Here is a 57671-nt window from a genome sequence, read left to right as displayed (position 1 = left end):
AAGCTGCGTTTCTCCCGCGGCTATCTGCGTTCGGGCTATGTCAGCATCGCAGCGAGCGGCGAGGGCGCCCCGGACGCGACGCGCGCGGCGCAAGGCATCGTCGCCGCAACCTATGCGACGCCCGCACAGTTGATCGCGGTCCAGCAGCAGGACGTCAAGCTGGACCTCGAAAACACGCCGGAGCAGACCATCGCCGCGCTCGCAGCGGGCCACGCAGAGCGCGCGATCGTCTGGTATCCGGCTGTCGTCGCCTACACGATGGCCCATCCGCAGCAGCGCTTCGCGGTTTCGGGCACGACGTCGCCCTACGCCGAGTGGCATCTGGTCTTTGCATTCGGGCAAAAAGAAGCCGCGTTGCAGGGGCGGATCGATACGGCGCTGGCGAAGATGAAGCGCGACGGCAGGCTTGCCGCGTTGACTCGCCAATGGGCCATGCCCGCGACTGCCCAGGCTGCGCTTCCCGCAACGGCGAGGTTCGCTTACCGCGATGGTCCGGTGCGCCTCGCGGCCGTTTCCTCGAGCGAGCTGGCGGGCGCGCCGGCGCGTGGCGGCTTCATCAAGGTGGACGCGAGCGTCGATGCCGATGCGCCGTCGTTCGACCGCGCCCAGGTCAAGCACGGCAAGAGCCTCTATTCGAGCTCATGCGCGAAGTGCCACGGCGCGGATCTGAAGGGCCTCAACGCGCCGGCGCTGAGCGGACCCGCATTCGCCCCCACGGCGAATTCACACCTGACCATCGGCGGCGTGTTCGGCTACATGGCGACCAACATGCCGGCGGACCGCCCCGGAAAGCTGAAGGACCAGGACTACGCCGACATCATGGCGTTCCTGTTGTACTCGAACGGCTACACCGCCGGTTCGGTCAAGCTGACGGCCGATGGCGCCAAGACGTCCAGGACGCCGCTCAACGGCAAGACGCAGCAGTAACAGCATGTCGCGCGCCGCTCGATCGGCGACGCGCGACACACACGTGCACACTTGTTCCCGTGAACGCTAATCATCAAAGCGCAACGAGTTTTCGCGGCTGCGGAAGATCAGCGGCTGCGCGCTGACCTCGCGTGAGGGCATCCGCGCAAACTGGACCGCCTGCTCGATCTTCCCGTGATGATCGGACTTCGAGCAGACGGGATCGGCCGCCGCCGCGTCGCCGGTCAGCAGGTAGGCCTGGCATCGGCAGCCGCCGTGGTCGGACTCGCGCTCGCCGCAGGTACGGCACGGCTCGCGCATCCATGCGTCGCCTCGATAGGCGTCGAAGCCGGAGCTGCGATACCAGATGTCCGCCAGGGACGTGTCGCGCACATTGGGAAGCTCGAGACCGGGCAGGGAGCGGGCAGCGTGACACGGCAGCGCGGTTCCATCCGGCGCGACCCCGAGGAACACCGAGCCCCAGCCGTTCATGCACGCTTTCGGGCGCGTCTCGAAGTAGTCGGGGACCACGAACAGAATCCGGCAGCGCGCGCCGATGCGTTCGCGATAGCGATTGACGACGTCCTCGGCCTCGCGAAGCTGTTCGGCCGTCGGCATCAGCTGGGCGCGATTCAACATCGCCCAGCCGTAGTATTGGGTGTTGGCAAGCTCGAGATATTCGGCGCCCATCTCGAGCGCCATCTCGATGATCTGCGCGACGTGCGGCAGGTTGTAGCGATGCAGGACGCAGTTGAGCACCATCGGGTAGTCGTGCGCCTTGATCAGGCTCGCGACGCGCTGCTTGCGCTCGAAGGTCCGGGTGCTCGTCAGGAAATCGTTGAGCTCGCGGGTCGAATCCTGGAACGACAGCTGGATGTGATCGAGCCCGGCGCGCTTCAGGTCGCCGATGCGCGTTTCGGTCAGGCCGATCCCGGACGTGATGAGGTTCGTATAGAAGCCAAGCCCGCGGGCATGGGCCACCAGCGTCTCCAGGTCGTCGCGCAGCAGCGGCTCGCCGCCGGAAAAGCCGATCTGCGCGGCGCCCATCTGGCGCGCCTCGCCGATCACGCGGCGCCAGGCGCCGGTGTCGAGCTCCGCGCCGTGCCGCGCGAAGTCGACGGGGTTGTAGCAGAACGCGCAATGCAGCGGACACCGATAGGTCAGCTCGGCGAGCAGCCACAGGGGCGGGGACGTAGGCGTGGAGCGGGGGCTGTCCATCTCAATCCAGCCAGCCGCGCTGCCGTGCGTGATCGATGAAGCGATAGACGTCGACGGCAAGATCGGAGGCGTTGAACAGCGCCTCCAGCTCGCCGATGATCTCGTCGAGCTCGCGCGTGCCGTCGCATCGCACGAGTATCTCGCCCGCGCTGGGATTGAGCTTGACCATGCCTTCGGGATACAGCAGCACGTAGGCGCTCTGCGCGTCTTCCCACTGCAGCCTGAACATTTTCTTCAGGCGAGGGCGGGGGCAAGCCCGGTTTGCGGCATCGACGATGGAGTTCATATCGGATACGCCTTTTCGATGGCATCGAGCATCGACCACAAGATGTCGAGCTTGAATCCCAGGATCGCCAGCGCGCGCTGTTGTGCTTCCCGGGTCGTGAAGTAGGCAAGGGTCACCGCGAGCCCATGTTCGACGTCGCGCTGCGCAAGCGGGATGCGGCTGCGAAAGTACTGCAACCCTTGCGGCTCGATCCACGGATAGCGCTCGGGCCAGCCGGCCAGGCGCTCGCGATGGATCTGCGGCGCGAACATCTCCGTGAGCGAGGAGCACACGGCTTCCTGCCACGGCGCGCGCCGCGCGAAATTGACGTAGGCGTCGACGGCGAAGCGCACGCCCGGCAGGACATGCTCGAGCGACCAGAGCGCTTCGCGATCGATCCCGGCCGCATCCGCGAGACGCGCCCAGGCTTCGATGCCGCCGGCGTCGGCGCCGTGACCGTCATGGTCACGAAGGCGCTCGATCCAGATACGCCGCGTTTCGCGATCCGGGCAGTTCGAGAGAATCGCCGCGTCCTTGAGCGGAATGTTGATCTGGTAGTAGAAGCGGTTGGCCACCCAGCCGCGAATCTGTTCGGGCGAGCATTGCCCCGAGCTCATGCGCAGATTGAACGGATGATGAATGTGGTAGCGCGAGCCGAGCGCGCGAAGGCGCGTTTCGAACTCGTCCGCTGTCCAGGGCGTCGAGTCGGGAATCGCGGATGGCAGCGGTGCGTTCATGGCTAGACCTGAAAATGCATCCCGTCGTGCGCGACTTCGATGCCGCGTGCACGGACGACGGCGTACTCGGCGGAATGCGGGTTGAGGATCGGATTCGTGTTGTTGATGTGAATCAGCACCTTGCGGGTTGCGCGAGGCAGCGCGTCCAGCAACTGGACCATGCCCGGTGCGCCGGGTTGCCCGCATTGCGCGAGATGGCCCATATCGCCGGCTTGTTTGTCGGACAGGCCGAGGTCGATCATCTCGGTCGCGCTCCAGAACGTGCCGTCGACCAGGACCAGTTGCGACGACTCCATCGCATGGCGCACGGCCGCCGAAGCCGAGGCGAGCCCGGGCGCGTAGAACGCGCGCGCGCCGCTCGCGGCGTTCTCGATCAGCAAGGCGATGTTGTCGCCCGGCGCCGACGCGGTGCGGCGCGGCGAATAGGGCGGCGCCTTGCTGTCGATCGGAATCGCGGTAAAGCGGATGCCGCTTGCCGCCGGGATCGAAAAAGGCGCGTCGAGCGTGATCTCGTGCCGCTCCACGCCGCAGTAGTGGGAGAGCAGCGGCACGATCGGAAAGCCGCTCGACAAATCGTCGAATACGGGGCCGCTCGCATAGAGCGGCAAGGGTGTCGAGCGCTCGCGCAACATCAAAAGCCCGGTGACGTGATCGATTTGCGCATCGATCAACACCACGGCTGCGATGCCGCTGTCGCGTATCGAACGGGCAGGCTGCAGTTCGGGGTGTGCGCGAAGCTGCGTCAGCAAATCGGGGGAGGCGTTGATCAGAATCCAGTCGACGCCGTTGGCGCTGATCGCTAGCGACGATTGCGTGCGCGGCGTGACGTCGCCAGCCCAATTGCGTGCGCTGGTGCAGTTCGCGCAGTTGCAGTTCCATTGCGGAAGTCCGCCGCCGGCTCCCGAGCCGAGAATCTTGATCTTCATGAGCGGTGATCCTGATGCCGCCGCGCACCGGTATCGCCAGGGCGCGCGGGCGGCGGCTCAGCGTGGCGTCAACGGTTGGCGATATACATCGTGATTTCGAAGCCGAAGCGAAGATCGGTATAGCCGGGGGTGGTCCACTGCATGGTTGTCTCCTTGAATGAAACGTCTAGGTGAGAAACCGCGTTCGAGAAGCGGTCGGCGCCGATCACGCAAGCTCCATGCCGAGCGTTGAACGCATGGCTATTGATGAGGCGCCCCGTTGCCGCCGCACAGACTGTTGCATGCCGGAGCACCGGGTGTTGCAAAAGAGGACACGTTCGTAATCGCCGCGTGACAACCCCGAATGGAGAACACGAGGGCGTGCGTGCCCTGTCATGGCATGGTTCTCGCAATTTCTCAGCCCGCTATCAAATCCATATGGAAGGGGCGATGAGGCAACTAAAGATGGCGGCACCTGGACTGCATCTCCGGTGCGTCAATAAAGTCGGCGTGGGCATCACCTGGTGTTTCTTCTGGGTGCTTGCGAGCGTCTGCGCGACGGCTCGAGCGCAGGCCGATATGGTTGCTTCCGAGAATGCACCGACCACCCTCGCCCCCATCGTCGTCATCGGCACGACCCCGCTCCTCGGCATCGGCACGCCGCTCTCGCTCGTGCCCGCGAACGTGCAGACCGTGCGCGCGCAAGACCTGCAACAGCAGCACCGCGGCGCGCTCACCGGCTTCTTCGAGAAAAACCTCCCGAGCGTCGACATCAACGAAGCGCAGGGCAACCCCTATCAAGTCGACATCAACTACCGCGGCTTCACCGCCTCGCCGCTCGTGGGCACGCCGCAGGGGCTCTCCGTCTTCATGGACGGCGTGCGCATCAACGAGCCGTTCGGCGACGCCGTGAACTGGGACCTCATCCCGCAGCAAGCCATCGACACGATCCAGCTGATCCCCGGCTCGAACCCGGCCTTCGGCCTGAACACGCTGGGCGGCGCCATCGCGATCTCGACCAAGGACGGCAAGAAAGCCCCCGGCGGCGAGGCGGAAATCTCGGGCGGCTCGTGGGGCCGCAAGACCGCCCAGATCGAGCAGGGCGGCACGCTCGGAGACCACCTCGACTACTACGTGACCGGCGACGCCGCCAACGACGACGGCTGGGCCGATCACAATTCGAGCCGCGTGCGCCAGGGCTTCGGCAAGCTGCGCTACACCGATGCCGACACCACGATCGCGTTGTCCGCAGGCGGTGCCGTTAACGACCTGCAAGGCTCGCAGACGATCCCGCGCTCGTTCCTCGACAATTTCCGCCAGGCCTACACGTTCCCCGACCGGAACGAGAACAGCGCAGGCTACGCGACGCTGTCCGCAGATCACTTCTTCAACGACCACGTCGAATTGAGCGGCAACGTCTACTTCCGCCGCTTCGTCAACACGAACACCAGCAGCAACACCAACCCCGACTTTGGCCAAGTCCTGCCCGACGGCTCGATCGACACGCTCGAAGGCGCCAACGTCAAATCGACGATCGGCACCGACAGCTACGGCGCGAGCCTGCAATTGACGCTGCTCGGCAAGCTCGGCGGCATGGAGAACCAGCTCGTCGCGGGCCTTGCCGCGGACTTCGCGAACTCGCACTACACGCAGTCGACGCAGGACGCCGTCTTCACCGCATCGCGCGCGACGATCGGCGTCGGCGATTTCGCGCAGCAGGTCGCCGCGAGAACCCGCGATGCCAACCTGGGACTCTATCTGCAAGACACGCTGTCGCTGACGAAGCACTGGTCGCTGACGCTCGCCGGTCGCTACGACTGGGCCAAAGCCGACATCGGCGACGAGAGCGGCAACGATCCGGCGCTCGACGGCAGCCACGTGTTCTCGCGCTTCAATCCGGCGATCGGCTTGAACTGGAATCCGGCGCCGGGCTTCACGGCCTACGCGACCTACAACGAAGGCATGCGCTCGCCGACGGCGATCGAGCTGACCTGCGCGGACCCCTTGGCGCCGTGCTCGCTGCCGAACAACTTCCTCGCGGACCCGGCGCTCAAGCCGGTGATCTCGAAGACCGTGGAGATCGGCGCGCGCGGCAAGCTCGGCACGGCGACGACCTGGAGCGCGGCGCTCTACAGCACGACGCTGCACGACGACATCGAGTTCATCAGCAGCGCGGCGACGACGCGGGGCTTCTTCCAGAACGTCGGCAATACGCGCCGTCAAGGGATCGAGCTCTCGGGCCATACGCAGTTCGGCCCGCTCGGCGTCACTGCGAACTACAGCTACGTGGACGCGACGTATCGCTCGAGCTGGGTCGAGAGCAGCTCGAGCAATTCGAGCGCGGATGCGAACGGCAACATCACCGTGAAGCCCGGCGACCACATTCCGGGCATTCCGGCCAACACCGTCAAGCTAAGGCTCGATTACGCGGCCACCGCGAAGTGGAACATCGGCACGAACCTGACGTATCGCGGCAGCATCTACGCGCGCGGCGACGAAGACAATGAAGACGTGAACGGCAAGATCGCCGGCTACTTCCTGATCGATCTGGACACGACGTATCAGATCACCAAGCAGCTGCAAGTGTTCGCGACGGTGTCGAATCTGCTGGACAAGCGCTATGCGAGCTTCGGCGCGCTGGGGCAGAACTTCTTCAACGGACCGAACCACACGTTCGACGGGGCGGCGCCCGTCGCCGAGCAGTTCGTCGGGCCGGGCGCGCCGAGGGGCGTGTGGGTGGGGATGCGGTATGCGTGGCGTTGAGGCCGATCGTGGCTGACCCAGTAATCGTACGAATTCGCGGGGTGTGTGAAGTTGGCTGCGAGCCAAGTGGACACTGTTCCATTTCGGCGCACTGGTGTTGCGTTTCGCAACACCAGTGAGACACCTGTCTAGCCACCATCCGGAAGATCGCTCTCACGCGGCGCGGGCTGCATTTTCCGGTAGATCGTGTTGCGCGAAACGCCGAGCGCACGCGCGGCGGCCGACACGTTGCCGCCGTGCTGCGCGATGGCCGATGCAATAGCGGAAGCCGCGACGTCCTGCAAGCGCGCACCCGGCATCGCGGTGGACGCATCCGCAGCGCCGGGCGCCGCAGCCGTCAGCCGCAAGTCGTCGAAGAAATCGTCGGGCAAATGCTCGCGCCGGATCTCACCGTCCGCGTCGACCATGGCCGCCGCGGTCCGCAGCAAATTGCCGAGCTGGCGGAAGTTGCCCGGCCATGCGCAGCGCTCGAACAGTCCCATGACATCGTCGGCGACGGAGAGCCGCCGGCCGGCTTCGCGATTGACCGGCTCGCCATGCAGCAGCTTCGGAACGACCGCGGCGAGATCGGTCCGCTCGCGCAGCGGCGGCAGCTTCACCACCAGGCCGTTCAACCGGTAGTACAGGTCCTCGCGGAAGCGGTTTTGCGCAATCATCCCGCGCAGGTCGCGATGGGTCGCGCAGATGATGGCGACGTCGATCGGAATCGACTTCGTCGAGCCGAGCGGGTTGACGAGCCGCTCTTGCAGTACGCGCAGCAGCCGGACCTGGAGCGGGTAGGGCATGTCGCCGATCTCGTCGAGAAACAACGTGCCGCCGTTCGCCTGCAGCAGTTTCCCGATCGCGCCCTTGCGTCTTGCGCCCGTAAACGCGCCTTCCTCATAGCCGAACAGCTCGGACTCGATCAACGTCTCGGGAATCGATGCGCAATTGACCGCGACGAACGGGGCCGAGCGGCGCGGCGAATCGTTGTGAATGGCTTGGGCCAGCAACTCCTTGCCGGTGCCGGTTTCGCCTGTGATGAGAATGGGGATGTCCTTGCCGATCACCTTGCGGACCTTGCCGATGACGGCGGCGACCTGCGGGTCGCCGGTGTCGAGGTAGCTCAGCCTCGACATCGGATTGGAGGCAAGGATGGAGCGTCCCGCGTCGTTGCGCGGCGCGGGATGGTCATCGCCGCGCGCCGCCTGCCGCTGCCCGACGTCTTCGGCAAGCGCAGGGCGCCTGAATTCGACGTTCGCGCAGACCACGGTGCCGTTGCTCAACGCGAGCGAAAGCGGCTGATCGCTGCTCGAGCGCAGGCGATCGACCAATTGAGGGCTGGTGAGCCCGAACAGCGACGACAGCGTATGCGCGCGCAGCGCGGCGAGCGGCAGGCCCAGCTGGAATTGGGCGCTGCGATTCGCCGACAGGAAGCGCCCGTCGCAGGTGAACGCCGCGATGCCTTCCATCAGCGTGCCGAGAAATTCGGGGCGGCCGTGGAAAGCGATCTGCAACGTGCCGCGAAACGCGCTGGAGAACAGGTGATTCTCGATCATCTGGACCGACATCCTCGCGAGCGCCATCGTGTGACGATGGTAGCTGCGGTGATCCCCGGTGACGTCGAGCACGCCGGTCAGATCGCCGTACGGGTCGAGTATCGGCACGCTGGAGCAGGTCAAGAAGCGGTTCGCGGCGAGATAGTGCTGCGCTCCATGGACGACCGTCGGCGACAGCTCGGCGATCGCAGTGCCGATCGCATTGGTGCCTTGCCGCTCTTCCGCCCAGTTCGCGCCGGGACGCAGGGCGACTTTCTCCGCACGCTGCAGGAAGTCGTCGTCGCCGATCGAATGCAGGACCAGCCCGTCCGCGTTGGTCAGCACGATCATGCTTTGCGTGTTGACGATCTGCTCGTGCAGGGTCTCCATGACGGGCAGGGCATGCGTGCAAAGCACGCGGCTTTGCTCGAGCTTGAGAGCGAGCTCCGCGGCGGATAGCACGTCGTAATCCGGCCGCATGCTCGTGTCGAGGCCGAAGGTCTGCGAGCGCTCATGCGCCTTTTGAATCGATGGCGCGAGCCAGGCGGCTTCCGGGCGTCGCGAAGGCGCCGCCGCCTGAGGGGTGGGGTCTGGCATTGTCTCCTCCTAGCAGGGTTCCGGTCGAATCGCCGGAATCTCGCGCCAGGAAAGAGCAAGTTCCGGGCCACATGCAGACTGAACAGTCTCTATTTTGCGCATGCCTGGCCCGGATCAGCGCATGCCCTCACGCATCGGCCCGTCAGCCGTCAACCTCCAGCACGAGCTTGCCGAAGTTCTCGCCCGAGAACAGCTTCAGCAGTGCCTCAGGGAAGACGGAAACACCGCCCGTGACGACATCCTCCTTCGACTTCATGCGCCCGTCAGCGAGGTAACCCGCGAGTTCGGCGATGGCCTCCGGGTAGCGCGCCGCGTAGTCGAATACGACCATGCCTTCCATCCGCGCACGGTTCACCAGCAGCGACAGATAGTTCTTCGGGCCGGCAACGGCGGTGCCGCTCTCGTTGTTGTACTGGCTGATGGCGCCGCAGATGACGATGCGTGCGCCGCGTGCGAGCCGCGTCAGCACGAGGTCGAGAATCTCGCCGCCGACGTTGTCGAAGTAGACGTCCACGCCGTCCGGGCAAGATTGCTTGAGCCCATCGCGCACGGCGGACGGGCCGGCCTTGTAGTCGATGCAGGCGTCGAAGCCGAGTTCGCTCACGACCCAGTCGCACTTCGCCTTGCCTCCCGCGATGCCGACTACGCGGCACCCCTTGATTTTCGCGAGCTGGCCGACGGTCTGGCCGACAGCGCCCGCCGCGCCGGAAACGACCACGGTGTTGCCCGCTTTCGGCTGACCGACGTCGAGCAGCCCGAAGTACGCCGTCATGCCCGGCATGCCGAGCACGTTCAGCCATTGCGTCGCCGTGCCGAGCCGGCGGTCGATCTTGAAGAGCGCGGCGCGCCGCGCGTCGTTGGCGCCGAAGCGTGCGAACTCCTGGACACCGAGGATCGCGCTGACCTCGTCGCCGACGGCGAATGCCGGGTGCTTCGACGCGACGACCCTGCCGATGCCGCCTGCGCGCATCACTTCGTCGATGCCCACCGGCGGGATATAGCTCTTGCCCTCGTTCATCCAGCCGCGCATCGCCGGGTCCAGCGACAGCGCGAGCGTCTTGACGAGCAGCTCGCCGTCGGCGAGTTCGCTCGCAGCGGGCACGGCCTCTTCGGTCAAGCGCCAGTTCTCGTTCGTCGGCAACCCGGCCGGACGCGAGGCGAGACGGATCTGGCGGTTGATCGAGGCAGCGGCGGAGGCGGTCATATCGGGTTCCTCATGGTGGTCAGTTCGCAGTCAGTCGGCAAAGGTGCCGCCTTCGGCGCATGGAATCAAGCTATTTTCCGTGCCCCCGCGCCCGGTGAAAGGTGCGATAAGCCCGCCGGCGTGTGATTTGAGGACAGTTGGGGGAAGTCCTCTATTCCCAAGGGCGAGGTGCCTTGCTAGCTTAGCCAGTCAAATCACGACGCCACGTCGTGCTGCACACCGCGAGCGGATGGCCGGATGTCCGGCCACGGTGGCGCAGCGCGACGTACGGACGCAGAAGGAAGGAGACAGGAGGATGGAGGGCCACTGTATCGAGCCGGGGCCAATCGACAGGTCTCATGCGGGCGCGCCGCGTCAACAGGAAATTCAGTGCGCGCCGCGCCGGCTTCCTGACTTCGAGCAGCGCATCTACCCGCCGCACAAGATCGCCGCGCTCGTCGCGGAGCTTGGCCAACAGGGCGTGCCGGCACAGGCGGCGCTGGCCGGGACGGAGCTCGACGCGCCGCAGCTCGGCGCTGCCGCGACGCGCGTGTCCTATCGTCAGCTGTCCACGGTCATGCACAACGCGTTGCGCCTGTCGCGCGATCCCGCGATCGCGCTGCGCGCCGGCCAGCGGGTTCACGTCACGGCCTACGGCATGTACGGCTATGCGCTCCTCAGCTGCGCGAGCTTCGCCGAGACGATGGCGCTCTCCGGCACCTACGTCTCCGTTATCGGACCGTTGTGCGACACCACTTACACGCGCGACGAAACGGCCGCGACCTATACGTCCGAGCCGAGGTACTGGCCGAACCCGGCCGACGATGTCTACCGCTTCGCGCTCGAATTCGCGATGTCGCTGCACCTGACGGTCGCGCGGGACCTGGGCGGCCCGTCGTTCAGGTTCACGCGTCTGCGCTTCGTGTATGGCGCGCCCGCGCATGCGCAAGCCTACGACGAGCTGTTTCAGTGTCCCGTGCTGTTCGGCCAGGCCTGCAACGATCTGCAATACGACGCGGCCTGGTTCGAGCACCCCGTCGCGCTCGCCGATCCGATCACCTACGCGATGTCGTGCGAAACGTGCGAGCGGCTGCTTCGCGAAGTGAACGAGGGGGGCGGCCTCGCCGCCGACATCCGGCGGATTCTGCACGGTCAGTCCGGCCAGTTTCCGAGCCTGGAGGCGATGGCGGAGCGGCTGTCGATGCACCCGCGCGCGCTGCGCCGCAAGCTCGAGAGCGAACACACCTCGTATCGCGACCTGCTCGCCGAAGTGCGCATGCGTCTCGCGATCGAGTATCTGCGCAAGACGCGGATGACCAACGAAGAGATCGCGAGCCTGCTCGGCTACAGCGACGCCGCGAACTTCCGGCACGCTTTCACGCGCTGGACCGGCAAGAGCCCGACTGCTTTTCGCTGCGGGTAGTCCAGCGGCGGACGGCGCATGCGCTGTCCCAAACTCACCCGCAAAGCGGCTCTGACGCACCTCCCGCCGCACAGGCGCCGCCAGTACGCTTGGTCTGTTTGCGACTGTGCATGGAGAGCCGATGAAAGCACTTGTTTGCCACGCCTACGGGCCGATCGAAAACCTGCGCGTCGATGAGATGAATGCGCCGGTTGCCGGGCGGGACCAGTTGTTGATCGACGTGATGGCCGCCTCGATCAACTTTCCCGATGTCTTGATGGTGCAGGGGCTGTACCAGGTCAAGCCGCCGCTGCCGTTCGTGCCGGGCGCGGAGCTGGCCGGCACCGTCAGCGCGATCGGCGAGGGCGTCGAGGGTTTTCGTATCGGTGAGCGCGTCGTCGCCTTGACCGGCACCGGCGCATTCGCCGAGCAATGCGCGGTCGATGCGGTGAATGTCGCGCCTTGGCCGGCGCCGCTCGGCTTCGACGTCGGCGCATCGTTCGTGCTCGCGTACGGCACGTCGCTGCATGCGTTGCAGACGGTCGCCCGGCTGCAGGCGGGCGAGACGGTGCTCGTGTTGGGCGCGGCGGGCGGTGTCGGCATCGCGGCGATCGAGATTGCGAAGGTGCTGGGCGCGCGCGTGATCGCCGCCGCGTCGAATGCGGACAAGCTCAGGCTGGCGCGCGAAGCCGGCGCCGACGAAACGGTCGACTACACGCAGCCGGACTGGCGCCGCGCTGTCGAGACGCTGACCGACGGCCGCGGCGCCGACGTGGTCTACGACGCGGTCGGCGGCCCCTATACGGAGCCGGCGCTGCGCGCGACGGCATGGCGGGGCCGCTACCTGGTGGTGGGATTCGCGGCGGGCGACATTCCGAAGCCGCCGCTGAACCTCGCCTTGCTCAAGGAACGCATCATCCTCGGCGTGTTCTGGGGCGAGGCGATGCGGCGCGAGCCGCGGCAGCACGCAGCGAACCTGCGTCAGCTGACTGAATGGATCCTGGCCGGCCGCTTGCGGCCGGCAGTGACGGAGCGCGTTCCGCTCGAAGGCGCCGCGGCGGCGATGTCGCGGCTCGCGAGCCGGCAGGCGATGGGCAAGCTGGTGGTGCTGCCGCGCGAGGCGCGGGAGGCCGGGCGATGAGCCTCGCCGTATATCCGCTCGCCGAGATGCCGCAACGGGTCGGCGCCATGCTCGGCACGAGCGACTGGGTGCGGGTCGACCAGGCGCGCATCGACGGCTTCGCGCATGCCACGGGCGACGATCAGTGGATTCATCTCGACGCGAAGCGTGCGGCCGAAGGCCCCTTCAAGACCACGATCGCGCACGGCTACCTGACGCTCTCGCTGCTGCCCGTTCTGATGACCTCGGCGTTTGCGATCGACGGCGTCGGCATGTCCGTGAACTATGGTCTCGACCGCTTGCGGTTTCCCGCGCCGGTGCCCGTGAACAGCCGTCTGCGCGGCCATTTCAGGCTGCTCGCCTGCGATGCGATCGAAGGCGGCGTGCAGTTGAAGATCGAAGCGACGATCGAGTGTGAGGGCGCGAGCAAGCCGGTGTGCGTGGCCGAAGCGCTGTCGCGCTGCTTTGGCGATGTCCGATAATCGCGTCCATCCCCATCGTTTGAAAACGAGGTCAACTCCATGATCGACGGCCTGCAGCAGCACTTCGCGCACGTCAACGGCATCCGGATGCACTACGTCGAAAAAGGCGCAGGCCCGCTCGTGCTGCTCTGCCACGGCTGGCCGGAGTCGTGGTACGTCTGGCGCGCGCAGATCGACGCGCTGGCGGCCGCGGGCTACCGCGTGGTTGCGCCCGACCAGCGCGGCTATGGGCTCACCGACGCGCCGCAAGCCGTCGAGGCCTATGACATCCTGAACCTGGTCGGCGACCTGGTGGGCCTCGTCAAGGCGCTTGGCGAAGAGCGGGCGATTCTGATCGGACACGATTGGGGCGCGGCTGTCGCCGCCTACGCGGCATTGCTGCGCCCCGACCTGTTTCCTGCTCTCTGCCTGCTGAGCGTGCCTTATATGCCGCGGCGGCCTGTGCGTCCTTCGGTGCGCTTCGCGCAGATCACACAGGAGCGCCATTTCTATCAGGACTATTTTCAGCAGCCGGGGCGTGTCGAGCGGGAACTGGAAGAGGACATCCGCCGCTCGCTGCTAGGCATCCTGTATACGGCGTCGGGAGATGCGATCCTGAATGGGCGGCCCGGCAATTTCGTCACCTTCGACAAGACCACGCGCCTCGTCGACAACCTCGCGTTGCCCGACGAGCTTCCGTCGTGGCTGACCGAAACGGATCTTCAGTATCTCGTCGGCCAATTCGAGCGGAGCGGATTCAGCGGGCCCGTCAACTGGTATCGAAACATCGACCGGAACTGGGCGCTGACGAGCTTTCTCGACGGCGCTCGGATCATGCAGCCGACGCTTTTTATCGCAGGGGAGTTCGATGGGGTGTTGAAGATCGCGTCGAAGGATTTCGAGGAGCTCGAAGTCAACGTCCCTCGTCTTTGGAAAAAGCATCGGGTTCCGAAGGCCGGTCATTGGGTGCAGCAGGAGCGTCCGGACGAGGTGAACGAGGTGATTCTGAAGTTTCTCGCCGAGCAGTCGAAGCAGCGGTGAGACCGCTGCGCTTCAAATTTTCGGGTATCCGCATTTCAAACTATCCGAACCGGCACCTCGTGGATGGCATTGTTGCCGTAGCCGAGCCGGTTCCACTCAGCGCACTCGGGCTGCGTGCGACCGGCAAGGTCGGTGGCCCGGGCCCGAAGGGTGACAACAGACGGCTCCTGGACTCGGCTGATCAGTTCCCACCACTGCCAGCTGTGACGCCTGCGCTCGCTAACGAGATGGGCCTCCTGCCAGTTTCCGCCGCCGACGCTTATCTCCACGCGCGCAATTGGAGCGGCGCCGGACCAGGCCACACCGCGAATGGCCAGCTCACCGCGCCGGACCTCCTGGCCAGGCGCCGGCTCGGTGACCAAGGCTCGCACCCTCTGCAGCGTGACCGGCTCGCGGACGGCCTGGCCATCGCGTTCCCATTCATACCAATACTTGTCCGACTGGTAATGCCCGGCGAACGGCTGGTCGACAAGCTCAATCTCGGTCAACCATTTGACCGATGCCACGGCGTACCAGTCCGGAACCACAACGCGCACCGGGTAGCCGTGCTGAATGGGCAGTGGCTCGCCGTTCATCGCATAGGCCAGCAGCAGATCGGGGTCGCGAGCGTGACCAAGCTGGAGACTGCGCTCGAAGCGGATCGGTCCTGAGTGGCCATCCACCATGCCACCGTCTGCGCCCCGGAACAACACCTCCCGCGCCCCCGTCCGCACGCCAGCCCGATCCAGGACTTCCGCCAGCGGCACACCCGTCCACTCCGCTGTGCTGACGGCACCCAGGTCCCATTTCTCGCCCTCAATGGGCGGATGGAACTTCGTGCGGCCGTTTCCGGCGCACTCGAGGGTGGCGACGAGCGTCTGCGACGGCATGTTGTGGAGATCGCGCAAACTCAGGCTAAGCGGTCGTTCGACGAGGCCGCCAACCGTGAGGCGGAAGGTGGCCGGGTCGAGGATGGGGATCGGAAAGTGATTGCGAACGTAGAAGTGCGCATTCGGCATGACCACGCCGCCGATCAGAGCCGGAATCGAGGTCTCACAGTTGAGAGGATGCGCGCGATGGACTATCAGACCGGCCTCGATGGCCTTCTGGCAGGCTTCTTCGGGATCCCCCGCCGACACGAACTCGCTGACCGGCATCGCTGCACTGCAGCCGCCGCTGGCAACCACGCGCGCGCACGTCGACGCGGGATAGATGTCCAGGCTGCCGACTGCTTGAAACGGCTTCATGAATTCGCGCAGGTGGCCCTCGTCATCAGCTTCCACGATGAGATACAAGGTGTGCTCACCCTGCACGACCGCCTCGCCCCGGATCTCCACCCCGTACTGTCTGACGTTTGGACGGCTCAGGTGATTCAATAGCATGGCCCCCATATAGGGGTCCTGAGCTGGGCAGCGCTCAGCAGCGTGCTGATGGCGCACAACGAACAGTGCCATGTCGCCTCCCCGGAGGTGCGTTCGATTAGCTTACTGCGGGAAGGTTGTCAAAGTCGAGTCACGGGCCTCGCATACACGCGAGGCCCGTCCTCCATCAGAACGTATGTCGAACGCCAGCCTCCACGCCGACCGTCGAGCCTTTCGTGCCGTACAACGCGCCGTTGACCGCGAGGCCGGTGTCCATGCTGCCGTGATTGTTCACGAAGCCGGCCTGCGCATAGAGCATCGTGCGCTTGGACAAGCTGTATTCGGCGCCCGCCGCGGCGAGGATCGAGTGATTGTTGCTGTTGTTGCCGTCGCGCGTGACCCAGACACCGGCGTCGAGGTTGAGGAACGGCGTGACGGAGTAGGCGAGTCCGCCGGAATAGACGCGGCTGTCGAAGGACCCGGCGACCTTGTACAGGGCGTATGAGGCTTTCGCGGTCAGGTTGCCGATCGCATAGCTCGCGCCGGCCATGCGGCCTTCGAACGCCACCGTGCTCGGGACCGGAATCGACGCCGCGCTGCCGCCCGCGTTGCCGCTGTAGTACGCCACGTCGAGCATCAAGCCGCCGAAGTGATACCTGGCGCTCGCCGAGTATTGCCGGCCGGCCTGGTACGACCCGGCCGAGCCGCCGAGCGCCACCATGGCGCTGCCTTGCAAGCCGGCGATTTCCGGCGAGGTGTACGACACGGCATTCGGGTTGAACAGCCCCGTCACCAGCACGGAGTCGAGATAGGTGATGAGGCCGCTGCCGAACTGCGACATGGCGCGCGGATCGGTGTCGTAGAGCGCGGTGAAGAACGGCGAGTATTGCAGGCCGGCCTTGATCGTGCCGAAGCGGCCGTTGACCCCGACCCACGCCTGGCGTCCGAAATAATTGCCGTTCGAATCGCCGATCGCGCCGGTGCCGAGGTTGAAGCCGCTTTCGAGCGTGAAAATCGCACGCACGCCGCCGCCGAGATCCTCGCTGCCTTTCAGGCCGAAGCGCGACGACGAGATGCCGCCCGACGAGAACGAAAACTGATGGCCGGCGTTGCCGCCGGTGGTGGAGTCGATGGTCTTGCTCGTGTAGAGCAGCGAGCCGTCGACGATCCCGTACAGCGTGACGCTGCTCTGCGCGCGCGCGAGCGGCGCCATGCCGAGCGTGCAGATACCGATCATGCCGAGTGTGGCGCACGTGCGTGCAGGTCGAAATGCGAACATCTGCCTTGTCTCCTCGTTCGATGCTGTCGTTATGGAATCAAAGGGCCGGGCTTCAGCCGGCGTGTTGCGGATACGGCTCGCCGGCGCGCCGTGTCGCGACCAGCAGGACGAGGCCCGCTGCGACATACAGCGCGACCACGAGATAGATGCTGTAGAGCGTGCTGCCGGTGTGCTGCACGATCAGTCCGTTGAGGCTCGGGCTGACGGCCGGCCCGAGGTTGCCGAGGCTGCTGATGAGCGCGATGCCGGCGGCGGCCTTGGCGGCAGTCAGGCGTTCGCTGACGAGCGCGAAGAAGAGCGGCGTCGCGGAGGCGATGCCGATCGCGCCGAACGACAGCGCCATCAACGAGCCGATCAGGCTGCCGTTCAGCAGCGTCGTCATCCAGAGGCCGGCGGCCGCGATGACGACGGCGGCCGCGAAGTGCCGCTGCCGTTCGCGGCGTCTGTCGGAGCTGCGCCCGAGCACGATCATCCCGGCCACGCCGCATGCGTTGGGAATGGCGGTGAGCACGCTCACGAGCAGCACGTCCTTGAGGCCCCAGCTCTGGATCAGCGTCGGCATCCAGAACACGATCATGTAGGTCGCGCCGAGCAGCAGGAAGTAGACGAGCGAGAGCAGCCAGACGCGCGAATCGCGCAGCAGCTGGGAGCGCGTCGCTGCCGTGACGTTCGCGGCGTGCGCGGCGCCCTGCACGAGGCTGTCGTGGACCAGCGTCTTCTCCGCCGCCGACAGCCATGCCGCGTCGGCCGGCTTGTCGTCGAGCCGCAGGAACAGCAGCACGCCGACCGGCAGGGCCGGCAGTCCTTCGAGCAGGTACAGCCATTGCCAGCCATGCCAGCCGTTGACGCCGTCGAGATACTTGAGGATCGCGCCGCTCACCGGGCCGGCCAGGACGCCGGTGATCGTCGTCGCCGACATGAAGATCGCGATCGCCTGGCCGCGCCGCGCCGGCGGATACCAATAGGTGAAGTACAGGATGACGCCGGGGAAGAAGCCCGCCTCGAACGTGCCGAGCAGGAAGCGCGCGAAGTAGAACTGCCCCGGCGTCTTGACGAAGAGGATCGCGGTGGCGGCGATGCCCCACAGGACCATGATGCGCAACAGCGTCTTGCGCGCGCCGAACTTTTCGAGCAGCAGGTTGCTCGGCACCTCGAACAGGAAATAGCCGATGAAGAAAATGCCTGCGCCAAGGCCATAGACCGCTTCGCCCCACGGCAGCGTGTGCTTCATCTGCAATTGCGCGTAGCCGATGTTGATGCGGTCGAGGTACGCGATCATGTAGGCGAGCAGCAGCACCGGAAGAATGCGCCAGCTGATCTTCGAGAACACCGCATCGGCGGGCGTGCGGGTGGACGAACGCGATGGCGGGGTCTGCGTGGCCGCACTGGGGTTCATGTTTTGTCTCCTGTTCTATGCGGGCTGTCTTGTTTGCATTGGCCCGCGCGATACGCGAGGTCCGCTAGACCTAGGTCGATGGGAGTTGGCGCTTCAGCGCTTACTCCAGGCCCGCAGCGGCCGTCTTCTGCTCGTTGCGCAGCTCCTTCTTGGAAATCTTGCCGACGGGCGTCTTGGGCAGCGCCTCGCGGATTTCCAGCGCCTGCACCATCTCGTGCTTGCCGAGCTTGTCTTTCAGGAACGCCTGAAGCTCGGCGAGCGCGAGCGGCGGCGCGCCAGCCTTGAGCACGACGAAGGCTTTCGGCGACTGTCCGCGGTACGCATCCGGGATGCCGACCACCGCCGCCTCGTAGACGTCCGGATGCTGGTAGATCGCCTCCTCCAGCACGCGCGGGTAGACGTTGTAGCCGCTGCACAGCAGCATGTCCTTGGTGCGGTCGACGATGAAGACATAGCCGTCTTCATCCATGTGGCCGACATCGCCGGTGCGCATGAAGCCGTCGAAGGTCGTCATGTCGTCGGTGGCGGAGCGGTTGTTCCAGTAGCCGCTCGTCACGTTGAGCCCCTTGATGCAGATCTCGCCGGTGTCGCCGCGCGGCACGTAGCGCGAGGGCGTGCTGAGATCGAGCATGCGGATCGTGATGCCGGGCAGGGGCAGGCCGCACGAGCCTGCCTTGTGGACGCCGCGCACCGGCGTGTAGGTGCCCGTCGCCGTGGTTTCGGTCATGCCCCAGCCTTCGATCAGCGCGCAGCCCGTGAGCGCCGAGAAGCGCTGCGCGACCTCCTGCGGCAGCGGCGCGCCGCCGGAGTTGCAGAACTTGAGCGAGGTGAGGTCGCATCGTCCGATGCCGGGGTGATTGAGCAGGGCGGTGAACATCGTCGGCACGCCCGGGAAGCAGGTCACCTTGTGCCGTTCGATATCGGCGAGCACGGCGGCGGCGTCGAAGCGCGCATGCTGGATGATCTCGGCCGCATTGAGTATGCCGAACAGCATGTTCACGGTCAGCGCGTAGATATGGAACGGCGGCAGGACGGCGAGGATGCGTTCCTCGCCTTCCGTCAGCACCGGCGGCTCGCCCTGCATGGTTTCGCGAAGCTGGGCGACCGCGGCGACGAGATTCGCATGCGACAGCATCGCGCCTTTCGGCAGGCCGGTTGTGCCGCCGGTGTATTGCAGGACGGCGAGCGCGTGAAGCGGGTCGGGAATCGCACGCGGGACAAAGCCGCCGTCGTTGTCGAGCAGCTGCGCGAAGCTCAGGTGCCGGCCGTCCCACCGTATCTCGGCACGCGGACCATAGGCGGCGACGCGTTCCACGGCGCTATCGGAGCCGTCGGTCATCTCCACGACCGTGCCGACGATCAACCGTTTCAGCCGCGTCGTGTCGAGCATCTGCGCCATCTGCGGATACAGCGATGCGGAATCGAGCGTGAACAGGATGTCGGTGCAGCTGTCCTGGATCTTGTGCTCGAGCACTGTCGACGCGTCGAGCGGCGAATAGTTGACCACGGTGCCGCCCGCTTTGAGGATGCCGAAGAAAGCGATCACGTGGTGCGGGGTATTCGGCAAGTGCAGGCCGACGTGCACGCCCGGCCCGACCCCGAGCCGTTGCAGGCCCTTGGCCGCGCGGTTGGAGAGCGCGAGCAGCTCGGCAAAGCTCAGGCGTTTCCCCTCGAACTGCAGTGCCGGTTTATCAGGCCATCGGGCCGCGGTATCGTCGAGCAGCTGCTGCACGGGCATGGGCTCGATCTCGATGTTCCAGCGCACGCCGGTCGGATAGGACTTGATCCAGCACGGGTCTTCCATGGGGCCTCTCGGTTCCTCTGGTCACGTGAGGCAGCGTACCGAGCGTGCTTTGCCGACGGAAGGTTCGATTGGTCCGCTTTGCCGGTTCGTTTGGGACGATGGCGGACCGTCGATGCGAAGAGCGCCCGCCGCACGGGCTTTGCCGCGCGAGAAGCAAGGTCAGCTAGAGGTGCGGCAGCCGTTCTGCCTCACTTTCGCGAGCACCGGTTCCCAGATGTAGGACGCGTCGATGTCGCCGCGCTGCCATGCGGCGGCCACCACGAGTGGACGGAATATTTGTGCATGGCCGAATGCGTCGTTTCAGCTTTGTTTTTTAATTTCGACGAAGACTCCATTTCTCACCTAGGCCCATGCTGACGCCTGATATAAGGTTTTTCTTACTCAAAAAAAGGAAATACTTTTTGATTTCCTTTGTGAAGAAAGAAATATGAAGGATTTCATATGGTAATGCGCAAAAAGCAAATTCATCACGCCCGCTTATTTCCCGCCTTATTTCGTCATGTGCACTCAAGCTTCGCCGGATGTGGACGTAAACAAGAACTTGCTGCGATTTGACTCTCGTTGCGAGTTTTGAAATTAATTCCAATTTTTGAAAAATCGGCATTTCGATGATTGATTGAAATGCCAATTATTCATATCGCTTTTATTTGTTTTTCTGGTTATTGGCAAGAGGGGGGATCTTGAAAAGAAAGATATCCGGGATATCGCTCGCCGCGATCGGTTGTCTATCGAGTGGCACGGCATACGCAGACCGCTATGAAGAGTCGACGGGCAACTACACCGCGCTCTATGGAATCGTCAACGACGATATCGACTACGTCGAAACGACGAGCAACGGCCGACGTGTCGCTGCGACGCGCCTCAATTCCAACTCCTCCCGATTCGGGGTTCGCGGGGGCGAAGACTTGGGCGGGGGGCTGTCGGCAATTTTCCAGATCGAAAGCAAGGTCAACGCGAGCAACGGGACCGGTGCGTTCGCAGCCCGCGAAACGTTTGTGGGGCTGCGCAGTGACTTCGGCGCGATCAAGCTCGGCAACATGGATCCGCCTATCGACGAAATCAAGGGTTTCTACGGCAACGCCGCGACTGGGGTGACCAGCATCCTGAGCACGCAGGCGATCATCAACAACAACTCGGGTGACGCTTACGGCGGGAGCAACGCCGGCATCAACAACGGCTTGCCGACGATGAACGACACCATGCCGAATGCGATCAAGTATGAATCGCCGAAGCTGGGCAATGCCTACGTCGACATCATGTACGCACGGCCGAAAGGCCAGAACCCGGGCTTCGTTCCCTACAACGTCGGCGGCGATATTGTCTACGTAGACGGCAGGATCAAGGCAGCACTCGCGACGCAGCGCAATTTCAGCGTACGCGGCGAAGGCCTGGACGACACCACATACCTTCTCACCGGCGGCATTACCCTCGGACATACCTATGCCGCACTGGTATTCAGCACGTTAAGCGCCGACTATGCCGGCGGGACGGTCAAGCGCAACTTCTGGGGCGCGTCCGTCACGCAGACCATCGGCGCAGGAAAAGCGTACGCGTTCTATGGCCGGGCCGGCAACGGCAGCCTCGACAAGCCCGGTGCGTCGCAAACCGGCGCCAGCATGTTCGAGCTCAGCTACACCTACTACCTGTCCAAGCGGACGTCGCTTTACACCGGCTTCGTGCGGATCAACAACGAGGCGAATGCCACCTACCAGTTGGGAGTCAATGGACTGAAAGGCAATCCAACCGATGCGGGGGCCGGCGTTTCCGGATTCATTGTCGGGCTGAAACACAACTTCTAAGGTCACGCAATCATGAAATTCTTCTACGACTTAAAGATAGCCAGCAAGCTCGTGACAGCCTTCCTGGTTGTGCTGGCATTGACTTCGTTGATCGGGGCCGTCTCTATCTATCAGTTGTCCGCGGTTAGCAACACATCGTCGGAAATCGCCACGAACTGGCTGCCGGCCATCAGCAATGCGCTGAAAATGAAGGTCACGCTGGCACGCTATCGCCTCTCGGAACTCCAACACATTCTCGCGAGCGAGGACGACGACCTTCTGGATGAAGCGAAGAGTCTCGACGTGCGAGCAGACGAACTCAGGAAATATCACGAGGCCTATGACGCGCTCGATGCCGGCGGGAAAGATCGAACTTTGTCACAGCAGTTCGAGAAGACACTGGCCGCTTATGTGGCCGAGGACAGGAAGGTCATCGAACTCTCCACCGCCAGGAAGAAAGAAGAGGCGCGCTTGCTCATCAGAGCCGAGTCCACGGTGCTTTACCGGGAGCTCAACAGCCAGATCGACGACATGGTGAAGCTCAACGAAGCGCGCGGCGTGCAATCGGCTGCGAGTGCCGCTGCGACCTATGCGTCGGCACGCGGCTGGATTTTTGCTTTGCTCGCCGGAAACCTTGCAATGGGTCTGTTGCTTGCAACATGGCTTGCACGCATTGTGTCCCGCCCGATGAATCAAGCCGTGCTGGTTGCGACGCGAGTCGCGGATGGGGATCTGACGGCGCACATTGAAGCGGCGTCACGCGATGAAATCGGGCAGTTGATGTCGGCCCTGAAGGCGATGACCCACAGCCTGCAGAAAATCGTCGGGGGCGTGCGAGCGGGCACCGATGGCATAGCCACGGCCTCCAGCCAAATCGCAAGCGGCAACGCGGACCTGTCGGCGCGGACGGAAGAGCAGGCGAGCTCGCTGGAACAAACGGCGGCCAGCATGACGCAGTTGACGGAGACGGTGAAGCAGAACGCCGACAACGCGCGGCAGGCCAATGCGCTGGCCACGCGAGCGACGGACATGGCCGATGAAGGCAACGACGCGGTGCAGGGAATGGTGCAGACGATCGGTCAGATCAGCGGCAGTTCGACCAAGATCTCGGAGATCACCGGGGTGATCGAAGGCATCGCGTTCCAGACCAACATTCTGGCGCTGAATGCCGCAGTGGAAGCGGCGCGCGCGGGGGAGCAGGGGCGCGGCTTCGCGGTGGTGGCAAGCGAGGTGCGCAGCCTGGCTCAGCGCTCGTCGGCAGCGGCCAGGGAAATCAAGGACCTGATCGAGTCATCTGTGACGATGATCCAGGATGGCGCGAAGCAGGCGGCGGACGTCGGCACGACGATGGGGCAGGTCAAGCAGGCGATCAAGCAGGTATCGGACATCGTCGGCGAAATTGCCGCGGCCTCCGAAGAGCAGAGCCGGGGCATCGAGCAGGTCAACCAGGCCGTCTCGCAGATGGACGAGGTGACGCAGCAGAATGCGGCGCTTGTCGAAGAGGCCGCCGCGGCCGCGCAGTCGCTCGAAGAGCAGGCGAGCCACCTGAAGGATGCGGTGTCCGTGTTCAAGATCGCCGGCTCCGCGGCTGCCGTGTCCGCTTCCGTGCCGCGAACAGCCGTGCCGCAAGGCCGACCGCGCTTGGGCGAGCGCAAGGTAGCGCGGCCGCGCACGGCAACGAAGGCCGTCGCGCGTCTGTCCGGCGCTGCGGCGGGCGCAGTTGCGGTCACGCCTGCGGACAGCGCGGAAGAGGCGTGGGAGACGTTTTAACGGAGGCGGGGGCGACCGGATCAAGGCGTGCGCACGTGCCTGGTCGCCCTCGCTCGGGCATGGCTTGGAGTGAATGAAGGACGATGACGTTTTTCAAACGGATGGAAGCACTGAAGCAGACCATGGCGGTGAATGCCGAGCGCGTCGCGCGAATGGGGGCGCAGGTCGTTGTCATGAGCAAGCTGCTCGATGCGACGTTGCCGCACCTGACGCCGCTGCAGCGCGTCGAGATCGAAAAGGCGTTCCGCGATGGAATTGAAGACGCGATGGCGTGTGCCGACGACATTGCGATGCCAGGCCAATATCACGTAACGCTGCTGGAATTGACCAACTTGTTTCTGGCGACGCTGAACGCTGACCGTCAGGACGCGTGTTGAATACCACGCTTCGAGTCGAAAGGATCTCGCCCTTGAGCGCGACGCGGCTCGCGCAGGACGATGGACGCGAGAGCCACGTCGGCTCCCGCGCGATTGCGCGCTGCCGAAGATCAGCCTGGCGGCGCGGCGAAGGCTTCCACGAGCCGTTGCCGGAACCACCGGTTGGCCGGGTCGGCATCGGAGTTCGCATGCCAGTAGAGGTACGCGTCGGCCGATGCGGTATCGAGCGGGCACGGATGCATCTGGTTGTCGAACAGCGCGTTGAGGAGCCGCGCATAGCGGCCCGGCATCGTGAGCAGCAGGTCGGTCTGGCTCACGACGCGGCAGGCCGCGAAGTAGTGGATGCAGCGCAGCCGCACGCGCCGCTGCAGGCCGAGTTTCACGAGCTCGATATCCTCGATCCCCGGCCCGCGGCGCCGGCTCGAGACGAGCACGTGCTGCTCCGCAACATAGGTTTGCAGCGAGAGCCTGCGGCCCACGCGCGGATGGCCGCGGCGGCTCAGCACGACGAATTCGTCCGAGGCGAGGCGTTCGCTGCGCACGGTTTGGGGAATGGACAGCACGACGTCGATCGCGGCGTCGAGCGCGCCCGATTGCAGGTCCGACTCCAGCGTGCGCCGGTCATTCTGGACGGACGCGATGTCGATCCCCGGCGCATGGTCGACCACGTGCTTCATCAACGGCGGCAGCACGACCGATTCGAGCACGTCGCGCACGCCGAGCGAGAAACGCTTGGTCGTCGATTCGACGTCGAACTGGTTGGTCTCGTGCAGCGTCAGCTCGAACGTGCGCAGCGCCTCGCGCACGCGGCCGATGATCGAGCGCGTGAACGGCGTCGGCACCATCACGTGCCCCTGCCGCTCGAAGAGCGGGTCGCCGAGCAGCTCGCGCAGGCGGTTCAGCGCATGGCTGATCGCCGACTGGCTCAGGTTCAGCTGCTCCGCCGCCCGCGTGATGCCGCCTTGCGCATAGATGCATTCGAGCACGACGAAGAGGTTCAGATCGACTCTGGATATATGCATGGAATGAGTTGACTTCGATTTGATCTATTCATTTGCCGCATTATGCCCGCGTGCGTAATCTGACGGAAGGAGACAAAGACATGGGACATATCTTTCTCGTACGTCACGCTCAGGCGTCGTTCGGCTCGGACGACTATGACCGGCTGTCCGAGCTCGGCGTACGGCAGGCGCAACTGCTCGGCCAATGGATGGCGTCATGCGAGATTCCGGTGGACCACGTGATGGCCGGCGCGATGCGCCGTCATCGCGAGACCGCCGAGCACTGCCTGAATCAGGTCGATGCGCGGCACATCGCGGAACTGCAAGCGGATGCGCGGCTCAACGAGTTCGATCACGCCGAAGTCATCGACGTCTACCGCCAGTCTGCGCGGGGGAGTCTCGATGGAGACGGGGAAGGCGTGTCAGGCGCTCACGTGTCGTCGCTGTCGTCCGCGCAATTGCAGCAGCTGTACGCGCGAGCGATGGAACGCTGGATGTCCGGCGCTCACGCCGGCGACTATCGCGAATCGTGGTCCGCGTTTAGCGGACGCTGCCTCGACGCCTTCGAAGCGATCGCAAGCGGTTCGCACGGCGCGAAGTCGATCATGGTTTTCACGTCGGGCGGGGTGATCGCGGCCATTTGCCAGGGTCTCCTGGACCTCACCGACAAGGTGGCCTGCGAGCTGAACTGGTCGCTCGCCAATACCGGTGTCACGCGCGTGCTCTTCACTCAAGGGCGTCGAGGGCTCGGCTGCCTGAACAGCACCGCGCATTTCGATCAGGCGCGCGCGCCGCAGATGCTCACGTACCGCTGATCCTCGTCCTCGTACCCAGGCCCGCATGAGCGAGATGCTTTCCAACACCGCGACAAACACGACCGCCGTCAGGCCCGCGCATCGCTTCGATGTCGCGCGCCTGGAGACGTGGCTGCGCGAGCGCATCGACGGCTTTCGCGGACCGCTCGAAGTCGCGCAGTTCTCGGGCGGCCAGTCGAACCCGACCTATCTGCTGAGCACACCGCCGGCGCACTACGTGCTGCGCCGCAAGCCACCGGGCACGCTGCTGCCGTCCGCGCACGCGATCGACCGCGAGTACCGCCTGCTGAACGCGCTGCGCGGCACCCAGGTGCCCGTCGCCGAGCCGTACTGCTATTGCGACGATGCGTCGGTGATCGGCTCCGAGTTCTACGTGATGGGCTACGTGAGCGGGCGCGTGCTGTGGGACGCGCGCCTGCCCGGCATGACGCCCGGCGAGCGCCGCGCCGTCTTCGGCGAGATGAACCGCGTGATGGCGGCGCTGCATCGGCTCGACATCGACGCGCTCGGCTTGCGCGACTACGGCCGCACCGGCGGCTACTTCGAGCGCCAGGTGTCGCGCTGGACGAAGCAATACCGCGCCTCTGAAACGCATCGGATCGAAGCGGTCGAGCGGCTCGTCGCATGGCTGCCCGAGCACTTGCCGACGCGCGAGACGACGGCGCTCGTGCACGGCGACTTCAGCCTCCACAACCTGATGTTCGCGCCCGACGAGCCGCGCGTGATCGCCGTGCTGGACTGGGAGCTGTCGACGCTCGGCGACCCGTTCGCCGATTTCGCGTACCTGTGCCTCGTGTGGCACACGCCGGCCGGCAGCGCTGGCGCGCGCGGGCTCGCCGACTTGAGAGCGGCGGACCTCGACGCGCTCGGTATTCCGCAGGAATCCGCGTTCGTCAGCGAATACTGCCGCCGCACCGGCATCGAGGAGGTCGGCACGCGCGAATGGAACTTCTATCTCGCGTACAACTTTTTTCGCGGCGCGGCGATCCTGCAGGGCATCACGAAGCGCGCGCTCGATGGCAACGCGAGCAGCGAGCACGCCTTCGAATTCGGCCAGCGCGCTACTGGCATGGCCGAGCTGGGCTGGGCCTGCGCCGAGCGCGCCATGAACGTTCAAGCGCCGCGATGAGCGTGGCGCGCATTCACAGGGACTCACAGACATGAATTTCGAGCATTCAGAGAAGGTCGTCGAGCTTCAGCGCCGCGTCTCCGCGTTCATGGACGCGCAGGTCTACCCGAACGAGGACCGCTACCACCGCGAAGTCGGCGAAGGCGACCGCTGGCAGCCGGTGCAGGTGATCGAGGAGCTGAAGGCGCGCGCCAAGGCGGAGGGCTTGTGGAACCTGTTCCTGCCCGAATCCGAGTACGGCGCGGGGCTGACGAATAGCGAATACGCGCCGCTTTGCGAAATCATGGGGCGTTCGCTGTGGGCGCCGGAAGTGTTCAACTGCTCCGCGCCCGATACCGGCAACATGGAAGTGCTGGCCCGCTACGGCACGTCCGAGCAGAAGAAGCAATGGCTCGAGCCGCTGCTGCGCGGCGAGATCCGCTCGGCGTTCGCGATGACGGAGCCGCTCGTGGCGTCGTCTGACGCGACCAACATCGAAAGCTCGATCGTGCGCGACGGCAACGAGTACGTGATCAACGGCCGGAAGTGGTGGACCTCCGGCGCGAACGATTCGCGCTGCAAGGTGTTCGTGTTCATGGGCAAGACCGACCCCGACGGTGAGGACCGCCATCGCCGCCAATCGATGATCCTCGTGCCGCGCGACACGCCCGGCATCACGATCCTGCGCCACCTGCCGGTGCTCGGCTTCGACGACGCGCCGCACGGCCACGCGGAAATCGTGTTCGAAAACGTGCGTGTGCCGGTGACCAGCATGCTGCTCGGCGAAGGGCGCGGCTTCGAGATCGCGCAGGGGCGTCTTGGGCCGGGGCGCATTCACCACTGCATGCGCCTCATCGGACTCGCCGAGCGCGCGCTCGAAGTGATGTGCAAGCGCAGCCTGTCGCGCACGGCGTTCGGGCGTCCGATCGCGGAGCAGACGGTCACGCAGCAGCGCATCGCCGATGCGCGCATCGCGATCGACGAGACACGCTACCTCGTGCTCGACGCGGCGCACAAGATGGACACCGTCGGCAACAAGGTGGCCGCGAGGGAGATCGCGATGATCAAGGTTGCGGCGCCGAATATGGCGTGCAACGTGATCGACTCGGCGATCCAGGCGTGCGGCGGGTATGGCATGCAGGACCGCTTCCTTGCCCATGCGTATGCGGCCGCGCGTTCGCTGCGCATCGCGGACGGTCCCGACGAGGTCCATCGCAACCAGATCGCGCGGATGGAGCTGGCGCGCTATCGCGATGCGGCGTGAAGCAGCGCAACCGGCTATCTACAAGGAAACGACATGACAGTGGAGTACAAGGTACAGGATGGCGTTGCGCTGATCACGCTCGACAATCCCCCCGTCAACGGCCTCGGACATGCGACCCGCCTCGGCGTCGTCGCTGGCGTCGCGCGCGCCGCGGACGACGACAGCGTGCGCGCCATCGTCATCACGGGCGCGGGAAAAGCGTTTTCGGGCGGCGCGGACATCCGCGAGTTCAACACGCCGAAGGCGGCGCAAGAGCCGTCGCTGCACACCGTCATCAGGATTGTCGAAGCGAGCGCGAAGCCGGTCGTCGCCGCGCTGCATTCGGTCGCGATGGGCGGCGGGCTGGAGCTGGCGATGGGCTGCCACTATCGTGTGACCGCGCCGGGCACGCAGATCGCACTGCCGGAAGTCAAGCTCGGACTCTTGCCCGGCGCGGGTGGCACGCAGCGCCTGCCACGCGCGATCGGCCTGGAGCCCGCGCTGAACATGATCGTGTCCGGCGACACGGTGATGTCGGATGCGCTCGCCGATAGCGGCCTGTTCGACGAGGTGATCGACGGCGACCTGCTGGCCGGCGCGATCGCGTTCGCACAGCGCGCGGCCGAGAGCGGCAAGCGGCCGTTGCTGCGTGAGCGCAAGGTCGCGCACGAGAACGCGGAAGGGTTCCTGCAGTTCGCGCGCAATACGGTCGCGGCGATGGCGAAGAATTTTCCCGCGCCGGTGAAGTGCGTCGATGCCGTGCAGGCCGCCGTGCAAAAGCGCTTCGACGACGGCATCCAGTACGAGCGCTCGCTTTTCATCGAGCTGATGTACACGCCGCAATCGCGCGCGCTGCGTCACGCGTTTCTCGGCGAGCGCGCGGCGGCCAAGATTCCGGACGTGCCCGAGGATACGCCCGTGTGCAAGGTGGAGCGCGTCGCGGTGATCGGCGCGGGCACGATGGGCGGCGGCATCGCGATGAACTTCCTGAACGCGGGCATTCCGGTCACGATTCTGGAGACGAAGCAGGAAGCGCTCGATCGCGGCGTCGCGACGATCCGCAAGAACTACGAGAACAGCGCGAAGAAGGGCAAGCTCACGCAGGAAAAGGTCGAAGAGCGCATGGCGCGCCTCACGCCGACGTTGTCCTATGACGACATCCGCGATGCCGACCTCGTCATCGAAGCCGTGTTCGAGGAGATGGGCGTCAAGGAAAGCGTGTTCAAGCGTCTCGACGAAGTCGTGAAGCCCGGCGCGATTCTCGCGTCGAACACCTCGACGCTCGACGTCGACAGGATCGCGAGCTTCACGAAGCGTCCGCAGGACGTCGTCGGCATGCATTTCTTCAGCCCGGCCAACGTGATGAAGCTGCTCGAAGTCGTGCGCGGCGCGAAGACTTCGAAAGACGTGCTCGCCACCGTCATGCGGATCGCGAAGAAGATCAGGAAGACCGCGGTCGTGTCGGGCGTCTGCGACGGTTTCATCGGCAACCGCATGATCGAGCAATACGGCCGCCAGGCCGGTTTCCTGCTCGACGAGGGCGCGCTGCCCGAGCAGGTCGACAAGGCCATCGAGAAATTCGGCTTCGCGATGGGGCCGTTCCGCATGGGCGACCTCGCCGGCAACGATATCGGCTGGGCGATCCGCAAGCGCCGCGCGGTCGAGCGGCCCGACATGACGTATTCGAAGACCGGCGACGTGCTCTGCGAATTGGGCCACTTCGGCCAGAAAACCGGCGCGGGCTGGTACGACTACAAGGCAGGCGACCGCAAGGCGTATCCGTCGCAGGCGGTGAACGAGATGATCGAGCAGCACTCGCGCGATCTCGGCATCAAGCGGCGCAAGATCTCCGACGAGGAGATCGTCGAGCGTCTCGTCTATGCGCTCGTCAACGAGGGCGCGAAGATTCTGGAAGAAGGGATCGCGTCGAAAGCGTCGGACGTCGACATGGTCTATCTGACCGGCTACGGGTTCCCGCTGTTCGTCGGCGGACCGATGCTCTACGCGGACACCGTGGGCCTCCATAACGTGCTGCAGGCAGTGCGCCGCTACAGCAAGGGCTACCGCGGCGAAGCGTGGCAGCCGGCGCCGTTGATCGAGCGTCTCGCCGAGCAGGGCAAGGGTTTCAACGATTGATGCGGGAGCGACCAACATGACCGAAGCAGTGATCGTTTCAACGGCCCGCACGGGACTCGCCAAGAGCTGGAAGGGTTCTCTCAACATGACGCACGGCGCGACGCTGGGCGGGCACGTCGTCAGCCACGCGATCGCGCGTGCGGGCATCGAGCCGGGCGAAGTCGAAGACGTGCTGATGGGCTGCGCGACGCCGGAAGGCGCGACGGGCGCCAACATCGCGCGGCAGATCGCGCTGCGCGCGGGCTGCCCCGCCGGCGTGCCGGGTATGACCGTCAACCGCTTCTGCTCGTCCGGCCTGCAGACCATCGCGCTCGCTGCGCAGCGCGTGATCGCGGGCGAAGGCGACATCTTCGTCGCGGGCGGCGTGGAGTCGATTTCCTGCGTGCAGCAGGAAATGAATCAGCACATGCTGACCGAAAGCTGGCTCAACGCGCACAAGCCCGCCATCTACTGGAGCATGGTGCAGACGGCGGAGAACGTCGCGAAGCGCTACGAGATCGGCCGCGATCGCCAGGACGAGTATGGGGTTCGCAGTCAGCAGCGCGCGGCGGCTGCTCAGGCGGATGGAAAATTCGCCGACGAGATCGTGCCGATCACCACGGCGATGGGCATCGCCGATCCGGAAACGCGCCAGCTGCGCACGCGCGAAGTCACGCTGGCCGCCGACGAGGGGATTCGCCCCGACACCACGCTCGAAGGCGTCGCGAAGATCCGGCCGGCCATGCCTGGAGGCGTGATCTCGGCAGGCAACGCGAGCCAGTTCTCCGATGGCGCGTCGGCGGCCGTGGTGATGAGCGGCAAGCTGGCTTCATCGAAGGGCTTGCAGCCGCTCGGCGCGTTTCGCGGCTTCGCCGTGGCCGGCTGCGAGCCGGACGAGATGGGCATCGGCCCGGTGTTCGCGGTGCCGAAGCTGCTCGCGAAGGCCGGCTTGAAGGTCGGCGACATCGGCCTGTGGGAGCTGAACGAAGCGTTTGCCGTGCAGGTGCTCTATTGCGTCGACAAGCTCGGCATTCCGATGGAGCGGCTCAACGTCAACGGCGGTGCGATCGCGGTCGGGCACCCGTACGGCGTGTCGGGTGCGCGCTTGGTCGGCCATGCGCTGATCGAGGGCAAGCGGCGCGGCGTCCGCTACGTGGTCGTCACGATGTGCATCGGCGGCGGCCAGGGCGCGGCCGGTCTCTTCGAGGTGCTGTGATGGGCTCGCTGCTGGTGTCGCGCCGTGACTTGAATTTCCTGCTTTACGAATGGCTCGACGTCGAGTCGCTCACGCGGATTCCGCGCTTTGCCGATCATTCGCGGCAGACGTTCGACGCCGTGCTCGATACGAGCGAGCGCATCGCGACCGAACGCTTCGCGCCGCACAACAAGAAGAACGATCAGCAGGAGCCGCATTTCGACGGCACTGCCGTTCATATCATTCCCGAAGTCAGGGCTGCGCTCGACGTCTTCCGCGACGCGGGGCTGATGGCGGCGGGGCAGGATTTCGAGCGCGGCGGCATGCAGTTGCCGACCGTCGTCGAGAAAGCCGCGTTCGGCTATTTCGTGGCCGCCAATGCGGGCACCAGCTCGTATCCGTTCCTGACGATCGGCAACGCCAACCTGCTTTTCGCGCACGGCACGCCCGCGCAGATCGACACGTTTGCGCAGCCCGAGATCGAAGGACGTTTCTTCGGCACGATGTGCCTGTCGGAGCCGCAGGCGGGGTCGTCGCTGTCGGACATCGCCACGCGTGCGGATTACGAAGCGGAATCGCCGTGGGGGCGACAGTACCGCCTGACCGGCAACAAGATGTGGATCTCCGCCGGCGAGCACGAACTGTCGGACAACATCGTCCATCTGGTGCTCGCGAAAACGCCGGGGCCGGACGGCAAGCTGATTCCCGGCGTGAAAGGGATTTCGCTTTTCATCGTGCCGAAGTTTCTTGTCGGTGAAGATGGCGCGCTCGGTGAGCGCAACGACGTCGCGCTGGCCGGCCTCAATCACAAGATGGGCTATCGCGGCACGACCAACTGCCTGCTCAACTTCGGCGAAGGCACGCGGTTCCGGCCGAAGGGGCCGGACGGCGAGCCGCGCGCGGGGGCCATCGGTTATCTCGTCGGCGAGGAGCACAAGGGTCTCGCGTACATGTTCCACATGATGAACGAGGCGCGCATCGGCGTTGGCATCGGGGCGACGATGCTCGGCTATACCGGCTATCTGCATGCGCTCGATTACGCCCGCACGCGCGTGCAGGGACGGCCGGTCCTGTCGTCCGGCAAGGATGCCGGGTCGCCGCAGATTCCGCTCGTCGAGCACGCCGACGTGCGCCGCATGCTGCTCGCGCAGAAGGCCTACGTGGAAGGCGCGCTCGGCCTGAACCTGTACTGCGCGCGGCTCATCGACGAGGCGCGGGGCGCGGCCGACGACGCCGCGCAGCGCAAGCTCGGGCTGCTGCTCGACATCCTTACGCCGATCGCGAAGAGCTGGCCGTCGCAGTGGTGCGTCGAGGCCAACAGTCTCGCGATCCAGGTCCACGGCGGCTACGGCTATACGCGCGAGTACAACGTCGAGCAGTTCTATCGCGACAACCGCTTGAATCCGATCCACGAAGGCACGCACGGCATCCAGGCGCTGGACCTGCTCGGCCGCAAGGCCGTGATGGAGGACGGCGCGGCATTGACGGCGCTCGTCGAGCGCGTGCAGGCCACGATCGACCGTGCGCTGACAGGCGGCGACGCCGAGCTGGCGGGCTACGCGCATGCGCTTGGCGACGCCGTGCGGCAGCTCGGGAAGGTCACGCGCGCGCTGTGGGCGGCGGGCGATCCGCGCGTGACGCTCGCAAATGCATCGGTCTATCTGGAGGCGTTCGGGCACGTCGTCGTCGCATGGATCTGGCTCGAGCAGGCCGTTTGCGCCGCGCGCGCCACGGCGAACGCGCAGGGCGACGAGGCCGATTTCTATCGCGGCAAATTGCAAGCAGTGCGCTATTTCTTCCGCTGGGAACTGCCGAAGACCAGCGCGCAACTCGCGCTGCTGGCGTCGCTCGATACGACTACGCTCGACATGAAGGACGATTGGTTCTGAATCCGTCCGTTGCGCACACAACATTGTTTCTGGAGACAAAATGAAGCACCCCCACACTCACTATCGTTCGTTGCCCCCCGAGGGGGCGGATGCCTCCCTTGGGACGGCCCGGCGGGAGGCATCATGGGTACGTTGAAGCAGCTATTCGATCTTTCCGGCAAGACGGCGCTCGTCACGGGCGGCTCGCGCGGGCTCGGCCTGCAAGTGGCCGAGGCATTGGGTGAGCAGGGCGCGCGCATCGTGCTGTCCTCGCGCAAGGCGGGCGAGTTGCAGGAGGCGCAGGCGCATTTGAAAGCGCTCGGCATCGACGCCGGCTGGATTGCCGCCGACGCCGCACTGGACACCGACATCCAGCGCCTCGCCGACGAGGCGCTTAGCAAACTGGGCCACGTCGACATCCTCGTGAACAACGCCGGCGCGACCTGGGGCGCCCCCGCCGAGGACCATCCGGTCGACGCCTGGGACAAGGTGATGAACCTCAACATCCGCGGCCTGTTCCTGCTCACGCAGCAGATCGGCAAGCGCTCGATGATCCCGCGCCGCTACGGCAGGGTCGTCAACATGGCGTCGATCGCGGGCTTGCGCGGCAATCCGCCCGATTCGCTCAATACCGTCGCGTACAACACGAGCAAGGGCGCGGTCGTGAACTTCACTCGTGCGCTCGCGGGCGAGTGGGGCAAGTACGGCATTACCGTGAACGCGATTGCCCCGGGGTTCTTTCCGTCGAAGATGACGCGCGGCGCGCTCGAGCACCTCGGGGTCGAGAAGCTGGCGGCCGACCTGCCGCTGCGGCGGATCGGCGACGACGAAGACCTGAAAGGGGCCACGTTGCTGTTCGCGTCGGACGCGGGCAAGCACATCACCGGGCAGATCCTCGCCGTGGACGGCGGCGCGAGCGCCGTGCTGTGAGCGGATGGCGGACTGCCGACAGAGGAGGGGACAAGTGAAAGACTTCAACGGCAAGGCCGCGGTCGTGACGGGCGCAGGCTCCGGCTTCGGTCGCGAATTCGCGCGGGCGGGCGCCGCGCTCGGCATGAAGCTCGTGCTGGCCGACGTGCAGCAGGATGCGCTCGATGGCACGGTGAGGGAGATCGAAGCGCTTGGCGCGGAGGCGATCGCGCGGCGCGTCGACGTGAGTCGCAGCGAGGAAGTCGAAGCGCTCGCGGATGCGGCGTTTTCGAGGTTCGGCGCGGTGCATCTGCTGTTCAACAACGCGGGCGTCGGCGGCAGCGGCGGGCTCCTGTGGGAGGGCAGCGTGCGCGACTGGCAGTGGACGCTGGGCGTGAACCTGTGGGGCGTGCTGCATGGCGTGCGCGCGTTCGTTCCGCGCATGCTCGCGGAGGCGCGGCAAGACCCGGCCTATCGCGGCCATATCGTGAACACCGCGTCGATGGCTGGGCTCGTGAATGCGCCGATGATGGGGTCCTACAACGTATCGAAGCACGCAGTGGTGTCGCTCTCGGAAACGCTGTTTCAAGACCTAATGCTTGCCAGCGAGCAGGTTCGCTGCTCCGTGCTGTGCCCGTACTTCGTGCCGACCGGGATCACGCACTCGGAGCGCAACCGTCCCGCCGAGCTGACCGACCCCGGTTCGTTGACGCGCTCGCAGCAAGTCGCCAAGGCGATGAACGAGAAAGCGGTGAGTTCGAGCCGGGTCAGCGCGGAGCAGATCGCGCAGATGACCTTCGACGCCATCCGCGACGAGCGCTTCTACATCTATTCGCATCCGCACAGGCTTGCCGGCGTCGAAAGCCGCATGACCGACCTGCTGGCGGCGCGCAATCCGGCCGATCCGCTGGCGGCGCAGCCCGAGGTGCGGGCGGCGCTCGAAAAGGCGGCACGGGGGTGAACATGTGATCGGCCGTTTCGGAACGGTTGTTCGCGTTCAATTGAAGGGGCGGCGTCCCGTTTGCGGAGTACCTGGGTATTCGTACTTTTCGTAAATCTGGCGGTTCGCTCCCGTCATGCCGCACTGCCGTCAACCGCAGGGCATGAGGGTGCCGTTCGCTTGCCGGAAAACACCTGCACACAAAATCGAAAGCGGCTACACAGTCTTCATCTCGCGCTGACCGTTAACGTGTTGTGCGGTGAGCAAACTCGTCTTGGGATTGGCTGCAGCTGCGCGCAGCGGCGCGGCTGAGTACCGACGAGCGCATGGTCGATACCGTAGCGCACGAAGCAAAATCGCCTGTCGTACGAACGAACATTTGCGAACCCGTCGCCTCGGTCGCACTCCCATGAATTCCAGCGAATGTTGACGGAAGACTAATTTTGTTTAATTTGACATAAGATAAATTATCGAACTTTTTGATGGTTCGTAAGATAATTGAAAGTCAAATTCTCACGCCAACAATCAGCCGAAAAGCCGCTCCCCGAAGCGGCTTTTTTCTTTTAAGCGACCACTTACGGAGGCCAACCGGAGTCCACCCATGACAAAACGACAACGACCATTCCTTACCAAACACAACGCCGCATCGCCGAGCGAGTTCCTGTACTACGCGAGCGGTATGCCAATGAAGTATCTAACCCGCGTCCTACAGCGCCACGAGCGAACGGTAAAGGCCTGGATGGCCGGTAAAGCCGTCATCCCACCTTGGGCAGTCGCCGTGCTGCGCCTGCGCCACCTGGAGCACGAGATGACCCAGGATCAAATGGGCTTACGGGCCATCCAACGCGAGCAACAAGCCCGCGAACGTCAACCCGTCATCCAGCGTCGACCAGCCACCAACGACGAGCAATACGCCGTGCAACTACGGTTAGACATTGTATAAATCGATTTTCGAAAAAGCAAAGGGCGGAAAAATCGCCCTTTATTTTTTCAACCGACAAGCACGCTACGAGCTATTTTTGCTTCTAGCGGCATGAATCGTAACGACTTTATCCTTGATCGCTGGTCTTGGTATCCTGTGCCAGTAACTTGGAGAGCGCGGTAGCCGTCAATTTATATGCTTCTTCAATCTTGAGGGCATTCTGAGATAGCGCGACCTGAGTATTCTGAATGAATTCAATGAGCGCTACCGTTGGAATCACTACGCTGTGCTTCACTCGCCGCTTTTCGGGATCTCCGGGCTTCTCGCCTATTTCTACAGTCACAAAAAATTGCAACCGACTGTTAGGGATGCCTACGAGAGTGCCAGCGATTCCATCCGCGTAAATCTCCGGAATTTCTTCCGGAATCTCAACATCTGCGTTTCCGACAGGAGATCGCTGCTTAATGATTTTCGACATATTCCGAATTTTCCAAAAATAGCGGACTAGCTATCGCTGGCAAGCCAGTAGATATAGCGGGAGTGGTGAGGCCAAAAAAGTAATTCTCAGCGAAGGTGTCATGCGCCGAAACCAGCTTAGGCAAACCTGTAATAATCGGCTGAGGAGTAACTACTTCTGCACTATCAATGCGCAAAGTAATATTCGCAGTCATCGAAACCACGGATACGTAAACATTGCCTACCGCCAAGTCTGACGGCACGGACAGACTCACGCCACTACCATAATGGCGAACCAATGTAAGCATTGCCCCGTCGTCCTCCGCGATTACGTTTAATAGACGAGCCGTAGGAGCCGCAGGAAGTACCTCTCCGTTCTCATATTTGCTGAACGCAGTAGGGCCAACCCCCAGCAATTTACCGGCAGCAGCTTGCGTCATTTTCCATCGCGCCCTGAGCTTGCGTAACTCGTTCCGCGACGGAATACCCAACGCCGCCCGCTTCGCCTCATTCAGCGCACGCTTATTGGTCTTATCCTGTTCGAGCGTCACCTGTGCGCGACCACACTGAGTACAGACCGACGAATGCACTGTTACTTCGACCTCTCCGTCGTCAAACGCTACCTGCCGCGTCGCAGATCTCTCACGTAGAGCCTCGCAGCCGCAATACTTACATGCAGTCATGATGTATGGAACGAAATTTGAAGAAGAAAGGATCCGTCGGGACTTAATCCAAACTTCATGTAGTACTCGCATCGAGTCTCGCGACCGTCGTCGTGGGTTTCCCTTACAGGGACGACATAACAATCGCAAGGTACCCAACCAACAAACGGACCAAGGTTCGAACGGCACCACCTGCTATCGATGTACCTCGCTTTTTTCGACTTCAGAAGCCGAAGACGTTCAAGGACTCCCCCTTCGTCAAGGTCAAGCGTAAGCATGTCGTCATAGCACTTCTCCGTTGCTATCACAATGTGCTCTGTCCGCAACTGTGGCAGCAGTTGATCGAGCGGATACATCGGCACTGCGCCAAATATACAGGCCGCGATGTCCGGCTCCGCGTCGTCCGCAGGACGGGGCGAAGGATTATAACTTACCTTTAAGGTAAGTTTCGAGGGTTGGTTTGTCAAGGGAGTTATGCGTGCCAGTAGTCGGAAGATATTACCAATACTTCAGCCGCAGCCGCGACTCCCGGCCCCACGAACGGGCACTGACTTTCCACACCGTTCGCAACGCGAACGTGACCCTACGCCGTGTTACCAGTCGCCATCCAAAACACGCCTATCGCATCGTTCCAGAAAAACCGCGCCGTCGACGTGTCCGCACCGCTCCCAAGCACGCAGTCATAAGCCGACTTGATCGCGTCCACAGCGTCGCACTCGCGGCCTAGGTGCGCGTACGGCTCGACCTCCGGCACCGGAATGCCCTTACTTGTCCAATAGCGCTTCTTGTTGAACGACGTCTCGTCAACGTCCTTGCCGATGTACTTGGAGATATAGCCAGCGATCATGTGCCGCATCGCACGACCCTTACCACCCATCTTCTTCGCGAGCGCCTGAAACTTGCGGTCTCCCGAGCTATCGTTCACCGCACCATCCGTGCCGAGCTTGCTTATCACAGACAGCCAAATCGAGCGCAGCAGATTCCAGTTCTGCCGACCGCTCACCGCCACATGCATATGCCATCCACCACGCTGATTCGGCTCGAGCACGGCGACGTAGTGAAAGTTATGCAACCGATTCAACCGCCGCCTGAAACCGTCCCAAGCCCTCGCCCATAGCTCGATCGACACCTCGCTATCGCGCATTGACAGCGTCAGCATACGGTCAGCCATGATCGCTTTGACACGCTTGCGCACGTTGCGCCGCGAACGCTCTATCGACGTCTGCTGCGATTTCGAGACACGCCCCGACAGATCGTCGTCCGTCTCGTTCTCACGCTGCTCGCGCTTGCCGCGCATCGAGCGAGGACGCAGGCGCAGTTCCTGAAAGCGACGTTGCACGGCCACGCTAAACGCCACGACCTCTTGCTGACCATCCGGAAAGCGTTGAGTGCGCACGATGAATTCATCGCTGAAAGGCCCCTCCGGCTCCTATTCCGGAATTGACTCGCCGCGCACCGCCGCCGCGTTCATCGCCTGGGGCGAGCCATACTGATTCAGAACGCTTTGATAAGACAGCGTTTTCTGACCTACAATGCCGTTACTCACGTTGGATAGGTCCTATATCCGATGTTGGTCACCGCCCGGGATCGCTGCCAACGATCGCCGGGTTTTTCTTTTTTGCCGCTCAACCTGCTATCTTTCGTGTCCGGCGGGAAACCTCTGGCTGTCGTTCCCTCGGACGCATCAGCCACCCGCCGTCTTGTCGCCCCGGGCATCCACTCCACGCATGGACCCCGGGGGTTTTTTTCGCCCGCGCCACGTACCTGCATACGCCCTGCCGAGGCCCATTTCCGTTAAGTGTTAGAGGTACAAGTTTAGGCGCGCTGCGCGCGCCTGCCTCTGCGGCCTACGGCTCGCCGGAGGCACGCGCGCCCCCGCGCCCCACTCGTTCCCTTCCACACCCACGGCAAGCCCGCCATCGCGCCATACGCCAGCCGCAGCGCCCACTCACACCATCCAACAACCTAGACAGAGCGCTACGCGCTAGAGGCGCTCGCCGCGCGGCGTTTTGCCAGCGCCACCGTTACCGCATGCTTGCCGCCAGTCCGCCGAGTTCTTCGCCATTTGCCGGTCACGGTAGATCACGGCTGCCCGGACGCCGGCGCTACGCGCCTTCAAGGGGGTATCCGTAACTGTCCATCGAAGCGCAGCATGCATTCGAGGTCGCGGCGCTCCCACAGCTTCTCGTTGGTCAAGCGATGGCAGAAGGAATCGTGTTGCTCACGCACGATGATCAGATAAAACGGTACGAATTCGCCCCGGTTCGGTACGTCTAGGTGCGCCCGTCAAGCACGCGCCTGCCGGGGTATTCGTACTAAAGGCACATGATTGCCGTTTGAGATTTCACGAATCCCGTGGCAATTGGCGGATGTCCTGAATTGCAATCGGTGTCATCCCGCCTCCTTCGCATATCGCGCCTGTGCCCCGGCAAGCGGATCCGGCGGCTCATAGCCCGCAAGGCGGCGCGCGATTTCTGCGCCGACCTCGTGCCCATACAGACGGGCGCCGTCCGCCAGCCCGGGCCACGCGGCATCGGCATCGCCGCTCAGCAGAGCCGCCACGTGCCGATGGACAAAAGTCGCCGAAAGCGGCGGCACCAGCAGATTGGCCTGCACGTCCAGCACGGTTTCCGGACGATCGGTGCTGAAGCGGCATGTCATGCACGGCACGCCCAGCACGGCGGCCTCCTCTTGCAGGCCACCGCTGTCGGTGTAGATGGCGCGGCAATGCGGCGATGCAAGAAACGCGATGACGTCCGCGTAGCTCGGCCACAATTCGTGCACCACGACGCCGCGCTTTTGCACGTCCGCCAGCAGCCCCGTCAGTCCGTGCTGGCGCAACGCCCCCATCAGCGCGTTGGTCTTGATCAGCACGACCTGGAACCCGTCCCGGCTGAGCCGCGCGATGCCTTCCAGCACGGCGGCGACGCGCTGCGGCGTCATGTTCTCGCGGCGATGCAGATCCACGCGCAGCCAGCGTCCGTCGGCCAGCTGCGGATGGCGTTCAAAGATCGACACGCCGGCCGGTGCGGCCTGCGCCAATTTCACCGCGTCGCTGCTGAGCGATCCGACGCGCTCGATGCACCCGGCCGGATAGCCCTCGCGAACGAGTTGCTCGGCGTTGCGCGCGACAGGCGCCAGCAGCAAGCCCGATACGACCGAGGCGAGCCGTGTGTCGACGCCTTCCGGAAACGGTTCATCGGGGACCGGCAGCCACTGGCAGGCTCGCTGCGCGCGAATGTTGTCGTCGAGCGCGCGCCAGTGCTCCGGGCCGGGCGGCGCGAGGCTGCGCAGGCCCGCTTCCACGTGAACGCTGCGGATGCCGTGCGCGAAGTACCAGTATTGCGGAAAGAGCGCGGCGGTCGACGTGTCGCCTGAAATGACCGGTATCGCCGACATGCGCAGGCCGCTCGCCTGCAAACAGGCGCTCAGTTCCGCGACGCCGTGCGCGAGCTGCGCCGCGCGCTCGATCAGCGAGCCGCGAATACCGAAGGCGGCCGCGACCAGATGCTCGTATCCCAGCTCGCGCCGCGCTCCCGTCAAATCGGCGTCGTAGTGCTGGCCGCTGTCGATCAGCAGAAACGGCACGCCGTGCGCGACGCACGCGTGCACGAGGCTCGCGAGCTTGATATAGCAAGGCTTGGTGGCAAGCACGATCAGGTAGAGCGGCCTGCCCCGCTCGTTCGCGGCCTCGACGGCAGAGGCGACGCGCGCGCTGTCGAGCCGCTCGATCGCATGGTTCATCCTGTGCATTCGAGCTGCTCCATACGCTTGATCTCACGGCCGCCGACCTGCTCGATCGTCGCGAGTTCGGCCAGCACCTGGCCGGGCGTCGTCCGGGACAGACACGGATAGCTGCCCGCGCACGTCTCGGCCTTGTTGCAAGGGCAGCAATCCAGCGCAGCCTGGATCACGCGAACCCGCTGTCCGGGGAAGATGCGGAACGCGGGGTCGATGCCGCCGAAGATCGCCAGCGTCGGCACCAGGCAGGCCGCCGCCAGATGCAGCACCCCCGAGTCGAAGCAGATCACCGCCCGGGCATGCGCGAGCAGGCCCAGCAGCTGCGGCAGGCTCAGCCGCCCGCGCAGATCGGCGGCGCAGGGCAGCGCCGGCCCCGAGCTCAGACCGGTCAGCACCACCCGCTCCGCCGCGAGGCGCGCAAGCAACTCGTGCACGTGGCCGGCCGGCCAACTGCGCGCGGGATGTCCCGATTCCGGCGCCACGACGAGCGCGCCGGCATAGCGGCGAAACGGTCCGCTCCACGACTCCGGAACGTGCAGGCGCGGCGCCTCGAATGGCCCCGGCACGCTCAGCAGCCGGGCGAATTCGAGCGTGCGGTGCATCGACGGCGGCAATGCCGCCGTCGCCGCGTCGAGATCGATCGTGTCCTCGCGCGGCGCCGTCGAGAACGTGACCCCGGGACGCCCCGCCTGCATCGCCTCGTGCCACTCGGGCCGCGTCACGAGATGAACGGCGGCCCCGCGCTTTGCCAGCGCATCGGCGATGGGTAGCAACATGACCAGGTTGCCGAGCCCGTGCGTGCGCTTGATCGAGATGCTGGCCGGCGCGCTCATCGTGGGTTTCCGTCCGGGTTCATGATGCGGCTTCCAGTTGGCGCGCGTTGCGCTTCACCTTGTCAAACGCCGAGGCGATGTCGTCGATGTCCCGCTCGGCGCCGAGGAACAGCCAATGCGGCAGCACGACGTGCCGGCGGTGCGCTTCGTCCGCATTCCGCAACGGCCTCGGAACGCTTGCCCGCCCGGCTTCGAGCAGCGCGTGACGGTCGAGCGGCGCGTAGGGCTGATGGACCCAGCAGCCGAGCTCGGCTGACAGCGCGGTCCCCACCGGCGCCGCATCGATGCCGTCGAAGGCCGGGCCTTCGAGCCGCACGGGGAAGTGATAGAGCGTCGTCTGCTCGCTGCCGGCCGAGCTGCGCTGCAAGCCGAACCCGCCGATTTCGCTCAGGGAGCGGCGCAGGCGCTCCACGCGCTGCGCCCGCAGGCGGTTCTCGTCGTCGAGATCGTGCAGGCGCGCGCACAGCACCGCCGCCTGGATCTCGCTCAAGCAGAAGTTCTGCGCGAAGACGCCGCCGGCCTCCTCGAGATCCATGCGGCCCGCCGGCGCGCGCTGCGCGCTCAGGCGGCGGCCGTCCGAGCGGGCGCGATAGATCCGGTCGGCCAGTTCGGCGTCGCTGCAGATGCACGCCCCGCCCTCGCCCGCCGTCAGCACTTTGCCGTTCTGCATGCTGAACGTGCCCACCGTGCCGATCGAGCCGACCCGCTTGCCGCGCCAGCGCGCGCCATGCGCTTGCGCGCAGTCCTCGATCAGCGCGATGCCTGCGTCGTTCGCGAGGGCCGTGAGCGAGTCGAGGTCGGCGACCGCATTGAAGAGATGCACGGCCATGATCGCGCGCGTGCGCGGCGTGAGCGCGTCGCGCGCCGCCGCCGGATCGATGCAGAGCGAATGCGGATCGATATCGACCAGCACGGGCGTAGCGCCGATCGCCACAACCGCGCTTGCGCAGGCCACCCACGTCAGGCCCGGCACGATCACTTCATCGCCGGCGCCGATGCCCAGTGCGCGCATCGCGCACATCAGCGCGCTCGTGCCGTTCGCGGTCGGGATGCAGAACCCCACGCCGTTGTATTGGGCAAACGCGCGGGCAAAACGCGTGTCGTAGGCATCGCCCGCGCCGTTCGACAGCCCGCTGACCGCCCATCGCCCGCTGCGCAGCACGTCCGTCACCGCCGCCTCGGCGGCCGCCGTCGTACGCGGCCATTGCGGCCACGGCGTGCTGCGGATCGCGCGCCCTCCCGTCACTGCCAGTTCGCTCATGCCGCACCTCCATCGAGAGTTTCCACAGTCGGGCCGCTTGTCAGACGCAGGTTCGACACGCCGCCCAGGTAGTACTGCACGGTCGGCTGCTCCGTGCACGCGAAGCGCACCGCATGGCGCAGGAAACGGCGATACAACTTGTCGTCCTCGCCGGTGCGCATGCGCAGATCGGTCTCGCTGAACTCGGTATCGAAACCGATGCGGCGCAGCGTCTCCGTTTTGAACAGCCATTCGTTCATGTCGACCGTCAAACTGCCGGCATCCGCATCGGCGGGCGCGTTGCGGGGCGCACCGTCGCGCATCACCGGGCTGCCCGGCACGATGGCGCCGAGCTCCACGCACTCGCGGTACAGCTGCGCGGCGACGGCGGGATCGCCCTGCCAGGGGAAAAAGTCGAACGGGAAAGGGGAGCCGTCGGGAAAGCGGACGAAACGCCACGAGTGCGCGGCATCGAGCCCGTCCCGCTCGATCAGGTCCAGCAGCGACCGGATGTGGTCAGGATCGATCGCGTTGTCGTCATCGAGGAAGCAGACGAAGGGCTCTTGCACGTCGAGCAGCGCGGCCTGCCGCAAGCGCGCGATGCGCGGCGACGAGGCGCCTTGGAACGGCTCTCCGTCGAGCGAATGCCATTCGACCGCGGTGCGCCAGCGGGCTAGCGCGGGTGCGTCGCGCAGCGCGTCGACGCGCTCCGACAGCACCCGGTGCCGCAGACGCGGCGAGCCGCGCTGCGCGGCGACGCTCGCGATGCAGCGCGCCAGCTCGTCGGGACGGTCGACTGCGAAGGTCAAAATGCAGACGTCAGCCAGCGATCCAGACACGTTCGCCTCCAATCCGGTTAGTGTGTGAAATGACGGCGTCGAGATCCTTGCGGGCCACCTGCGACGCGTAGAACGAGAGCACGCCGAGTTTGTCGGCGAGCCAGCCGCCGGCGGCCGTAAGCTCGCCGCGGCGCTCGCCGGTGCAGCATTGCAGGGCTGAGCGATAGCCGGCCTCATCGAGCTCGCCCGCGTACGGCAGGTCTTCGTAGAGCGGCAGCGGGCAATGCGGCCCGAACGCGATCTGCGCGGCAGCGCGCGTGACAAGATGATCGACGTGGCCGCCGATGCCGAGCGGCGCGTAGACGGCGCACGGCTTCAACTGCGCATGCAGTGCGGCGAACCGCTCGGCGAGCGTATCGACGATGGGGTCGCGCAGCGCGGCGGCTTCGTCGACGAACAGCGCATCGCTGCCGTACCCGCGCAGCGGCGCTTCGGCGAACGGCAGCGCCATGGTCTCCAGGTTCAACGCGCGGCATGCCCTGGCCTCTTCGAGTGCGCGCAGCTGCGTGATCTCATCGGCCGTGAGCCCGGCGCGCGCATAGGGCGCGAAATCGCTGCGCGTGAACACGGTGACGGCGATGCCCGCGCCGCGCGGGCCGCGGGCCGAGAGCACGCGGCCCGCCAGCGAATACGCGATATCGTCGCGGTGCGGCGACAGGTACAGAACCGGCGCGCGCGTGCTCATTCCGGCCGGACGCTGCCGAGCGTGGCCACGTAGGCGGCCCGCAATGCCGCCACGGAGTGCGCCGGCGCGAAGCTGCGCGCGAAGCGCTCGCCGAGCTGCGCGCTCGCCGCGCGCGCGTGCGACGCCGACGTCAGCAATGCCAGCAGCGCTTCCGCCAGCCGGCCCGTGTCGCCGACCGGCGTGAGCCACGGGTAGTCGCCGCCGCAGACCCAGCGCGCGCCGGCCGTCGCGGTGGCGACCACCGGACGGCCTCTCGCGATCAGTTCGAGCAGCGCGACGGGCGCCCCCTCGAACAGGGAGCTCAGCACGAAGACGTCGGCCGAGGCAGCGATTTCGTCGATCGCCCGGAACGGCTCGAACGCGCCATGAAAATGCACCTGCTCATGCACGCCAAGCATCTTCGCGAGCTGCCCCAATGCCTCCCGCTCTTCACCGTCGCCCCAGATCGCGAGGCGCGCCGCCGGCAGCCGCGCGCGCAGCAGGCTGAACGCCGCCAGCAGGAACGGCAGTCCCTTCTCTGCCGACAGCCGCGCGACGCAGCCGATCACCGGCGCCTGCCGCGGCGCGAGCGCGACCTCCCACTCGACGGGCGCCACGGTATTGGGCACGACGTGGATCTCGCCGCGATACTGGTAATGGCTGACTGCGTGGCGGGCCGCCTCGGGGTTGAAGACGAGCAGCGTGTCGAGGCGGTGGATCAGCTCCTTCAGCTCCGGCGCGAGCCACCAACAGTTCGGGCTCAGATCGGTCGGCTCCCAGCCCACCACGGGCACCGGCACGCCGCGGCGCAGCCACTCGAAGCAATGCGCCTCGATCGGCATGAACTGGATCAGATCGGCCGGCGCCGATGCGTGCACGCGCTCGCCGAGCGCGCAGAGCCCTTGCGGCGAGCCGTCTTCCGCACCGATCAGCTCGATACGTCCGGCGCCAGTCTGTTGCAGCTGCGCGCGCCACCACGGATGCGCGCCGGGGCCCGTGATGAAGCGCAGCCTGTGGCCGTCGGCGGCGATCAGCTTCGCGAACGTCACCGCCGCGTATTCGGTGCCGCCCAGGTTCGCGAGCGACGGCACGACCCAGATCAGATTGAACCCCATCATCAGGTGTCCTGTTCACGCACGAACCGGAAGAAACCGCCCTGCTCGCCCGGCTCGGCGCCCGGCTCACGGCCGCGCGCCGCTTCGAGCGCGAAGCCCGCGCGCTGCGCCGCGCCGATCAGCGCAGCGTTCGTATGGTTGTATTGGCAAACGGTTTTCCATACGCGGCGCTCTTCGGCGCCGTCGGGCCGGATATAGCTGAAAAGCTGGTGGCTGACGAGGCGCCGGCTGTCGGCGTCGTATTCTTCCCAGCCCATCATGGCCGCATGGCGCACGCCGTCCTGCGTCTCTACACCGTCCGCCAGACCGTACGTCAGCATCGGCTTCGGAAAACCCGCGGCGGCCGCTTGCAGGCGCGCCGCGCTGCGCTCCCGCGTATCGGTGAGCAATGCGCCGCCCGGCCGCAGCCACCCATGCGCGCGCAGGAAAAAGCGCTCGAGCTCTTGCGGGTCGAGGTGCGGGACGAAGTCGTCGGGGGCGATCAGCGCGTCGAACGCGCTGGCTTCGGGCGCCTCCATGTCGAGGAAGCTGCCCTGACGCCAGTCGAAGCGGGCGCGCTGCTCGCGCGGCAGCCGCTCCGCCTTCGACTGCAGCCGCGCCAGCATGGCCAGCGACACGTCGACGCCAAGGATGCGATGTCCATCGCCGGCCAGCTGTAGCGCAATCCGGCCGGTGCCGCAGCCGATGTCGGCCACGTAGCGAGGCGCGCCCGCCAATTGCGTCCGGTAGTACTCGACGGTGGCGTTCGAGCCGCTGTCGCCCGCACCGGCGTCGTACAGCGCAGGGTCGTAGAAATCGCGCTCCCAAGGTACCTGAGGTTCCCGCATCCGCTGCTCCGTTTACACCGTGACGCGATAAGCCGACCAAGCGGGCTCGATCCAGTCTTCCAGGTCCATGTAGCGCCGCTCGTAGCACCAGTTGCAGTCGGTGCACTGCGTAATCGCCTCGCCGGACAGGCGGCGCAAGTGCTCGTCGCGCAAGCGGCGCATCGCCGGGCCGTTCCAGAACGCTTCGAAGCCCTCCGCCTGCCAACTGCCGAAGGTGTACTGCTCGAGCCCGTTCAAGTGGTCGCAAAAGCCGAGGCGGCCGCGGCTGTTGATGTAGAGGTATTCCCACGGGTGGATGCAGACTTTGCGCACGGCGTCGGCCCGCGTGCCGTCCGGCACCAGCGACGAGGACAATTCGATCAGCAGGCCGTGCTCCGCGCTCAGCGCCGCCAGCCGTTCGAGCACCGCCGGAACGCGGGCCGCGTGCCGCTCGAGGCGATCCGGGTCGTCGTCGGCGGCGTTGAGCGGCTCGATCTTGAAGCGCCGCACGCCGAGCGTCATGCCGACTTCCACGATGCGATCCAACTGATCCAGATTGCTGCCGCTCGCCGTGATGCAGAAGTACAGCAGCGCTTTCGTGTCGTGGCCGGCGCTCTGCTGCGCATCGGCCACGATCCGCAGGTGCTCCAGCACCTGGTGATAGTTCGCGCCGCCGCGCAGCGTCTTGAACAGGGCGGGCTCCGCGGCGTCGAACGACACGCCCACTGTAATGCCGTCGCGCCCGAGGCGCCGCCACAGCTCGGGGCGCTTCGCGACGCCGTTGGTGATGAGCTTGACGCGCGCCGGGTACGACAGCGCGACGTCGAGATAGGCCTCGAAATTCGGAATGATGGTGCTTTCGCCCCAGCCGCGCAGATCGACGAACTCGGCATGCGGGAACAGCGTCGACGCCATTTCGGTGAACAGCGGCAACGGCAGGATGTTGCCCTTGACAGGATTGCAGCGGCACATCGGACACGTCAGATTGCAGAGGTCAGTCAATTCGACGTAGATCGCTCGCGGCATAGAGGCATGCACTTGCGGCGCATTCGACGCGCGCTTGCCCGTGAACCGGATAGTGCTGTTTGGCATATTTTCCGGAAATCCGCTTGTTGTTGTGAGAGCCGCATCGAAACGGCGATTACCGCCTGCTAACCGCCCCGTATGCAATCCGCGTTTCGACACTCAAGGTCCGGATGCGATTGAAATCCATATCTTAAAAATGCGACACTATCCATCGTGATAGGTAACACTCCATTTGCGAGAGTGGCTATATTTGCATCCGATCAGCGAGATTCATTTTGCCGGCATGGTCCGGGACGCTAATTGCGGGCCGGACTGACTACAGCATTCCGTTTAATTCCGTGTGTATTTCGATGGAATCTCAATGCTCCCGACGGCCTATTACTTTCCGCCCAACGTCACGAAAATCGGCGACAACCTGCTGACCTGGGATATTGCGCACGAGGCCAGCCAGCGGTGCCGCGAGCTGATCTATTTCGCCTCGCGCACCGTGGCGGGCGTCCTGGGGCGCTTCGGCGTGAGCAACATCGCTTTCCGCGAGATCGAGACGGAGGAAGCCGCCTTTCGCGTTGCGCATTCGCTGCGCGCGCATCACCCGGTCATCGATCTGCAGCAGCTCAATTCGTGGTTCGACTGGCCGCAGCAGCGCCATCTGTTCGACGACCCGATACACGAGCGCGCGACGCGCGCGTGGGACGATCCCGTCAGCGTGGCGCGCTGGGGCAAGGCTCGCTTTGCGGACATTTTTCGTGAAATGCTGGGATTTCCCGACGAACAGCTGCCGCGGCGCAGGCTGCGCGTCGAGCAGGCGTCCGACCGGCCGCTGCTGCTGTTTCCGCACGCGTGCACGGATATTCAGCAGCTCGGACACTGGCGCGCCATCGCCGAATTCGCGACGGGGCGCGTGCGGACCACGGTCGTCGGCCTGCCCGCCGTCAGAGACCTGGCGCGCTGGCCGAGCGATGTCGAGTTGCTGGTTGCGCTGCCCGGCGAGCAGCTGGTGGACCTGATTGCCGGCGCAAACCTGTGCATCGGCGGCGCCACCGGGCTCACCCATCTCGCGGCGGAACTGGAACGTCCCACGCTGTTCCTCTGGCGACATGACGACCGGGACGTTTTCGCGCCCGTGCGCGGCAATACAGCGGCGCATTTGGATGTCGCCGGTTTCAATGAGGAGCGGATTATCGCCGCCGTTAGCGGATTGATGTCGGAAATATGGCAGCCGTATTTCAAGTCCGCCGGACTTCATTCTTGATCCGCGCCATTCGATTTGATTTGGATTGGATGTCTTCCTGACGCGCTGGCCGGCGAGGGAACAATCTCGGTGGTGAAGGATGCGACGACTGCGGCGGGCGCCAACGGCAAGCTCGGCAGCGACGCCGAGGCGTGCCGAGATTCGATGCACTTATGACAGGAATCTTCGAGGCGCGGTTGCCGCCGCCGCAATCCGAGATGTAGATAAGCCGACGCGGTTAGCGCAGCGCGAAATATTTGGCGAATCGCGCAATCTGTTCCGGGGTGACCGGGACGTCAACGGCTTCGGGCTTGTCGCCCCTTCCGTCCAGCAAGATGAAGCTGAATCCTGCGCCGTCATATCGAGCATTCCCGTGACACCCCATGCATCCACCCATATTGGACAGATTCGGGGTCTTGACTGTAGTTTTTTACGTAGGCGGCGGTGACCTCGAAGGGCACATTATGACTATCCCACCAGCCATTGGTATCAGCTGTCTCTCGCTAAAACGGTTTCGAGTCAACATCCGCCGGCCAATTCAGCGCGTAAAACTCCTGCCAGGCAAATACTGCCGCATCCTCCAATGAGGCTTTTTGTGCGCCTCCGCGTACATCGCAAGGAAAATCCGGAGAGACTTTCAAATAATAGTCATTTGCCGCGGCTACACATTTTCCAATGCCGAGTTGTGGATAGATGAGGGCGAACGTCGCGCTTGCGATCAATCCTGCGATGCGCCGGAGCCGTGCATCCCGCTCAGTGTTAGTCTTACGCATGGCCAACCCCTTGTAAAATTTCCGTAGGAATTACCGGTGAATGTTTTTTTCTTTCTCAAAATTGCAGCGCTGCGGATAGATTGGGTTGCTTCGGCGCGGACCTCACCTATCTGTTTTATTAGGCCGCAATTGATAAGAAAAATGAAATAGTCGGGCCCTTGTCGCCGAGCAACTGCACGAAGGCAGCCGAGACCACCGCCAAGCATCGCCTTTCCATTGCTACTGCGGATAGCCGTTCCAAAACATCTTGATTACAGAGGTGACGACGACGAATACAACGACCCAAAACAGGATAGGACCGCCAGCTCCCTTTAGTTTGATAGTCGCCAACTCGATCTCAATCGGACCACGCGTATTTTCTACAGTAACCACAATAAAGTAGGCTAAGCAGCCAACGTACGGCAATATGAAAAATACAGCGTAGTTTTGCAGTATGAAATTGACAAAATCTTCGCTGGCGCCGAGGGCCTTCACCGTAATGAAAACGCCCAGAAACACCGGTCCAAGTACAAGAACGGCGAGGATGACATACGCGCACAGCCTATGCAGCTTGGATTGCCAAAGCTGAAGCCCTTGCTCTGCGAGCGAATCGCTTGCCGCCTCATCATCGTTTCCCATATCAATCCCCTCTCGTATCGTTTTGCGCCGGCGCCAACCGGCTTTTCACGCATGCAGCGGGATGCGATGAGATATGCCCCCGCCCCCCTCCCCCTCAAGTCGCCGGAATACTCCGATACAGCTTGTCGACCACCAACAAAGGCTGCTGATCGTTCGCCCCAAACACCGTCAACACAAAACTATTCCGCGCCCCATTCGCCGTATTGGGCTTCTGAGCCGCCATCCACTCGTCGACGGTATTCGCCACCACGCTGACGAACGACGGCGTCACCGCCGGATTGACCGTCGTCTCCGCCGGCGGCAACAGACACACCGGCAGTGTCACGGAAAACGCCTCGGTCAACGAATAGACAAAGCTGCCCGTCATCGCGGTTTCGACGGATACCGTCCCATCGCCGCCTTCGAACAGCCCCGCGAAGAAATCCGCCAACTGAGTTTCGAGGCTGGCATTCTCTTCGCCCGTCAACGCAAACTCGTCATGCGTCAGACGCGGCACAGCGGGCCCCGAAAAGCTGACGCTGGGCGTCGTGAAAATGAACGCGGGCTCGGTGAACACGCCGCTGTCATCGAGCGGGAACAGCACCTTGTTGCGCTCCACGAGGATCGACGACAGTCCGTTCTGATGCAGCAGAACATCCAGCTTCGGCAATACGACGGTCCGCTGCTGGACAGCCTCGGCCTCGCTCCACGTCAGGTACTCGGGCGGCGACGAATCCTTCAGCGCGTACCGGTAGGTCAGCAATGAGATGCCGTCGTCCGGTGCGGTGGCCACGGCGGTATAGCTATCGGGGAGAATCTGCACCACCGGCGCGGGCAGCGTGATGCCCTGCGCGGAAATGGTGGCGTTGTCCTGATTCCAGGCCGCGTCGGCGCCGTTGATGGTCACGCTGAGCAGGTCGATCGAGGCGTCGCCGTTCGCGGCTTCGCTCAGCACCGTTTCGAAGCTCAGTTCGATCAATTCCGGAGCCGCCAAGGCGGCAAAGGCCTTCGCGCCCGTCGTGCCGGCGTAGGCCGTCGCCACGTCGCCGAGATACTCGGCGAAGCTCTGCACGGCGTGCGCGGCGCTCTGGATGAGAGTGAGGTCGGTGGTGTCGGCGTTGATGCGCGACAGATACAGCCTGAAATCCTCGGCAATGCCCGGATAGGCGGTAACGAACTGGGCCAGCGCCGTGAACAGGTCCGGCCCCGCCGCCATCGCACGCGCGGCGGACTGCGCGCTCGGCAGGTTGAGCTGGATCGTCGTCTGCACCGAGTCCTGCGCCGCGAAAGGATAGGCGTAGGTAAACGAATAATCCCAGCGCGTCAGGTCGACCGGCTCGACAGGCGCCCCGGCGGACTGCGCGGCCGACTGGTTCTGCACGGTCGGCGGCGTCGGCAGGTTGCGGTTCACTACCGGAATGTTCGCCGCCTGCGAAACGTTCAAGCCGTAGAGGTACGGTCCCGTCACGAACACCAGCCACTGGCTTTCGATGTAGCCGTCGATGCCGGGCACCGTCTTCTTGTTGAACTCAAGGTGCGTGATGGCGAACGTCAGGTTCAACGGCACGTAGGCCTGGGCGTCGGCATTCTTGGTGCTGAAGAAGATGCTCAGACGGGAATCGTCCGTCGCGCCCCCCTCTTCCACCGGTCCCAGCGGAATGCGGGCCGCGCTCAGCGTGAAGTTCTGGTTGGCGCTCTGGCTGTTGGCGAGGCTGCCCTGGGGCTGGCCGTACAGATCGGGCGGCCCCGCCGCGTCGGGCTGGCTCGCACCGGACACGTCGCTGACGCCGTAGACCACCACCGCGCTCGCGGCATACGCCGAACCGATCTGATTCAGCAGCTGCTGATAGAGCTTCTCCTTCGCGGCCGCATAGGTGGCCGCATCGGACGCGCTGGTCGACAGAATCGGCTCGACCGTGCCGGAGATGCTCTCCGCGAGGCTCTGCTTCGCCTTCAATACCGCGCCGAGATAGCCGCTGGTGAGCGGGTCGCTGCCGAGCAGTTCGTCGAGGATGAAGGCCGAGGTGGAATCGGTGGCCGACAGGAACGAGTCGATGGCGTCGAGGCAGGTCTGGAACCACTGATTCTGGTCGACACCGGTGAAGTTCAGCGTCACCGGGTTGCCGGTCGCGTAGTCGACGATGGTGGCCTGGCGGCTGACGAGCGTGGTGGCGATGGGCGCCGCGGTGTAGTAGCTGGGCTTGTTTTGATCGATCTTGAAGTAGATGCCGTTGCCCTGCGACTGGCCGAAGCGCACCGCCCAGAGCTGCATGGTGCCCGCCGTGCTGGTGTCGGCGCTGCTGTCCGAGGACTTCAGGCCTTCGCCGATCCGCAGGCGCCAGTCGCTGCCCTGGAACGCGGTCTCGAACGCGCCGGAGAAGACGAGGAACGCAGACTGCGCGCCCGACTGGGTGTCCGGATCGGGCTGCGGCAGGATCACGCTTTGTGTCGACAGGCCGTTGGCGCCGGCCGCCACCTGCGGGTCGACGAGCGTCGCCAGGCGGGTCAGGGTCAGCGTGACGTCGAGCGCGATGATGTCGCCCGCCGCCACGTCGCTCAGCGCCACCGGCACCGCCAGCGACGCCTTGGGACCCACGGTCTGCGAGGTGTCGCCGTTCACGATGCGCTGCAGGCTTTGCACGCAGGCGCTGACGTAATCGCGGATCACGCCGGCCTGGCTGTCCGTGAGCACGATGCCGGGCGTATCGAGCAGCGAATTGCCGAGGCTCATGCTGACCGCGTTGCCGTCGAGGCCCGGCACGCCCAATCCGCTGTAGTTCTGGTTCAGCTGGAAGTAGATCTTCTGGTAGAGCGTGAGGTCGTTGGCCGCCTGATCCGGGCTGCTCGCGTAGGGCGCGATCGCCAGCGCCAGGTTGACGTTCAGCACCGGCGCGCCGGCCGCTCCCGAGTAGAGATAGCTGGCCGTCGTGTTGGACCACGACGACAGGCCGATCAGCAGATCGGTGTACAGCAGGCCGATGGCCTCGCCGTTCAGCGCGCCGCTGTAGCCGGGCGGCGGCGCCGTGAAAGGCGTGACCGTCGTGTTGCCGAACACGTCCTGCCATTGCAATGCGATCTGGCACGCGGTGCCGACGCCGACATACGGGTTGGCGTCGGCCGGAGGCAAGCCGTCGGCAGGCGTCGCGGGCGCCGGATTGACGGTCGAGAAGCGCTTGAATCCGAGCGACTGATCGTAGTCGAACTCGCCCGTCCCCGCGCTCGCGGCCCGCGACTGGCGCCGCCGCCGGGCTTGAGCGTGGCTGGCGAATGCCGATGGGGCTTGCTCGGCCGCATCGGAATCCTGCGGCCCGAACGGCAGCCCCATGCTGCTGGCCTTGAAGAACGCGTTGGCCTGGACGCCCGCCGACAGCGTGTTGTAGAGCGAATACATGACCTCGGCCGGATAGTCCGGGTCACTGGAATCGTCGGGCGGCAGTCCGAGGTCGGCGCGGCTCAGCGAGAAACTGACGTTGCCCGCCGGAAGCTGATTGCGCAGATCGAAGGACTGCGTGTCGATCGTCAGGACCGCGCCGGCCGGCAGCAGCCCGGCAACCGTCAGCGCCAGCACCGACATCGCGTCGAGGCTGATGCCGTAGTAGCTCGCCATGGCGGCGAACGTATCGCCCGGCGCGGACTTCGCCGCCACTCGATAGCTCACGGGCGGGATGTAGAACACCGAGCCGAGCGCCACCGGCACGCCCGGGTTGTAGTCGGCGATCTCCTGGGCGGTGATCGGGGTGACCGCGCCCTCCGAGTAGTAGGCCGCGAGGGCCGTCAGGGTTAGGCCCGGATCGGTCAGGTCGGCCTGGGTCAATTGATGCGTCAGGCCGTCGATCGGGATCACCGCGCCGGCGGTCAGCGCCAGCGTCTGGTTGCCGGCGGCGATCTTGCCCGGCGCCGCGCCGTACAGCTTCGCGGCCTCGGCGAGGCTCGCCCCCTGGGCGCCGAGCGCGGCCGACCGGCCGCTGGTGGCGAGCGACACCACCTGCACGACGTCGGCGCTGGTGTCGATGCCGTCCGTCGTCACGAATGCATTGATGAACGAAGGCAGCGCGTTGCCGAAGCTGGACGTGCCGCTGGCGGCAAACGTCGCGATCATCGTCAGCGTGGCGGTGCCGTCCGCATCGAAGATGTCGGCGGACAGGCCGCTGCCGTCGCTGATCAGCTGATAGAACAGGTAGTAGCCGCCGCTGCGCACGGTGCTCTGCTCCCACAGCAGCTTGATGAACTCCGCGGGCGGGTTGCCGATGCCGCGCGGCGGCGGGGTCTCGCCGCTTGCCCTCAGGGCGGCGGAGCGCAGCGCCATGTCGGGGTTGGTCTCGGTGGAGAGGTTGGTCTGCGTGATGAAGGTCAGGAATTCCTGGATGCCGAGCGTCGACAGCGAGGGCGGCTGGGTCTGCTGCTGGGAGCTCACGAAAAGCCCCGACAAAATCGACTCCCCCATCGTGTTGACGGCGGCCAGCAACTGCTCCAGCAGTTGCGCATCGGCCGTGGAGGTCCCGGTAATTTCATAGACGTTCGGCAGCGACGGCGCATTGGCCGTGCCGTTGGGGACATCGTCCGCGCCGCCCGACGTCGTGCCCGACACCGGCAGCCGCTTGATCGTGAACGCAATCTGCGTCGCCCAGGCCCAGTTTTGCAGATCGGCGTAGTCGGTCTGGCTGCTGGCCGGCGAGGTCTGGCCCCGCTGCGGCTGGAACTGCGGCAGCAGCGGAAGCTCCTCGGCCAGCGAATCGAACAGGTTGTCCAGGCTCGCCTGGCGCCCGGCGGTCAGCGCCAGCACGCTGGACGGCAGCGGCCACAACGTCGCCAGCGTCTGCGAGGTCGTGGCGGCGCCATTCCCGGAGCGGTCGGTGATGGTGTGCAGGCCGGCCATGTCCGACGTGGTCCAGTACGTGTAGTTGCCGGTCGCCACCGCCTTGGGCTGCAGCAGCACGGCGGCCGTCGCCGTGAAGCTCGGCGCCGGCTGGAAATTGCCCTGCTGCGCCCAGGTCAGCACGGTGCACAGGCTGTCGTAGGACGACACGAGATCGAGCGTCGCCGAAGACGCCGCCGCGCCGTCGAACTGCACGAAGCCCAGGTTGACGCCATGCGAGGCCGTCGCCGCCGATACCGTGACCGGGAATGTGGCGAGCGCGGCGGGCGCCGCGGTCGGAAACGCCTGCCCCGTCAACTGATAGAGGCCGTAGGCGCTCTGCCCGGCCGGGAACAGGAACTGCTCGGACAGCGTGAGGCCGCTGCTCACCGGCAGATTGAGGCCGAACATCAGGAAGCGCGACACCATGCCGGCCGTCTGCGCGACCTGGTCGGTGCCGACGATCGCGCTCCACAGGTCCGCCACGCTCCACGCCTGCAGGTTGGCGAGCGTCAGCACGCCGTCCTCCGCCTGGAGCGAGAACAGCCCCTGCACCGACGCGCTCGCCTCCGCCAGCGCCGGCACCGTCGTGGCGAACCGGGCGGCGACGCTCGCGAGCGTATCGCCGTCGGCGGTGGTGTAGGCGATCGCGGCCACGGACATCGGCTGTGCGGGCGTCAGCAGCGCCGTCGAGCTCGTGATCGCGGGCAGCTGCGCCAGTTGCGCCGGGTTCATGCCGAGCGCCGCGCCGATCGACTGGAAGGTGTCGCCGGCCACGGTCGTGTAGCTGTCGGTGATCTCCACGTCTGGCTGGATGATGCGCGCAGTCCAGTTCGCGTCGATCAGGCTTTCGACCGTGGTCTGCCAGCGCGGCGTCTGGTTCGCCTTCAGGCTGGCCGCGTCGCTGAAGCGCCCGGCGATCGAATCCATCGTGTCGCCGCTTTGCACCGTGTAGCCGAGCGCCGGCGTCGTCATCGCGACCCCGGCCGTCAGCGCGTGATTCTGGTTGGGCGACGCGACGTCGTCCACGTCGATCAAGTTCGGCGGCACCGCGTTGACCGCGGCGACGATGCCGGCGATGCTGTCGGTCGCCTGCAGCGTCCACGCGTACGACGACAGCAGGTTCAGCGCCGCCTGCAGCAGTTGACGGCCCATCATCGTGAAGTAGTCGACGAAGATCAGCGCTGCCATCGATTCGACGCTCTCGCTGCCGCTGTCGCGCAGCAGCGAATCCGGCTGCTCCTTGCCGATGTTGTTTTCCTGCTCGATGCTCGCTTCCACTTGCGCGAACTCATCGGCGACCGCGGCGCGGTAGGCGTCGTCGACGGTCGTGTAGCCCTCGAAATCGATCTGCTTCGTGCCGTCCCCGGCGGGGTTCGGCACCGTCAGCGACAGGCCGTCGAACACCGGAAACACGGTCGAGCCGGTCTGGAACAACGCCTTGTCGCCCGAGCTCGACGCGTAGTCGGGCGTCTCGATGTTCAGCTGGAAGGCGGACGCGAGGAAGCTCAGCAGCGACGCCATGTCGAGCGGCGGATTCGTGTTGTCGGCGAGCGCGTCGATCCAGGCTTCCAGTTGCGCCTCGCTGACCACCTGCGCGGACACGCCGGCGAGATCGATCGCGTCGCCCTCCGTGCCGCTCATCGCGTCGATCAGCCACGGGAAGAAGCTTGCGCACAATTGATCGAACGACGTGTCGCCCGGCCCTCCGGCGTCCGCGGTCGGCGCATCCATGACCATCAGGAACACGAAGGCGCCCTCCTGCTGGCTGTCCGACGTGGCGCCTTCGGGCGCGAGCACGGTGAACTGCGGCGCCGCCAACAGCTTCAGCGTCGGCTTGGCTCCGGCCGCGCGCAGCACCTGCTTCGGACGCGGCTCGACGGCGGTCAGCCGCGCCGCGCGGTCGGCCCGACTGCCGCCGAGCAGCAGGGTGCGCGCCGCGGCGGCGCTGCCGTCCCACGGCGCCTGCTCGTTCTTGCCGAGCGTGAACGACGCCGTCACCGTCATCGAGAACGAGAAGGAGATCCTGATCGAGAACAGCCCGAGGTTGATCTTGATGGACACCCGGACGCTGACGTACGCGGAGGCGCTGACCGGGATCTCGCGATAGGACTCGTACGTCATCTGCACCGAGAGGATCACGGTGACGTTGACCGATGCCTGGATGATCGCGAAATCGACCTTGCCGATCAGGGTGCCGATGATGCCGACGGTGCCCGTCAGCTTGAAGTAGTACTGGTCCTGCAGGCTGGTCGAGCTGCCGGTCGTCGTGAGGCTCGTTCCCGACGACAGCTCCGACGTCAGCTGATACGGATGCCACGAGGCGATCACGCCTTCGACGATGCCGAACACCGTCAGCGAGAAGCTGGCCGTCAGCGGCCCCGCCGAGAAGCTGTAGCCAAGCCCGAGCTGAAGCCCGACACCGAACACGAGCACGGGGTCGAACGTGCCGTTCTGCGTGACCGGCACCTGGGTCGCCGTGGCCGCGCTGAGCTTGCCGAAATAGATGCCGCCCGAACCCATCACCGGCACGCCGGCCACGATCGCGTACAGCGAGAACGAGCGGCTGAAATCGTTGTTGTACGGGAAACCGATGTCGATCAGGAAATCGCCGTTGGTGTACACCTCGATGGACAGCTGCGGCAGCGTGACGGCCACCGCGCCGAAGTTCATCTGGCGGATCGAATCGGGGAACGCGAAGTCGATCTGGAAGAGACCGATGTCGTCGGTGATCTTCTTGTAGAGGATGTCGATCGCGAGCCCGGCCAAGCCGCCCGCCTTCGGCCCGGCCAGCGCGAGGCGCAGGCCGTACAGGCTGGGGTCGTCGAAGACGAGCATCGCATCGACGGTCCACGCGC

Annotated in this window: 45 protein-coding genes (2 of these 45 only partly in view); 19 read left to right on the top strand and 26 right to left on the bottom strand. The window is 65.1% G+C overall.

Features of this window, described 5'->3' with window-relative positions; translation table 11 throughout:
- Positions 1–927: the 3' portion of a c-type cytochrome gene (locus FAZ69_RS18465; protein ID WP_136896521.1), read on the top strand. Its footprint begins 309 nt before the window's first position; the window shows 927 of its 1236 coding nt (coding positions 310–1236); its start codon lies beyond the left edge, outside the window; it ends in the stop codon at positions 925–927.
- A 66-nt stretch (positions 928–993) separates the two neighbouring features.
- Here the strand turns inward: FAZ69_RS18465 and pqqE are convergent, their stop codons facing one another.
- From pqqE to pqqA, 5 genes are all read right to left on the bottom strand, one after another.
- The gene (gene pqqE, locus FAZ69_RS18460) at positions 994–2124 is read right to left on the bottom strand and encodes a pyrroloquinoline quinone biosynthesis protein PqqE (protein WP_136896520.1); all 1131 of its coding nucleotides are present in this window, start codon (positions 2122–2124) and stop codon (positions 994–996) included.
- A 1-nt stretch (position 2125) separates the two neighbouring features.
- Positions 2126–2410, bottom strand: coding sequence for a pyrroloquinoline quinone biosynthesis peptide chaperone PqqD (pqqD, locus tag FAZ69_RS18455; protein ID WP_136896519.1), 285 nt, complete (start codon positions 2408–2410; stop codon positions 2126–2128).
- A complete protein-coding gene (gene pqqC, locus FAZ69_RS18450) occupies positions 2407–3126 on the bottom strand; it encodes a pyrroloquinoline-quinone synthase PqqC (RefSeq protein ID WP_136896518.1) in 720 nt (239 codons plus the stop codon). The genes pqqD and pqqC overlap by 4 nt, the downstream gene beginning before the upstream one ends.
- Positions 3127–3128: 2 nt before the next feature.
- Positions 3129–4052, bottom strand: a complete 924-nt coding sequence (gene pqqB / locus FAZ69_RS18445; RefSeq protein ID WP_136896517.1) for a pyrroloquinoline quinone biosynthesis protein PqqB — start codon at positions 4050–4052, stop codon at positions 3129–3131.
- Between the two features lie 68 nt (positions 4053–4120).
- Positions 4121–4195, bottom strand: coding sequence for a pyrroloquinoline quinone precursor peptide PqqA (gene pqqA / locus FAZ69_RS18440; RefSeq protein ID WP_136896550.1), 75 nt, complete (start codon positions 4193–4195; stop codon positions 4121–4123).
- A 415-nt stretch (positions 4196–4610) separates the two neighbouring features.
- On the opposite strand from pqqA, the gene FAZ69_RS18435 reads away from it, so the two are divergent.
- Positions 4611–6794, top strand: coding sequence for a TonB-dependent receptor (locus FAZ69_RS18435; RefSeq protein ID WP_240702317.1), 2184 nt, complete (start codon positions 4611–4613; stop codon positions 6792–6794).
- Between the two features lie 128 nt (positions 6795–6922).
- Here the strand turns inward: FAZ69_RS18435 and FAZ69_RS18430 are convergent, their stop codons facing one another.
- Together FAZ69_RS18430 and FAZ69_RS18425 are read right to left on the bottom strand one after the other, a co-directional pair.
- Positions 6923–8908, bottom strand: coding sequence for a sigma-54-dependent Fis family transcriptional regulator (locus FAZ69_RS18430; RefSeq protein WP_136896515.1), 1986 nt, complete (start codon positions 8906–8908; stop codon positions 6923–6925).
- Positions 8909–9050: 142 nt separating this feature from the next.
- Positions 9051–10112, bottom strand: a complete 1062-nt coding sequence (locus FAZ69_RS18425) for an NADP-dependent oxidoreductase (RefSeq protein ID WP_136896514.1) — start codon at positions 10110–10112, stop codon at positions 9051–9053.
- 295 nt (positions 10113–10407) lie between these two features.
- Here FAZ69_RS18425 and FAZ69_RS18420 point away from each other — a divergent pair, with 295 nt between their 5' ends.
- The 4 genes from FAZ69_RS18420 (at position 10408) to FAZ69_RS18405 (ending at position 14115) form a co-directional block, all read left to right on the top strand.
- Entirely contained in the window at positions 10408–11514 is a 1107-nt protein-coding gene (locus FAZ69_RS18420; protein WP_136896513.1) for an AraC family transcriptional regulator, read from the top strand.
- Positions 11515–11635: 121 nt separating this feature from the next.
- Complete coding sequence (locus FAZ69_RS18415) at positions 11636–12634, top strand: NADPH:quinone oxidoreductase family protein (protein ID WP_136896512.1); 999 nt, start codon at positions 11636–11638, stop codon at positions 12632–12634.
- Positions 12631–13095, top strand: coding sequence for a MaoC family dehydratase (locus FAZ69_RS18410; protein ID WP_136896511.1), 465 nt, complete (start codon positions 12631–12633; stop codon positions 13093–13095). The genes FAZ69_RS18415 and FAZ69_RS18410 overlap by 4 nt, the downstream gene beginning before the upstream one ends.
- 39 nt (positions 13096–13134) lie before the next feature.
- Complete coding sequence (locus FAZ69_RS18405; protein ID WP_136896510.1) at positions 13135–14115, top strand: alpha/beta fold hydrolase; 981 nt, start codon at positions 13135–13137, stop codon at positions 14113–14115.
- Positions 14116–14150: 35 nt separating this feature from the next.
- Here the strand turns inward: FAZ69_RS18405 and FAZ69_RS18400 are convergent, their stop codons facing one another.
- The 4 genes from FAZ69_RS18400 to FAZ69_RS18385 form a co-directional block, all read right to left on the bottom strand.
- Complete coding sequence (locus FAZ69_RS18400; RefSeq protein ID WP_169708689.1) at positions 14151–15548, bottom strand: sulfite oxidase; 1398 nt, start codon at positions 15546–15548, stop codon at positions 14151–14153.
- Between the two features lie 94 nt (positions 15549–15642).
- Complete coding sequence (locus FAZ69_RS18395) at positions 15643–16692, bottom strand: porin (protein ID WP_136896548.1); 1050 nt, start codon at positions 16690–16692, stop codon at positions 15643–15645.
- Positions 16693–16786: 94 nt separating this feature from the next.
- Positions 16787–18130 (bottom strand): MFS transporter, encoded by a 1344-nt coding sequence (locus tag FAZ69_RS18390; RefSeq protein ID WP_136896509.1) that lies wholly within the window; start codon positions 18128–18130, stop codon positions 16787–16789.
- A 100-nt stretch (positions 18131–18230) separates the two neighbouring features.
- A complete protein-coding gene (locus FAZ69_RS18385) occupies positions 18231–19934 on the bottom strand; it encodes a long-chain-fatty-acid--CoA ligase (protein WP_136896508.1) in 1704 nt (567 codons plus the stop codon).
- A 647-nt stretch (positions 19935–20581) separates the two neighbouring features.
- Between FAZ69_RS18385 and FAZ69_RS18380 the strand changes: the two genes are divergently transcribed.
- The 3 genes from FAZ69_RS18380 to FAZ69_RS18370 all read left to right on the top strand — a co-directional run bounded on the left by FAZ69_RS18380 (position 20582) and on the right by FAZ69_RS18370 (position 23859).
- Positions 20582–21733: a porin gene (locus FAZ69_RS18380; protein ID WP_136896507.1), complete on the top strand. Its 1152-nt coding sequence runs from the start codon at positions 20582–20584 to the stop codon at positions 21731–21733.
- 12 nt (positions 21734–21745) lie between these two features.
- Entirely contained in the window at positions 21746–23482 is a 1737-nt protein-coding gene (locus tag FAZ69_RS34365) for a methyl-accepting chemotaxis protein (protein ID WP_136896506.1), read from the top strand.
- A 101-nt stretch (positions 23483–23583) separates the two neighbouring features.
- Positions 23584–23859, top strand: coding sequence for a hypothetical protein (locus FAZ69_RS18370; protein WP_136896505.1), 276 nt, complete (start codon positions 23584–23586; stop codon positions 23857–23859).
- Between the two features lie 110 nt (positions 23860–23969).
- On the opposite strand, the gene FAZ69_RS18365 is transcribed toward FAZ69_RS18370, so the two are convergent.
- The gene (locus FAZ69_RS18365; RefSeq protein WP_136896504.1) at positions 23970–24881 is read right to left on the bottom strand and encodes a LysR family transcriptional regulator; all 912 of its coding nucleotides are present in this window, start codon (positions 24879–24881) and stop codon (positions 23970–23972) included.
- Between the two features lie 80 nt (positions 24882–24961).
- On the opposite strand from FAZ69_RS18365, the gene FAZ69_RS18360 reads away from it, so the two are divergent.
- The 9 genes from FAZ69_RS18360 to FAZ69_RS18320 all read left to right on the top strand — a co-directional run bounded on the left by FAZ69_RS18360 (position 24962) and on the right by FAZ69_RS18320 (position 35996).
- Positions 24962–25675, top strand: a complete 714-nt coding sequence (locus FAZ69_RS18360; protein ID WP_136896503.1) for a histidine phosphatase family protein — start codon at positions 24962–24964, stop codon at positions 25673–25675.
- 25 nt (positions 25676–25700) lie between these two features.
- Entirely contained in the window at positions 25701–26804 is a 1104-nt protein-coding gene (locus tag FAZ69_RS18355; RefSeq protein WP_136896502.1) for a phosphotransferase, read from the top strand.
- 31 nt (positions 26805–26835) lie between these two features.
- Entirely contained in the window at positions 26836–28047 is a 1212-nt protein-coding gene (locus tag FAZ69_RS18350) for an acyl-CoA dehydrogenase family protein (protein ID WP_136896501.1), read from the top strand.
- A 33-nt stretch (positions 28048–28080) separates the two neighbouring features.
- Positions 28081–30162 (top strand): 3-hydroxyacyl-CoA dehydrogenase NAD-binding domain-containing protein, encoded by a 2082-nt coding sequence (locus FAZ69_RS18345; RefSeq protein ID WP_136896500.1) that lies wholly within the window; start codon positions 28081–28083, stop codon positions 30160–30162.
- A gap of 16 nt (positions 30163–30178) precedes the next feature.
- Positions 30179–31357, top strand: coding sequence for an acetyl-CoA C-acyltransferase (locus FAZ69_RS18340; RefSeq protein ID WP_136896499.1), 1179 nt, complete (start codon positions 30179–30181; stop codon positions 31355–31357).
- Positions 31357–33225, top strand: a complete 1869-nt coding sequence (locus FAZ69_RS18335; protein WP_136896498.1) for an acyl-CoA dehydrogenase — start codon at positions 31357–31359, stop codon at positions 33223–33225. The genes FAZ69_RS18340 and FAZ69_RS18335 overlap by 1 nt, the downstream gene beginning before the upstream one ends.
- Before the next feature lie 123 nt (positions 33226–33348).
- Positions 33349–34134 (top strand): SDR family oxidoreductase, encoded by a 786-nt coding sequence (locus tag FAZ69_RS18330; RefSeq protein WP_136896497.1) that lies wholly within the window; start codon positions 33349–33351, stop codon positions 34132–34134.
- A 34-nt stretch (positions 34135–34168) separates the two neighbouring features.
- Positions 34169–35074 (top strand): SDR family oxidoreductase, encoded by a 906-nt coding sequence (locus FAZ69_RS18325; protein ID WP_136896496.1) that lies wholly within the window; start codon positions 34169–34171, stop codon positions 35072–35074.
- Positions 35075–35654: 580 nt separating this feature from the next.
- Positions 35655–35996 (top strand): hypothetical protein, encoded by a 342-nt coding sequence (locus FAZ69_RS18320; protein ID WP_136896495.1) that lies wholly within the window; start codon positions 35655–35657, stop codon positions 35994–35996.
- 106 nt (positions 35997–36102) lie between these two features.
- Here FAZ69_RS18320 and FAZ69_RS18315 read toward each other — a convergent pair whose 3' ends face one another.
- The 11 genes from FAZ69_RS18315 to FAZ69_RS18260 all read right to left on the bottom strand — a co-directional run bounded on the left by FAZ69_RS18315 (position 36103) and on the right by FAZ69_RS18260 (position 47423).
- Complete coding sequence (locus tag FAZ69_RS18315) at positions 36103–36453, bottom strand: hypothetical protein (RefSeq protein ID WP_136896494.1); 351 nt, start codon at positions 36451–36453, stop codon at positions 36103–36105.
- Positions 36437–37114 carry a type II TA system antitoxin MqsA family protein gene (locus tag FAZ69_RS18310; protein WP_240702325.1) on the bottom strand — a complete coding sequence of 226 codons (678 nt, stop codon included), beginning with the start codon at positions 37112–37114 and terminating at the stop codon, positions 36437–36439. The genes FAZ69_RS18315 and FAZ69_RS18310 overlap by 17 nt, the downstream gene beginning before the upstream one ends.
- A gap of 562 nt (positions 37115–37676) precedes the next feature.
- Positions 37677–38489 (bottom strand): rolling circle replication-associated protein, encoded by an 813-nt coding sequence (locus FAZ69_RS18305; protein WP_240702316.1) that lies wholly within the window; start codon positions 38487–38489, stop codon positions 37677–37679.
- A 995-nt stretch (positions 38490–39484) separates the two neighbouring features.
- Positions 39485–40846: a UDP-N-acetylglucosamine 2-epimerase gene (locus FAZ69_RS18295; RefSeq protein ID WP_136896492.1), complete on the bottom strand. Its 1362-nt coding sequence runs from the start codon at positions 40844–40846 to the stop codon at positions 39485–39487.
- Complete coding sequence (locus tag FAZ69_RS18290) at positions 40834–41667, bottom strand: glycosyltransferase family 9 protein (protein WP_136896491.1); 834 nt, start codon at positions 41665–41667, stop codon at positions 40834–40836. The genes FAZ69_RS18295 and FAZ69_RS18290 overlap by 13 nt, the downstream gene beginning before the upstream one ends.
- A 19-nt stretch (positions 41668–41686) precedes the next feature.
- A complete protein-coding gene (locus FAZ69_RS18285) occupies positions 41687–42928 on the bottom strand; it encodes a DegT/DnrJ/EryC1/StrS family aminotransferase (protein ID WP_136896490.1) in 1242 nt (413 codons plus the stop codon).
- Complete coding sequence (locus FAZ69_RS18280) at positions 42925–43746, bottom strand: glycosyltransferase (RefSeq protein WP_169708688.1); 822 nt, start codon at positions 43744–43746, stop codon at positions 42925–42927. The genes FAZ69_RS18285 and FAZ69_RS18280 overlap by 4 nt, the downstream gene beginning before the upstream one ends.
- A complete protein-coding gene (locus FAZ69_RS18275) occupies positions 43727–44431 on the bottom strand; it encodes a PIG-L family deacetylase (protein ID WP_136896488.1) in 705 nt (234 codons plus the stop codon). Before FAZ69_RS18275 ends, FAZ69_RS18280 begins: the two co-directional genes overlap by 20 nt.
- Complete coding sequence (locus FAZ69_RS18270; protein WP_136896487.1) at positions 44428–45528, bottom strand: glycosyltransferase; 1101 nt, start codon at positions 45526–45528, stop codon at positions 44428–44430. The genes FAZ69_RS18275 and FAZ69_RS18270 overlap by 4 nt, the downstream gene beginning before the upstream one ends.
- On the bottom strand, positions 45528–46352 hold the full coding sequence (locus FAZ69_RS18265) for a class I SAM-dependent methyltransferase (protein WP_136896486.1): 825 nt from the start codon (positions 46350–46352) through the stop codon (positions 45528–45530). Before FAZ69_RS18265 ends, FAZ69_RS18270 begins: the two co-directional genes overlap by 1 nt.
- Before the next feature lie 12 nt (positions 46353–46364).
- Entirely contained in the window at positions 46365–47423 is a 1059-nt protein-coding gene (locus FAZ69_RS18260) for a radical SAM protein (RefSeq protein WP_136896485.1), read from the bottom strand.
- Between the two features lie 421 nt (positions 47424–47844).
- On the opposite strand from FAZ69_RS18260, the gene FAZ69_RS18255 reads away from it, so the two are divergent.
- Positions 47845–48609, top strand: a complete 765-nt coding sequence (locus FAZ69_RS18255) for a glycosyltransferase family 9 protein (protein WP_206171213.1) — start codon at positions 47845–47847, stop codon at positions 48607–48609.
- Between the two features lie 482 nt (positions 48610–49091).
- Here the strand turns inward: FAZ69_RS18255 and FAZ69_RS18250 are convergent, their stop codons facing one another.
- The 3 genes from FAZ69_RS18250 to FAZ69_RS18240 all read right to left on the bottom strand — a co-directional run.
- Positions 49092–49361 carry a hypothetical protein gene (locus FAZ69_RS18250; protein WP_136896483.1) on the bottom strand — a complete coding sequence of 90 codons (270 nt, stop codon included), beginning with the start codon at positions 49359–49361 and terminating at the stop codon, positions 49092–49094.
- 219 nt (positions 49362–49580) lie between these two features.
- Positions 49581–49979: a hypothetical protein gene (locus tag FAZ69_RS18245; RefSeq protein ID WP_136896482.1), complete on the bottom strand. Its 399-nt coding sequence runs from the start codon at positions 49977–49979 to the stop codon at positions 49581–49583.
- Positions 49980–50073: 94 nt separating this feature from the next.
- Positions 50074–57671 carry the 3' portion of a LysM peptidoglycan-binding domain-containing protein gene (locus tag FAZ69_RS18240; protein WP_136896481.1) on the bottom strand. It continues 2707 nt past the right edge of the window, so 7598 of the gene's 10305 nt are visible here — the last part of the coding sequence; its start codon lies beyond the right edge, outside the window; the stop codon is at positions 50074–50076.

Source organism: Trinickia terrae (genome assembly GCF_005144415.1).
In the GTDB taxonomy this organism is placed as follows: Bacteria; Pseudomonadota; Gammaproteobacteria; order Burkholderiales; family Burkholderiaceae; genus Trinickia_A; species Trinickia_A terrae.
The sequence above is the reverse complement of the archived record's forward strand: the minus strand, read 5'-3'. Positions and strand labels throughout refer to the sequence as shown.

Excerpts from the sequence above, each read along its gene's own strand:
- pqqC (WP_136896518.1), bottom strand. The coding sequence starts at position 3,126 with ATGAACGCACCGCTGCCATCCGCGATTCCCGACTCGACGCCCTGGACA.
- FAZ69_RS18425 (WP_136896514.1), bottom strand. The coding sequence starts at position 10,112 with ATGACCGCCTCCGCCGCTGCCTCGATCAACCGCCAGATCCGTCTCGCC.
- FAZ69_RS18395 (WP_136896548.1), bottom strand. The coding sequence starts at position 16,692 with ATGATCGGTATCTGCACGCTCGGCATGGCGCCGCTCGCGCGCGCGCAG.
- FAZ69_RS18355 (WP_136896502.1), top strand. The coding sequence starts at position 25,701 with ATGAGCGAGATGCTTTCCAACACCGCGACAAACACGACCGCCGTCAGG.
- FAZ69_RS18435 (WP_240702317.1), top strand. The coding sequence starts at position 4,611 with ATGGTTGCTTCCGAGAATGCACCGACCACCCTCGCCCCCATCGTCGTC.
- FAZ69_RS18290 (WP_136896491.1), bottom strand. The coding sequence starts at position 41,667 with ATGAGCGCGCCGGCCAGCATCTCGATCAAGCGCACGCACGGGCTCGGC.
- FAZ69_RS18285 (WP_136896490.1), bottom strand. The coding sequence starts at position 42,928 with ATGAGCGAACTGGCAGTGACGGGAGGGCGCGCGATCCGCAGCACGCCG.
- FAZ69_RS18350 (WP_136896501.1), top strand. The coding sequence starts at position 26,836 with ATGAATTTCGAGCATTCAGAGAAGGTCGTCGAGCTTCAGCGCCGCGTC.
- FAZ69_RS18275 (WP_136896488.1), bottom strand. The coding sequence starts at position 44,431 with ATGAGCACGCGCGCGCCGGTTCTGTACCTGTCGCCGCACCGCGACGAT.
- FAZ69_RS18250 (WP_136896483.1), bottom strand. The coding sequence starts at position 49,361 with ATGCGTAAGACTAACACTGAGCGGGATGCACGGCTCCGGCGCATCGCA.
- FAZ69_RS18345 (WP_136896500.1), top strand. The coding sequence starts at position 28,081 with ATGACAGTGGAGTACAAGGTACAGGATGGCGTTGCGCTGATCACGCTC.
- FAZ69_RS18335 (WP_136896498.1), top strand. The coding sequence starts at position 31,357 with ATGGGCTCGCTGCTGGTGTCGCGCCGTGACTTGAATTTCCTGCTTTAC.
- FAZ69_RS18400 (WP_169708689.1), bottom strand. The coding sequence starts at position 15,548 with ATGGCACTGTTCGTTGTGCGCCATCAGCACGCTGCTGAGCGCTGCCCA.
- FAZ69_RS18410 (WP_136896511.1), top strand. The coding sequence starts at position 12,631 with ATGAGCCTCGCCGTATATCCGCTCGCCGAGATGCCGCAACGGGTCGGC.
- FAZ69_RS18385 (WP_136896508.1), bottom strand. The coding sequence starts at position 19,934 with ATGGAAGACCCGTGCTGGATCAAGTCCTATCCGACCGGCGTGCGCTGG.
- FAZ69_RS18420 (WP_136896513.1), top strand. The coding sequence starts at position 10,408 with ATGGAGGGCCACTGTATCGAGCCGGGGCCAATCGACAGGTCTCATGCG.
- FAZ69_RS18360 (WP_136896503.1), top strand. The coding sequence starts at position 24,962 with ATGGGACATATCTTTCTCGTACGTCACGCTCAGGCGTCGTTCGGCTCG.
- FAZ69_RS18320 (WP_136896495.1), top strand. The coding sequence starts at position 35,655 with ATGACAAAACGACAACGACCATTCCTTACCAAACACAACGCCGCATCG.
- FAZ69_RS18330 (WP_136896497.1), top strand. The coding sequence starts at position 33,349 with ATGGGTACGTTGAAGCAGCTATTCGATCTTTCCGGCAAGACGGCGCTC.
- FAZ69_RS18270 (WP_136896487.1), bottom strand. The coding sequence starts at position 45,528 with ATGATGGGGTTCAATCTGATCTGGGTCGTGCCGTCGCTCGCGAACCTG.
- FAZ69_RS18415 (WP_136896512.1), top strand. The coding sequence starts at position 11,636 with ATGAAAGCACTTGTTTGCCACGCCTACGGGCCGATCGAAAACCTGCGC.
- pqqE (WP_136896520.1), bottom strand. The coding sequence starts at position 2,124 with ATGGACAGCCCCCGCTCCACGCCTACGTCCCCGCCCCTGTGGCTGCTC.
- FAZ69_RS18295 (WP_136896492.1), bottom strand. The coding sequence starts at position 40,846 with ATGCACAGGATGAACCATGCGATCGAGCGGCTCGACAGCGCGCGCGTC.
- FAZ69_RS18340 (WP_136896499.1), top strand. The coding sequence starts at position 30,179 with ATGACCGAAGCAGTGATCGTTTCAACGGCCCGCACGGGACTCGCCAAG.
- FAZ69_RS34365 (WP_136896506.1), top strand. The coding sequence starts at position 21,746 with ATGAAATTCTTCTACGACTTAAAGATAGCCAGCAAGCTCGTGACAGCC.
- FAZ69_RS18315 (WP_136896494.1), bottom strand. The coding sequence starts at position 36,453 with ATGTCGAAAATCATTAAGCAGCGATCTCCTGTCGGAAACGCAGATGTT.
- FAZ69_RS18265 (WP_136896486.1), bottom strand. The coding sequence starts at position 46,352 with ATGCGGGAACCTCAGGTACCTTGGGAGCGCGATTTCTACGACCCTGCG.
- FAZ69_RS18405 (WP_136896510.1), top strand. The coding sequence starts at position 13,135 with ATGATCGACGGCCTGCAGCAGCACTTCGCGCACGTCAACGGCATCCGG.
- FAZ69_RS18390 (WP_136896509.1), bottom strand. The coding sequence starts at position 18,130 with ATGAACCCCAGTGCGGCCACGCAGACCCCGCCATCGCGTTCGTCCACC.
- FAZ69_RS18365 (WP_136896504.1), bottom strand. The coding sequence starts at position 24,881 with ATGCATATATCCAGAGTCGATCTGAACCTCTTCGTCGTGCTCGAATGC.
- FAZ69_RS18245 (WP_136896482.1), bottom strand. The coding sequence starts at position 49,979 with ATGGGAAACGATGATGAGGCGGCAAGCGATTCGCTCGCAGAGCAAGGG.
- FAZ69_RS18430 (WP_136896515.1), bottom strand. The coding sequence starts at position 8,908 with ATGCCAGACCCCACCCCTCAGGCGGCGGCGCCTTCGCGACGCCCGGAA.
- pqqB (WP_136896517.1), bottom strand. The coding sequence starts at position 4,052 with ATGAAGATCAAGATTCTCGGCTCGGGAGCCGGCGGCGGACTTCCGCAA.
- pqqD (WP_136896519.1), bottom strand. The coding sequence starts at position 2,410 with ATGAACTCCATCGTCGATGCCGCAAACCGGGCTTGCCCCCGCCCTCGC.
- FAZ69_RS18310 (WP_240702325.1), bottom strand. The coding sequence starts at position 37,114 with ATGACTGCATGTAAGTATTGCGGCTGCGAGGCTCTACGTGAGAGATCT.
- FAZ69_RS18260 (WP_136896485.1), bottom strand. The coding sequence starts at position 47,423 with ATGCCAAACAGCACTATCCGGTTCACGGGCAAGCGCGCGTCGAATGCG.
- FAZ69_RS18370 (WP_136896505.1), top strand. The coding sequence starts at position 23,584 with ATGGAAGCACTGAAGCAGACCATGGCGGTGAATGCCGAGCGCGTCGCG.